At 43.4% G+C, this 57,671-nt stretch carries 36 protein-coding genes (2 of these 36 cut by a window edge); 22 read left to right on the forward strand and 14 right to left on the reverse strand.

What is annotated here, in order from left to right; translation table 11 throughout:
* Together glpK and AAG747_RS00195 are read right to left on the reverse strand one after the other, a co-directional pair.
* On the reverse strand, positions 1–863 hold the 5' portion of the coding sequence (gene glpK, locus AAG747_RS00190; RefSeq protein ID WP_346819090.1) for a glycerol kinase GlpK. The gene continues 631 nt to the left of window position 1, outside the view; the window shows 863 of its 1,494 coding nt (coding positions 1–863); the start codon lies at positions 861–863; the stop codon falls past the left edge of the window.
* 112 nt (positions 864–975) lie between these two features.
* Positions 976–2,595, reverse strand: a complete 1,620-nt coding sequence (locus AAG747_RS00195) for a glycerol-3-phosphate dehydrogenase/oxidase (protein WP_346819091.1) — start codon at positions 2,593–2,595, stop codon at positions 976–978.
* 578 nt (positions 2,596–3,173) lie between these two features.
* On the opposite strand from AAG747_RS00195, the gene AAG747_RS00200 reads away from it, so the two are divergent.
* The 10 genes from AAG747_RS00200 (at position 3,174) to AAG747_RS00245 (ending at position 21,266) form a co-directional block, all read left to right on the forward strand.
* The gene (locus tag AAG747_RS00200) at positions 3,174–3,938 is read left to right on the forward strand and encodes a DeoR/GlpR family DNA-binding transcription regulator (RefSeq protein WP_346819092.1); all 765 of its coding nucleotides are present in this window, start codon (positions 3,174–3,176) and stop codon (positions 3,936–3,938) included.
* 457 nt (positions 3,939–4,395) lie between these two features.
* On the forward strand, positions 4,396–6,039 hold the full coding sequence (gene pafA / locus AAG747_RS00205; RefSeq protein WP_346819093.1) for an alkaline phosphatase PafA: 1,644 nt from the start codon (positions 4,396–4,398) through the stop codon (positions 6,037–6,039).
* 46 nt (positions 6,040–6,085) lie between these two features.
* On the forward strand, positions 6,086–9,178 hold the full coding sequence (locus tag AAG747_RS00210; RefSeq protein WP_346819094.1) for a SusC/RagA family TonB-linked outer membrane protein: 3,093 nt from the start codon (positions 6,086–6,088) through the stop codon (positions 9,176–9,178).
* Between the two features lie 12 nt (positions 9,179–9,190).
* Complete coding sequence (locus AAG747_RS00215) at positions 9,191–10,771, forward strand: RagB/SusD family nutrient uptake outer membrane protein (protein WP_346819095.1); 1,581 nt, start codon at positions 9,191–9,193, stop codon at positions 10,769–10,771.
* A gap of 341 nt (positions 10,772–11,112) precedes the next feature.
* Positions 11,113–11,904: a glycerophosphodiester phosphodiesterase gene (locus AAG747_RS00220; protein ID WP_346819096.1), complete on the forward strand. Its 792-nt coding sequence runs from the start codon at positions 11,113–11,115 to the stop codon at positions 11,902–11,904.
* A 424-nt stretch (positions 11,905–12,328) separates the two neighbouring features.
* Complete coding sequence (locus AAG747_RS00225; RefSeq protein WP_346819097.1) at positions 12,329–13,984, forward strand: pyranose oxidase; 1,656 nt, start codon at positions 12,329–12,331, stop codon at positions 13,982–13,984.
* Positions 13,985–14,002: 18 nt separating this feature from the next.
* The gene (gene iolE / locus AAG747_RS00230; RefSeq protein ID WP_346819098.1) at positions 14,003–14,899 is read left to right on the forward strand and encodes a myo-inosose-2 dehydratase; all 897 of its coding nucleotides are present in this window, start codon (positions 14,003–14,005) and stop codon (positions 14,897–14,899) included.
* 23 nt (positions 14,900–14,922) lie between these two features.
* Positions 14,923–16,986, forward strand: a complete 2,064-nt coding sequence (locus tag AAG747_RS00235; protein ID WP_346819099.1) for an amylo-alpha-1,6-glucosidase — start codon at positions 14,923–14,925, stop codon at positions 16,984–16,986.
* A 6-nt stretch (positions 16,987–16,992) separates the two neighbouring features.
* Entirely contained in the window at positions 16,993–19,713 is a 2,721-nt protein-coding gene (locus AAG747_RS00240; protein ID WP_346819100.1) for an MGH1-like glycoside hydrolase domain-containing protein, read from the forward strand.
* Between the two features lie 206 nt (positions 19,714–19,919).
* Positions 19,920–21,266: a hypothetical protein gene (locus tag AAG747_RS00245; protein ID WP_346819101.1), complete on the forward strand. Its 1,347-nt coding sequence runs from the start codon at positions 19,920–19,922 to the stop codon at positions 21,264–21,266.
* Positions 21,267–21,320: 54 nt separating this feature from the next.
* Here AAG747_RS00245 and AAG747_RS00250 read toward each other — a convergent pair whose 3' ends face one another.
* From AAG747_RS00250 to AAG747_RS00260, 3 genes are all read right to left on the reverse strand, one after another.
* The gene (locus tag AAG747_RS00250; RefSeq protein ID WP_346819102.1) at positions 21,321–22,277 is read right to left on the reverse strand and encodes a calcium/sodium antiporter; all 957 of its coding nucleotides are present in this window, start codon (positions 22,275–22,277) and stop codon (positions 21,321–21,323) included.
* Between the two features lie 58 nt (positions 22,278–22,335).
* Positions 22,336–23,322 carry an AAA family ATPase gene (locus tag AAG747_RS00255; RefSeq protein WP_346819103.1) on the reverse strand — a complete coding sequence of 329 codons (987 nt, stop codon included), beginning with the start codon at positions 23,320–23,322 and terminating at the stop codon, positions 22,336–22,338.
* Between the two features lie 124 nt (positions 23,323–23,446).
* Positions 23,447–25,462 (reverse strand): TonB-dependent receptor, encoded by a 2,016-nt coding sequence (locus AAG747_RS00260; protein ID WP_346819104.1) that lies wholly within the window; start codon positions 25,460–25,462, stop codon positions 23,447–23,449.
* Between the two features lie 231 nt (positions 25,463–25,693).
* On the opposite strand from AAG747_RS00260, the gene AAG747_RS00265 reads away from it, so the two are divergent.
* From AAG747_RS00265 to AAG747_RS00285, 5 genes are all read left to right on the forward strand, one after another.
* Complete coding sequence (locus AAG747_RS00265; RefSeq protein ID WP_346819105.1) at positions 25,694–26,218, forward strand: GNAT family N-acetyltransferase; 525 nt, start codon at positions 25,694–25,696, stop codon at positions 26,216–26,218.
* A gap of 171 nt (positions 26,219–26,389) precedes the next feature.
* On the forward strand, positions 26,390–27,148 hold the full coding sequence (locus AAG747_RS00270; RefSeq protein WP_346819106.1) for an isocitrate lyase/PEP mutase family protein: 759 nt from the start codon (positions 26,390–26,392) through the stop codon (positions 27,146–27,148).
* 16 nt (positions 27,149–27,164) lie between these two features.
* The gene (locus AAG747_RS00275; RefSeq protein ID WP_346819107.1) at positions 27,165–28,232 is read left to right on the forward strand and encodes a bifunctional transcriptional activator/DNA repair enzyme AdaA; all 1,068 of its coding nucleotides are present in this window, start codon (positions 27,165–27,167) and stop codon (positions 28,230–28,232) included.
* A gap of 96 nt (positions 28,233–28,328) precedes the next feature.
* On the forward strand, positions 28,329–28,679 hold the full coding sequence (locus tag AAG747_RS00280) for a hypothetical protein (protein WP_346819108.1): 351 nt from the start codon (positions 28,329–28,331) through the stop codon (positions 28,677–28,679).
* Between the two features lie 158 nt (positions 28,680–28,837).
* Complete coding sequence (locus AAG747_RS00285) at positions 28,838–29,191, forward strand: hypothetical protein (RefSeq protein WP_346819109.1); 354 nt, start codon at positions 28,838–28,840, stop codon at positions 29,189–29,191.
* A 39-nt stretch (positions 29,192–29,230) separates the two neighbouring features.
* On the opposite strand, the gene AAG747_RS00290 is transcribed toward AAG747_RS00285, so the two are convergent.
* Positions 29,231–30,256, reverse strand: coding sequence for an AraC family transcriptional regulator (locus tag AAG747_RS00290; RefSeq protein ID WP_346819110.1), 1,026 nt, complete (start codon positions 30,254–30,256; stop codon positions 29,231–29,233).
* Between the two features lie 241 nt (positions 30,257–30,497).
* On the opposite strand from AAG747_RS00290, the gene AAG747_RS00295 reads away from it, so the two are divergent.
* A complete protein-coding gene (locus AAG747_RS00295; RefSeq protein WP_346819111.1) occupies positions 30,498–31,019 on the forward strand; it encodes a nuclear transport factor 2 family protein in 522 nt (173 codons plus the stop codon).
* 85 nt (positions 31,020–31,104) lie between these two features.
* Here AAG747_RS00295 and AAG747_RS00300 read toward each other — a convergent pair whose 3' ends face one another.
* The 8 genes from AAG747_RS00300 to AAG747_RS00335 all read right to left on the reverse strand — a co-directional run bounded on the left by AAG747_RS00300 (position 31,105) and on the right by AAG747_RS00335 (position 45,168).
* The gene (locus AAG747_RS00300) at positions 31,105–32,502 is read right to left on the reverse strand and encodes an RCC1 domain-containing protein (RefSeq protein ID WP_346819112.1); all 1,398 of its coding nucleotides are present in this window, start codon (positions 32,500–32,502) and stop codon (positions 31,105–31,107) included.
* A gap of 203 nt (positions 32,503–32,705) precedes the next feature.
* Positions 32,706–34,622, reverse strand: coding sequence for a PAS domain S-box protein (locus AAG747_RS00305; protein WP_346819113.1), 1,917 nt, complete (start codon positions 34,620–34,622; stop codon positions 32,706–32,708).
* A gap of 279 nt (positions 34,623–34,901) precedes the next feature.
* Complete coding sequence (locus AAG747_RS00310; protein WP_346819114.1) at positions 34,902–35,876, reverse strand: phosphatidylinositol-specific phospholipase C; 975 nt, start codon at positions 35,874–35,876, stop codon at positions 34,902–34,904.
* Between the two features lie 185 nt (positions 35,877–36,061).
* On the reverse strand, positions 36,062–37,585 hold the full coding sequence (locus tag AAG747_RS00315) for a RagB/SusD family nutrient uptake outer membrane protein (protein ID WP_346819115.1): 1,524 nt from the start codon (positions 37,583–37,585) through the stop codon (positions 36,062–36,064).
* Between the two features lie 52 nt (positions 37,586–37,637).
* Positions 37,638–41,057 (reverse strand): TonB-dependent receptor, encoded by a 3,420-nt coding sequence (locus AAG747_RS00320; RefSeq protein WP_346819116.1) that lies wholly within the window; start codon positions 41,055–41,057, stop codon positions 37,638–37,640.
* Between the two features lie 191 nt (positions 41,058–41,248).
* Complete coding sequence (locus AAG747_RS00325) at positions 41,249–42,289, reverse strand: FecR family protein (protein WP_346819117.1); 1,041 nt, start codon at positions 42,287–42,289, stop codon at positions 41,249–41,251.
* Positions 42,290–42,560: 271 nt separating this feature from the next.
* Positions 42,561–43,154, reverse strand: a complete 594-nt coding sequence (locus AAG747_RS00330; protein WP_346819118.1) for an RNA polymerase sigma-70 factor — start codon at positions 43,152–43,154, stop codon at positions 42,561–42,563.
* Between the two features lie 298 nt (positions 43,155–43,452).
* Positions 43,453–45,168, reverse strand: a complete 1,716-nt coding sequence (locus AAG747_RS00335) for a M61 family metallopeptidase (protein WP_346819119.1) — start codon at positions 45,166–45,168, stop codon at positions 43,453–43,455.
* Between the two features lie 241 nt (positions 45,169–45,409).
* Between AAG747_RS00335 and AAG747_RS00340 the strand changes: the two genes are divergently transcribed.
* From AAG747_RS00340 to AAG747_RS00365, 6 genes are all read left to right on the forward strand, one after another.
* Entirely contained in the window at positions 45,410–46,879 is a 1,470-nt protein-coding gene (locus AAG747_RS00340) for an ATP-binding cassette domain-containing protein (RefSeq protein WP_346819120.1), read from the forward strand.
* Positions 46,880–47,011: 132 nt separating this feature from the next.
* Positions 47,012–48,424: an ATP-dependent DNA helicase gene (locus AAG747_RS00345; RefSeq protein ID WP_346819121.1), complete on the forward strand. Its 1,413-nt coding sequence runs from the start codon at positions 47,012–47,014 to the stop codon at positions 48,422–48,424.
* A 433-nt stretch (positions 48,425–48,857) separates the two neighbouring features.
* Positions 48,858–51,824, forward strand: a complete 2,967-nt coding sequence (locus AAG747_RS00350; protein WP_346819122.1) for a tetratricopeptide repeat protein — start codon at positions 48,858–48,860, stop codon at positions 51,822–51,824.
* A 106-nt stretch (positions 51,825–51,930) separates the two neighbouring features.
* Positions 51,931–52,653: an ABC transporter ATP-binding protein gene (locus AAG747_RS00355; protein WP_346819123.1), complete on the forward strand. Its 723-nt coding sequence runs from the start codon at positions 51,931–51,933 to the stop codon at positions 52,651–52,653.
* A 476-nt stretch (positions 52,654–53,129) separates the two neighbouring features.
* A complete protein-coding gene (locus AAG747_RS00360; protein ID WP_346819124.1) occupies positions 53,130–55,748 on the forward strand; it encodes a DUF4132 domain-containing protein in 2,619 nt (872 codons plus the stop codon).
* A gap of 534 nt (positions 55,749–56,282) precedes the next feature.
* Positions 56,283–57,671, forward strand: the 5' portion of a protein-coding gene (locus AAG747_RS00365; protein WP_346819125.1) for a DUF4132 domain-containing protein. The gene runs 1,197 nt beyond the window's last position; the window shows 1,389 of its 2,586 coding nt (coding positions 1–1,389); the start codon lies at positions 56,283–56,285; its stop codon lies beyond the right edge, outside the window.

Consider the following 57,671-nt stretch of genomic DNA (forward strand, 5'->3'; position numbering starts at 1 on the left):
ATGGTGGTCACCAGGTTGTTTTTAGATACTATCGGTTGGTCCCCAATGTTCATCAACATAAAACAGCCCGTTCCATAGGTGTTTTTGACCATGCCCACTTTGGTACACATCTGACCAAACAAGGCCGCTTGTTGATCCCCGGCTATTCCGGCTATAGGAATTTTTGCATTTAAGAATTGGCCCGTTGTTTTGGCCATGATTTCACTGGAAGCTTTTACTTCCGGCAACATATTTTCAGGGATGTCAAATATTTCCAGTAATTGCTTGTCCCAAGTAAGTTGATGAATATTGTACAACATCGTGCGGGAAGCATTGGTCACATCGGTAAGATGCGATTGACCTCCGGTCAGTTTCCATATCAGCCAAGAGTCTACCGTACCAAAAGCCAGCTGTCCTGCCAAAGCCTTTTCTCTGGCCCCGGGTACATTATCCAAAATCCATTTGATTTTCGTGGCCGAAAAATAAGCATCTATGATCAAGCCTGTTTTTTCCTGGATGAGTGTATCCAACCCTTCCGCTTTTAACTGGTCACAGTACCCGGTAGTCCGTCTGTCTTGCCATACAATGGCGTTGTATACAGGTTCTCCGGTGGTTTTATCCCATACTATCGTAGTTTCCCGTTGGTTGGTGATTCCAATGGCAGCAATCTCTTTGCCTCCAAGCCCTGCCTTGACAATGGCCTCTGCCGCCACGGTAATTTGCGAAGACCAGATTTCCATGGCATCGTGTTCTACCCACCCGGGTTGCGGAAAGAGCTGCGTGAATTCCTTTTGAGCAATCGATACCGGGTTGCCTTGTTGGTTAAAAAGGATTGCCCGGGAACTGGTAGTTCCCTGATCGAAGGATAAGATATACTTTTCCATATTTACTATGTATAGGTTAGTGCGATAAAGTGCGTATTTTCAGTAGTTACTATTTGCAAGGGTCCATATTGCCAATATACTATTTTGTCAGAAAAAATTATGCGTCAGCCTACTATACTGCCTTGCTTTGCGTATATTCCGGTTGTTCCGGCAAGTAAGGGTTGGCAATGGTTTCAAACTCTTCAATTTGTTTTTGTACCCAGTGTTTGTCCTGTTGTAAAGATATTGCCATGAGTTTGGCTACTACCGGAGCCATTTCTATTGCTGCCTGGGCATCAAGAAACAAGATGCGTAATCTGCGTGACAATACATCTTCTACGGTCCGGGCCATTTCGAATTGAACTGCCCATACAACTTGTGCTTTGATATAGGCAAACTGTGGATGCAAGCGCTCTCCCAGCTCCGGTGCTTGCCGGACTAAATCCCGGATCGCAGGAATATCGCTTCCATACAGTTTCAAAGGGTTGTCTTCGATTGGCTGATGGGTATATCCGTGAATTTTAACTTGAGTCGTATTGCACTCTTTGGGCTGTAGTTTTCCCACTTCAATGGCTTTGTTGACGGTATCTTCCGCCATCTTCCGGTAAGTAGTCCATTTCCCTCCGGTAATGGTAATTAATTGTGTGTCGCTGATCATCAGTTTGTGCCCCCGGGAGATTTCTTTGGTATTTTGCGTGTTTTTGTCTGGAGCAGCCAAGGGGCGAAGTCCCGCAAAAATGCTGAGAATATCCTTGCGGGAAGGCTTTTTTGCCAGGTACTGTCCTGCGGTGTGGAGAATGAATTCGATTTCTTGATCCAAGGCTTTTGGTTCAAGGCTGTGCTTGTCCAAAGGAGTATCGGTTGTTCCCAGTAATATATGTTTGTGCCAGGGAACGGCAAAGAGCACCCGCCCATCGGAGGTTTCGGGAATCATCATGGCTTTGGATTTTGGCATAAACGAACTGTCCAGTACCAGATGCACTCCTTGGCTGGGTCGTACGGTAGGCTTTTGAGAAGGGTGGTTCATTTGCAAAATATCATCGACAAACACCCCCGTAGCATTGATCACTACTTTGGCTTTGATCTGATGTACGGTTCCGCTTTCCAGGTCGAGCGCTTTTACTCCTGCTATTTTGCCTTGGTTATTTTTTAATAATCCCACTACTTTCATATAGTTGATTAATTTGCCTCCTTGTTCCGCACTTGTTTGTGCCAGGTTAATGGCCAGCCGGGCATCGTCAAATTGTCCGTCAAAGTACTCCACTCCTCCTTGTAAGGATTGGAGGTTGATGCCAGGCAGGGCTTCCTGTACTTTTTTAGGCGATAAGTGTTTGGACTTTCCAAAGCTGAATCGTCCTGATAGCCAGTCGTATAGTTTAAGTCCGATGAGGTACTTCCATTTCGCCCACCATTGGTAACAGGGAATGACAAAGGCTTGCCGCTGGATTAGGTGAGGGGCATTTTGTAAGAGAACTCCTCGCTCGTGCAAGGCTTCGTAGACCAGTTTAATCTGACCTTGTGCCAAATACCGGACTCCCCCATGCACCAGTTTGGTGCTCCGGCTGGAAGTGCCTTTGGCAAAATCGGCTTGCTCCAACAGCAAAGTGGAATAGCCCCGGTGAGCCGCGTCAAGGGCTGTTCCCAGGCCCGTGGCGCCCCCTCCAATGATGACCATGTCCCATTCGGTTTGTTGTTCGATACTTTGAAGACTTGCCCTCCGGTCTAAGGATTGTTTATTCTCTTTTGCTTTCATTTACTAAAAGCGATATGCTTTGCTTTGTGAAATAAATTGAAACTTTAAAACAAGTATAATGAAAGTAAATTGAAATAAAAAATAACATTATGAAATTAAAGTTAAGTTTTTTTGAAGTTTGTTTCTTGTGATTTTGCGGATTTGAATCTGCGTAATTCCCTTGAGGTGTAGTCGTTGATTGTGCTTATATTAAATTATAAGTAAGAAAAGAGAAAGAAATATATGTATCCATAAAGGAGGAAATGGAGGGCTTGAAAAAATGCATCGGGGAGTTCTTGTGTTACTAAATCTTTAAATTGCTTACGGGAAAAGGCGAGGTTTCTCTTTTTTAGAAATAGTTTCTTATTATTATGCTTTTTTTGATGGTTCGAAAGCGTATGACCTTTTGCCTGTGGGGGAATTGGCTTTTGATAAGAGAAATTGTATGATAAATAGAAAATACCAATTTCAAGTGAATAATATTCAAATGTTTTTTCTTCTTTGCCTCCTGAAGGGTTGGGAAGGGTCTGTATTTTACCCAAAGGACAAACGTTGAAATGCTCCTAAACAATTTTGGTAAAAAATAAACTAACATAGAAATGAATAACATTGCAGAAAGGCATCAATACATTATTAATAAGGTGAAGCAGCAAGGACATGTCAATGTGGTGGATCTTTGCAATGAATTGGAGGTTTCTTCCGTAACGATTCGAAAGGACCTAAAGCTCTTAGAGGACAAAGGGATTTTGTTTCGTACCCATGGCGGGGCGACCTCACATAATCCGTATATGATAGACCGGCCGGTAAACGAAAAAGAAAAATTGCAGGCCGGTGAAAAAGATAAGATTGGGAAAACGGCCGCTCAAATGGTGGAAGCCAATGATTCCATCATTATTGCTTCGGGAACGACTGTGTTGACCATGGCTAAGCATATCCAACCTCAGGAGAGCTTAACGGTAGTGACTTCTGCTTTAAATGTCGCTTTGGAACTGATGCAGCATCGCGATGTAGAAGTGCTGCAACTGGGAGGCATCTTGCGGAAAAGCTCTTCTTCAGTGGTAGGGCCCTATGCGATTCAAATCTTGGAGGATTTCTTTTGTAGCAAGTTTTTTTTAGGAGTGGACGGTATTGATTTGGATTTTGGCTTGACTACCACCAATTCGATGGAAGCACATTTGAACCGTCAGATGATTAATAAGTCTCAGAAAACCATTGTGTTGGCGGATTCTACCAAGTTTGGAAAAAGGGGATTCGGGAAAATCTGCGGACTGGAAGACGTGGATGAAATTATTACGGATGAAGGCATCTCCGAGCATATTGTTCAGGTTTTGGATGGTATGGGCGTGAAGGTGACCATTGTCTGAGTAGCTGGCTTTACCAGTTAAGATAAAATACCCCTCTGTGCCAACAGTTGGGGTTTTCTTTTGTTTGTCTTTGTTATGCTTTTATAGTGCTGTGTGTTTTTATATGAGTTTTTGGAAACAAGGTATTTTAAAACACAGGTACGAAATATACATCCTTATCTTTTATTATACCTCTGATAGTCAAGTTATTGTGTTTGATTTCTTTATTTTGTGTTTTCATGAGAAAGAATATTTGTTTTCTTTTTGTTTCGTTTTGTTTTTATAATTAATTTAATTACCTATATTCGAAACTAAATAAAGATATTGATAAGAAAGCGAATTTGTGTATCCTGCATCCGGACCGGGAGAGTGTGAAAATGAAAACCGAGTGTGTAGACTTGGATACATACTTTACTGAATGATCATAATTTTACAAAAGCTGTGTGGAGTTTTTGTAAAGACAAACACTATCAATCCTATGAAAGCATTCCTGATTATCCTTACGGTATGTGCGCTACTACAAAGTACCCTCTATGCGCAACCAAGAAAAACTTCTTCAACTCCCAAACGGCCTAAACTTGTAGTAGGAATTGTGGTAGACCAAATGCGTTGGGACTATCTCTATCGATACCAAGACCGTTATGGTGAGAACGGTTTCAATCGCTTGCTGAAACAAGGGTATTCATGTGCGCAAACCTTTATCAGTCACTTGCCTTCGTTTACCGCAGTGGGGCATTCTACCATTTATACCGGGGCGGTACCGGCTGTACATGGCATTGTAGGAAACGAATGGATGGATCAAATCACAGGAAAAAAATGGTACTGTACGGAGGATGAAAATGTACAGACGATAGGGAGCCAAAGTGATGCGGGAAAAATGTCTCCCCGGCATTTGCGGACTTCCACACTGGGAGACGAATTAAGACTGGCGACAAACTTTCGCTCTAAAGTGGTAGGCGTTTCCCTGAAAGACCGGGCGGCAATATTACCGGCCGGGCACACTGCCAACGGGGCCTATTGGCTGGATGATGAAAGCGGATGCTTTGTAAGCAGTACCTATTATATGAAGGAGCTTCCCGAATGGGTGAAACACTACAATGAAAAGAAAGTGCCGGAGCAATTGGTGGCAAAAGGCTGGAATACTTTATACCCTCTCCGGTCCTATGTACAGAGCTCGGCAGATGATGTGAAATGGGAAGGGACCTTTAAAGGGGAAGATGCGCCTGTGTTTCCTCATAACATAGCACAGATTTACAAAAAAGATCCGGGAGTGATCCGTTATACGCCTTTTGGAAACAGTCTGACATTGGATTTTGCGAAAGCAGCAGTGGAAGGGTATGCTTTGGGACAGTCAGAGGTAACCGATTTTTTAGCCATCAACTGTGCTTCTACCGATTACGTAGGGCACAAATTCGGCCCTAATTCCATAGAAGTGGAAGATACCTATTTGCGACTGGATCAGGAGTTGGCCGGTTTTCTTAGCTTTTTAGACAAACAAATCGGAAAAGGCAATTACCTCTTGTTTTTGACGGCTGACCATGGGGCGGCACACTCCGTGAATTTTATGAAAGAACACCGGCTACCGGCCGGCTTTTTTCAGACCAAAACCTTTATCAAAGAGTTGAATGAGCGGTTTCTAAAAGAATTTGACGTAGAAAAATTGGTGCGTTCAGGAGTCAATTACCAGCTTCATTTTGACCATGACAAAATCGCTGCCCACCAATTGGATTTTACAGCGATCAAGGAGCAAGCCATTGCCTATTTACAAAAACAAGCGGGAGTACAGTTTGCTTTGGATATTCAAGCGGTAGGGTCGGCACCCGTACCACAGCCGGTTCGGGAAATGATTGTCAATGGCAATTTTCCAAAACGAACCGGCTCTATTATGATGATTCCCGAACCGGGCTGGTTTCAGGGGTTTACCAGAGGGACGACACATGGTACATGGAATCCTTACGATACCCATATTCCCCTTCTGTTTATGGGCTGGGGGATCCCCCATGGCGAAAGCCATCAGCGAGTACATATGACGGATATCGCCCCTACTTTAGCGGCTCTATTACATATTCAAATGCCGAATGGAACTACCGGAAAGGTGATCCGGGAGGTATTGGATCACTAGCCTCACTACCTGTGAACTAATCAGTTTTTTATAAATAAAGTAAATTATGAGAATGAAAAATCTCTACCAATTTCACCGGTGGTATATCCATTGGGTGCAAAGGATGTTATTGTCTTGTTTACTCTGTTGCCTGGTGACCAGTGCCTGGGCACAAGAGGTGCAAATTAGCGGACAGGTGGTGTCAGCCGATGATTCTCAACCCCTATTAGGGGCTTCCATTAGAGTGAAAGGAACAGCCAACGGATCAGTGACGGATATGGACGGTTCTTTCAAATTAAATGTACCCCAAGGGGCAATTTTAGTCTTTAGTTATATCGGATATCTCAATCAGGAAATAGAAGTAAGGGATCAAAGCTTTTTGAAAGTTGCTTTGGAAGCAGATGTACAAGTGTTGAATTCTGTGGTGGTAGTGGGTTATGGTACACAAAAGAAAGAAAGCCTTACCGGATCGATTGCCACGATGGAATTGACGACCAAAGAAAACCAGCCCATCACCAATATCAGTAATGCTTTGCAAGGCATGCCCGGCTTGCACGTCAACTTATCGAACAGTATGCCGGGGGTAGACCGGGCCAGGATTCGGATCAGAGGAGTAGGAACCTTGAACAATAGCGATCCCTTGGTGTTGGTAGACGGTATTGAGTATCCGATGGATGAATTGAATCCTGATGACATCGCGAGTATCTCCGTATTAAAAGATGCTTCGGCGGCAATCTATGGCTCACGGGCAGCCAATGGTGTTATTTTGGTGACTACCAAGAAGGGAAACGACAGGTCACAGGTGAACTACAATTATTACTTTGGCGTGCAAAAGCCCACCACGCTTCCCGATGCCATATGGGACCCTATCGCCTATATGAAATTAAAAAATGAGGCGGCACTGAACAGTGGAAAAACCAAACCTCAATATTCCGATGCACAGATTCAGGAGTATGAAGAGGGAATGAGTTCTGACCCCTACTTATATCCGGCCAGCAACTGGTTTGACATTGCTCTGGAAAACGGGTATGTACAAAAGCATAACCTTAGTGTATCGGGAGGGTCGGACAAATTCAAGTACCGTTTGGCTTTGGGATATTTAGACCGGGAAGGGGTTATTATCGGACCTAACAATCATGAAAAGAAGTATTCCATAGGGTTGAACACTTCGGCAAAAGTGAATAAAAAACTGGAAGTAGGATTGACCTTGAACGGTTATTACCGCTACTATACCCAACCCTCTTATACCAACGGAAGTTTTTGGAAGTATTTGATGCGTACCTTGCCCATTATGCCGGATAGGTTAGAAGACGGTAGCTATGGGTATACCTGGTTGAGAACCTCCGGCCGGAATAATTGGGAACATCCTACCATGATAGCCAAAGAGGGTTCTTATAAAAAAGATGTACAGCGTTTTCTCTCGACTGTATATGCCAATTATAAATTGCCATTGGATATCAATTACCATGTTAAATTCGGAATCGACAAATACGATGGTTATTTAAAGCGCTTCATTCCCCAAATGGTGAAAAAGCAGTCGAAAACCGGACAACTCTATAATTGGAACAACCCGGCAACGGCTCCCCGGGTATACAACAATGATTACAACGACCTGAACATACACTTTTACAATACCTTGCAATGGCAAAAGGTGATTGCGGAAAAGCACGACCTCTCTTTAATGCTAGGGGCTAGTTATGACAAGTTCGGAAACTCCAGTTTCGGAGCGCAAATGACCGGTTACCTGGATGCCTCTCTCACGGCACTGGATGCCGGTACCGAGCGCCTGGATATTTTTGGCAATTCCACCAAGGACGTATTGATGTCCTATTTCGGTCGCTTGAATTATATGTTTGATGAAAAGTACCTGTTAGAAGCCGCTTTCCGTTACGATGGTTCTTCCCGCTTTGCTCCCGGAAATCGTTGGGGCTTTTTCCCTTCCTTATCTGCCGGGTGGCGATTGGATAAGGAAGCTTTCTTAGAAGGAGTATCTGTAATCGACTTGTTGAAATTAAGAGCTTCTGTTGGGATATTGGGTAATCAGGCAGTGCCTTTATATAGTTATGAAAACTCCATCACTTTGGGGCATAACTACAGTTTCGGAGGGCAATTGGCTTCGGGAGCAGCGGCTACGGCTTACGCTGACCCAAGCATTTCATGGGAAACTACTACTACCTATAACATCGGGGTAGACCTGGACCTTTGGGAAAGTAAATTGAGCATTACTGCAGATTATTATAAAAAGCGCACGGAGGGTATCTTACGTACGGTAAACTTGCCGGCACAAGTAGGGAATTTATCCGGACCCAAGCAAAACGTAGGGGTTGTGGACAATTCAGGGTATGAATTGACCGCGCAATACCGCAACCAACTGGGGCCTCTGCAGTATACCCTACGCGGAAATATGGCTTATAATGAAAATGAAGTGGTGGATCTGGATGGGCAAATCCTATACAGTGACGGCACCAACTTGCCAACGATTACCCAGGAAGGTTATCCGATGAACTCGTACTTTGTATTGGATGCCATCGGTATCTTCCAATCGGACGATGAGGTGGCCAATCATGCGTATCAAAGTAAAAATACCCGGGCCGGTTATATTAAATACAGAGATGTGAACGAAGACGGCATCATCAATGGCGATGACCGGGTGCTTGTAAACAGCTCTTCCGTCATGCCCAAGTACACCTACGGATTTGGTGTAAATCTGGAATACAAAGGGGTGAGTTTGAGTGCGGATTTTCAGGGAGTAGGAGGGGTGAAAATATACCCTACGGCCAACCTGGCTTTCCCTTTCAATAACGGGGCCAACGCCACTTGGGACTGGGTGCATGATTCCTGGACGCCGGACAGACCAAATGCCAGTCTGCCCATTGTCACCGAAAGTACCGGTAAAAGAGACAATTTCCAGAATTCGGATTTTTGGTTGAGAGACGGTTCGTACTTGCGACTAAAAAATATCCAGTTGAGCTATAACCTGCCAAGTGCTTGGCTAGCCAAATTGAAGATCCAACGGATGAGCGTCTTTGTCAATGCTCAAAACTGGTTGACCTTCACGAAATACAAAGATTTTGATCCCGAATCAGTGTTAAATGCCAGCACATTGTATCACTACCCTATGCTGAAAACTTTCAGTACCGGGGCAAACATCACTCTTTAATCATTGAAAACTATGTTGGTTATAAAATATACATTCAAAAACCTATGGTTGGCAGGTATGGCTTCGCTATGCATTTTGTTGACAAGCTGTGATCCGGATTTGTTAGATACCCAGCCGGAAAACAAATATGTGGAAAGTAATTTTTGGAAGTCGAAAGAAGCGGCTTATGCAGCTTTGACCGCTTGCTATGCGCCATTGGGTTATTCGGGCGTGTACGGAGGCGATGCCACTCCTTTATGGGAAGAAACAGCCACGCCTAATAGTTACAACGAAACCAATTCCATGAGTTTTAATGCTTTGGCCAGTGGACAACATTCCGCCTCTACCGGAGGGGTGATTTCCAGTCGTTGGAATCACTGTTATTCAGGAATCGGACGGTGTAATACTTTACTGGCCAGAATAGACGAAGTGGAAATGGATGAAGAAGAAAAAGTCCGTATGAAGGGAGAAGCTCACTTCTTAAGAGCTTTGTACTATTTTATATTACGCACGTATTATGGGGATGCACCTTTGGTGTTGGATCCGCCTGTGCGGGAACATTCTGATTTGCCAAGAACCCCTGCTTCCGAAGTAATACAACAAGTATTGACAGACTTGGAAACGGCATCGGACGTACTGCCATGGAGCTATGGAAGCAGTGATTTGGGTAGAGTTACCAAAGGGGCCGCTATGGCACTCAAAGCCAGGGTATTGTTTTACGAAGCCAGCCCTTTGTTTAATCCGCAAAATGACATGAATCGCTGGAAAACAGCCATGGAGGCGGCCAAAGCGGTGATGGATGTGGCCGATGAAGCCGGATATGACTTGTATCCTGATTACCGGGCACTGTTTTTACCGGAAAACGAACATAACGAAGAAGTTATCTTTGATGTGCAGTTTATCTATCCGGACGGAGGAAACTCTTTTGACTTAATTTGCCGGCAGTATAATACCAATGCACCATTGCTCGATTTGGCCAATGCATATTTGATGGAAGACGGTTTGCCTTCTGACTTGTCTCCCTTATTTGATGCTGCGAATCCCTACGAGAATCGCGACCCACGCTTTTACGCAACCGTAGTTTTTCCGGGAGATACTTTTATGGGGGAAGAGGTCAGTGAAACCCGTTTTGCCATCACAGGTTTCGGACAGAAAAAATACAGTATTTACGATGAAGAAGCAGCCCCGGCAGACAAGGCTGATTTGAAGAGCAAACAGTCTGAAACCAATTATATCGTATTGCGCTATGCGGATATTTTGATGATGTATGCCGAAGCGAAAAACGAATTTTCAGGTCCGGATGCGGAAGTGTATGCGGCACTGAATGCTTTGAGAACACGGGTAGGTATGCCGGTTTTGAACTCGGGACATAGCCAACAGGAAATGAGAGAAGTCATCCGTCATGAGCGTAGAATAGAATTTGCCGGTGAGGGATTGTATTACAATGATATTAGAAGGTGGATGATTGCGGAGCAGGTTTTGGACGGCCCTATTTATACATGGGACAAAAAACAATTGGAAATACGGAAGTTCGATAAAAACCGGGACTACTGGTGGCCGGTTCCTCAAGCGGAACTCGATCTGACCGATATGGAACAAAATACCGGGTATTGATTAGCTCAAATTGCGTGCTCTCATCAGCCACATGAGGTTTCTATTGGGTGAATGAGTGAAATAGTGAATGAGTGATTGAGTGAAATAGTGAATGAGTGAAATAGTGATTGGGATACTCAATATTTTTCGGAGAAAAGGCGAACCACTGATGGACACCGGTCATTTTTGGTTGCTTTACCTTTGTTTTCACTCATTCATTCACCAAATGCTTCCCATGCAACTACTTGAATTAATCGACAAATGAGTGAGAGGATGAATGCCTGACCGAGCCATCGGATAGCCGGGGCTTGGTCAGTTATGTGATTCCATCTAAATCCAAATCATAAAAATCTGCTGTACTTATGAACAAATATTTGAAATTAACACTATTACTATTTTCCGTACTTGTATTGAACCGGGTTCAGGCAAATGCACAGGCTTTGTTGGTTGCCCATCGCGGGGCTTCCTTCCGGGCTCCTGAAAATACGTTGGCTTCGGTAGAGTTGGCCTGGAAGCTGGGGGCCAAAGCCGTGGAAATTGATGTACACCTTTCTAAAGACGGTAAAATCATGGTGAATCATGACAAAAACACCCAGCGTACCGGAGAAAAGAAACTGCTTATCAAAGAGGCTCTTTCGAATGACTTGCGTAAATTGGATGTAGGCAGTTTTAAACATAAAAAATACAAAGGTGAGCAAATTCCATTTTTGGAAGAAGTGATGGCTACCGTTCCGGAGGACGGTAAATTATTTATAGAAGTGAAATGCGGACCTGAAGTATTGGAAACGTTAAAAGAGAATATTGCTCAGAGTGGAAAACAAGGGCAAATGGTCATCATTAGTTTTAGTAAAAAAGTAGTGACGCAAGCCAAGGCTGTCCTGCCCGAAGTGCCGGTGTATTGGCTGCGGGGAAATTATAAAGCGCATTCGCTTGAGGAGATTATTCAAATCGTAAAAGAGCATAATCTGGATGGCTTGGATGTAAGTTATAAGTTGGTTACTCCTGCTTTTGCAGAGCGAATGAAGCAAGAAAAGATTGCCGTTTTTGTGTATACTGTCAATGATCCGGAGCTGGCCCAACAGTTGGTTGACAATGGAGTACAGGGGATTACCACCGACCGGCCCGGATGGTTGCGGAAAAAGCTAAAGCTCTGAGTAACAGATTTACGACAAATGAAAACAGGTTCAACAAAATAATTCTGTTAGAGATAACCCTGCTGTTTGTTGTATACAACCTGATTGTTGATCTTTTGCTAAGTGAGCATCGGGTTTTTTACAAATTGGAGCCTTCCCCTGAGCTTCAATTTTTTTTTTGAGGTTTACTTTGTAACTGAAATTTATATTGCGTACATTAAGGTATATTATTAGCGGTAATAAGAATTATTTTTTCAACTTTTAAATAGCGCTATTTTTACGAATTACCTGTCTTTGAATTTCCCGGAAATAATCCGATACACTCCTTAAAATCATCACCTTAATTACTTTTTAGAGGGCTCATTTTTTATGCGAAATGAGGGGAGTCTTACTGTGCCCATAAAATACCTTCCAAAAAAATATTCACTTTAAACTTCTGCAAAAAATGTTTGGAAACAAAAAAACTTCATCTTCGCCTTATGATATTGAAACCAGGGAATGTGATGTGTTTATAGCCGGGGCGGGCCCTATTGGTTGTGCTTTTGCCAGAAAGCTGGCTGAATTGGGGCATAATGTGCTGATGGTGGATACTGGGGCAAAGTTGTCGCCTAAACCAGGGGAACACTTAAAGAATGCGTTTATTTACCAAAGGAATGTGGATTCTTTTGCTTCGGTGATCCGGGGGCATCTGCAAACCTTGTCTATTCCTACCAGTGACCAACCTGTATTAACGTTGGACCCGGCCGCCTTTTCCGTAGATTTAGCCAATCCCGATTACAAAGGTTTTGTGATGAACGGACAGAACCCGGATCAGGTACCGTATCATAACCTGTCAGGTTCAGCCGCTACTTATGCAGTAGGAGGGATGGCCACTCATTGGACCTGTGCTTGCCCCAGGCATCACCCTACCATTGAACGAACCAGCTTACTTTCCGATGCGGAGTGGAATACTTTGTACCCTCAGGCCGAAGCGCTTCTAAACGTTCATAACGATCAGTTTGACAACTCTATCCGGCATACGGTAGTCAAAGAGGCGTTACAGGAAGAATTTACAGAAATTAAGGACCCGTACCGCCCACAAAGTCTTCCGCTAGCGGTACAGCGAAGAACAGACAATTCGGAATTTGTAACATGGAGTGGAGCGGACACCGTATTGGGTGAGTTGGCCAATAACCCGAATTATTATCAGGATAAGTCGGGTGGAGTTTTGGAAATTGTAGAACAACACCAACTGAAAAAGGTGATTAAAAACGGTTCGGCCACCTCGATTGATTATGCTGTTGTCCAAAACCTGTTGGAGTGGAAAGAAGTACATGTGAAAGCCAAAGTGTATATCATTGCCGCCGGTACTGTTTTGATCAACCAAATTCTGTTCAATTCGGAAATAGATGCCCCGAATTCCGGATTGTACTTGAGCGAACAGCCCATGGCTTTCTGCCAAGTGGTCATGTTGAACGATATCCTGGACAAAATCCGTCAAGATCCCAGGTTTGCTGACCGCGTCCAGCAACACCAACAAGAAAATCCACACGATCCGATTCCGATACCTACACACGACCCGGAGCCTCAAGCTTGGATTCCTGTTTCTGAAAACCGGCCTTGGCATTGTCAAATTCACCGGGATGCATTTGCCTATGGTGACTTACGACCCAATGTGGACAGCCGCGTGATTGTGGATTTGCGTTGGTTCGGTATTGTGAGCCAACAGCGCGACAGTAAAGTGACGTTCAGTCATAAATTCAAAGATACCTTTGGTATGCCACAGCCTACCTTTGAGTTTGATATGATCCATGAAGACCGCAACCGCCAGCATGATATGATGGAAGATATGTTGAGAGCAGCCCACTGTCTGGGTGGTTTCTTGCCTGGTTCCGAACCGCAGTTTATGTCTCCTGGCCTCACTTTGCATATCCACGGGACAGCCCGGATGGGAGATAACCCTAATGACAGTGTGGTAGATACCAATTCACAGGTTTGGGGGATGGATAACCTCTTTTTGGGAGGAAACGGCTTGATTCCCAGAGGAACGGCCAGTAACCCTACCTTAACCAGTGTGGCCTTTGCCTTGAAGGCAGCAGGATATATCGACAGTATTTTATAACCGGAAATCTCTCAGATCATGTTTGACGAATCAAAAGTATTTTTTGGCATTACGCCTACCGGGTGGACGAACGATGACAACCCTCTGATTGGAGCGGATATCTCTTTTGAGCAATGTGTGAGCGAAATGGCCCTGGCGGGTTTTGTGGGATGTAGTGTGGGTCATAAATATCCTACGGATATTCAGGAATTACAATCTGCTCTGAATTTGAGAGGCCTGAGAGTTTCCGAGCCTTGGGCCAGCTTGTTCTTCACCATGAATGAAATGTACGATCAAACCATTACGTACTTTAATCGGCAATTGGATTTTATCAAGACTATGGGAGGTACCGATCTGGTCGTAGCGGAACTAGGACATGCGGTACACCAACAGTCTGTGGCAGTATTGCCTAATTCTCCCACTTTTACGGAGGACCAATGGCAAAGTTTGATTACGGGTTTGAATGAGATCGGGGAAATTGCCTATAATCAAAATATGAAGGTGTGCTATCACCCTCATGTGGGAACCGGTGTTGAACGGAAACCGGAAATAGATCGCTTGATGGAAAGCGTAGATCCGAACCTGGTGCATTTGCTCCTGGATACCGGGCATTTGTACTATGCCGGAGAAAATCCCTTGGAAATTACCGAGTTGTATGCCGACCGGATTAAACATTGTCATCTGAAAGATATCCGGCAAGAGGTATTGGATTCTTCTATCCAAAGGGGCTTGAGTTTCTTGCAATCAGTGGAAGAAGGTGTCTTTACGGTACCGGGGGATGGTGTGATTGATTTTCAGCCGATCTTTCAAGTGCTTTCGGATCATGGGTATGAAGGATGGTTGGTGGTGGAAGCCGAACAGGATCCGGAGAAAGCAACTCCCTTGTTATACGCGCAAATGGCCAGAACGTACTTAAAAGAAGTAACAGGTATTTAACCAAGCCAATCAGTGCTGAATGTATGGAGAAACGTATGGTACTAGGCCGGGTAGACTTGGCCGATTTTGACAGTGCTATCCAGAAGGAATGGTTGGTAACCAATGGTATTGGCGGATTTGCCTCGGGAACCGTTACCGGGGCGAATTCCCGCTCTTATCACGGACTTCTGGTCGCTTCTTTGCCCATTTTGGACCGAATGGTATTGTTGGCGAAGTTGGATGAGAACGTGACCTTGGAAGGCCTGGGTACTTCTTTTCAACTGGGGGCAAATGAATATGCGGATGGGACCATTGACCCGGCAGGGTATATTTACCAGGAAGCTTTTTGGTTGGAAGGCACTCTACCCACCTGGCGCTATGCCATAGGCGACAGTATTTTGGAAAAGACCCTCTTTATGGTGGAGGGACAAAACAGCACCTATGTCTTGTACAAACATGTCAGAGGTTCTACCCCCATTCAATTGCAATTGAAGCCTTTCTGTACGTACCGGAGTATGCATCAGGAAACGCATCAAAGCATGCAATTGGAAAGTCAGGAATTAAGCGGGGAGACAGGTTGCCGGATTTCTTCCGATATGGGTACACAGAGCTATACGATTGCAGCGGATAAAGGGCGGTTTACCCCTCAAAATATTTGGTATAAGAATTTTAAACACCGTGCCGAAACCTACCGGGGACTGGAGGATACGGAACGCCTCTTCTTACCGGGCGTCTTCGAAGGTACTTTACAGCCTGGGGAAACGCTCGCATTAGCTTGCTCTTTAGAGCAGGCGGCTCCCAAAAAAGCTGTACAACTGTTTGAACAGGAGCAACAACGACAAACTCAACTATTAGATAGGTCAAGCCAATACCCCCGCTGGATGCAGCAACTTTTACTGGCATCCGATCAGTTTATCGTCAAGCGGAAAATCCGGCCGGATGCAAAGACATTAGGCCATACGGTGATTGCGGGCTATCATTGGTTTGGAGACTGGGGTAGAGACACGATGATTTCTCTCCCCGGTCTTACTTTAAAAAACCAACGCCTGGAAATAGCGGCTTCCTTGTTGAAGACGTTTGCCGAATTCATTGATCAAGGTATGTTGCCCAATCGCTTTCCGGATGCCCAAAGCACTCCGGAATACAATACGGTGGATGCTACCCTTTGGTACTTTGTGGCAGTGTATGAATACTATAAAGTATCCAAAGACCAATCGCTTTTGAAAACCTTGTACCCGAAATTATTGGATATTCTCGAATGGCATTATAAAGGTACCCGCTACAATATAAAAGTGGATGCCAGTGACAATTTACTCTATGCAGGGCAAGATGGGGTGCAACTCACCTGGATGGATGCGAAAGTAAACAACTGGGTAGTGACTCCTCGTATAGGCAAACCCGTAGAAGTCAATGCTCTGTGGTACAATGCCCTTCGGGTTACCGGTTTTTTTGCGGGGCAATTAGGTTTTAAACAGGACCAACGACAGTACGAGCAACAGGCTGGTGTTACTTTGCAAAATTTCCAACTCAGTTTCTGGAACAAAAGCGGTCACTATTTGTACGATGTGATTCACGGAGAAGAAGGGGAGTGGATAGAGGGCAAAAGGTACGATGCCTCTTTACGGCCGAATCAGCTTTTTGCACTGTCCTTGCCTTTCCCCTTGATGGGGGGTGAGCAAGCCATTGCCATTGTAAATTGCTGTGCCCGGGAGCTGTATACCTCTAACGGTATGAGAACCCTTTCTCCTAATGATTCCCGCTTTCAGGGGCATTACGGAGGGGATCAGTTTCACCGGGATGCGGCCTATCATCAAGGGACGGTATGGGCATGGCTTTTAGGTGCGTTTGTGAAAGCGCATTACCGGGTGTATCAAAATGCTAAACAAGCCTTGTCATTTCTCGAACCCATTGCCTATCATTTGGAGCAAGGCTGCATTGGCTCCGTCAGCGAAATTTTTGATGGAAATGCTCCTTTCACTTCCAGAGGATGCATTGCCCAGGCATGGAGTGTTGCCGAAATCATAGATGCTTGGATGGCTATCACACAAGGTACACTAGACAGCACGGAAACGGAAAATATTCAAACAATTGCCCTCTCTCAGAATTAAAAAATTATGAATCCAACAGAAGAACTTAAGCGGTTAGAAGCGAAGGTCCCATGGAAAAAGTGGGGCCCCTACCTCAGTGAAAGAGCTTGGGGAACTGTACGGGAAGATTATAGCAGCAATGGCGATGCCTGGGATTATTTTCCTCATGATATGGCCCGCAGCAGGGCGTATCGTTGGAATGAAGACGGGCTTGCCGGAATTTGTGATGACCAACAGTTTCTGTGTTTTGCCCTGGCTTTGTGGAACGGTAACGACTCTATTTTGAAAGAAAGGCTGTTTGGCTTGACCAACGGACAGGGAAATCATGGGGAAGATGTGAAAGAGTATTACTACTACTTGGACAGTACGCCAACGCATAGTTATATGAAAATGCTGTATAAATATCCGCATGCCGCCTACCCGTACGATGAACTGCTTACTGAAAATGCCCGTAGAACAGTATACGATCCGGAGTATGAATTGGTAGATACAGGTGTGTTTAATGATAATCGGTATTTTGACGTATGGGTAGAATATGCGAAAAATACCCCGGAAGATATGTTGATAAGAATAAACGTGACCAACCGGGGAACGGAAGCAGCAACTTGCCATGTATTGCCTAGTCTTTGGTTTCGGAATACTTGGAGTTGGGGGTATGAGAATGGCCCGAGAGGAGATGTAAATGGCAAACCGAAAATGTCGATGGCCGGAAAAAACGGAAATGCCTCCGGAGCGGTCCTGGTGGAGCATCCTGCATTGGGAAAGTATTATTTATTTGCCGAGGAAGCTTCCGAATGGCTCTTTACCAATAATGAAACCAATACAAAACGGCTTTTTGGTGTGGAAAATCCCACACCCTATGTCAAAGATGCGTTTCATCGCTATGTGGTTCAGGGGGAACATACCGCTGTCAACCCGCAACAAGTAGGTACAAAAGCTTGTGCGTTGTTTGCGTTGAACCTGGAAGCTGGTGAAACTCAAACAATTCGTTTGCGGCTTGCCAATAGCGATCAGAAAAAGCCCTTTTCTGATTTTGATAAAGTGGTTGAAAATCGGCTGGCGGAAGCGGACGAGTATTACCAGCAAATTCAGAACAGCCAACTGAATGAAGATGAAAAAAGAATTCAACGGCAGGGCTTTGCCGGGATGCTATGGGGCAAACAGATTTACTATTATAATGTTCCTCAGTGGTTGAACGGGGATCCCGGCCAACCTCAACCGCCTCCCGAGCGACAAAACGGACGCAACCATACTTGGAAAAATATCGATAATTTCGATATTATCTCCATGCCCGATAAATGGGAATACCCTTGGTTTGCATCTTGGGACTGGGCCTTTCACTGTTGGCCGATTTCTTTAGTGGATCCCGAGTTTTCCAAACATCAATTGCGCTTGATCGTAGACCATCGCTTTTCAAATGAGCGCCAAATTCCGGCCTATGAATGGAATTTTGGTGATCTGAATCCCCCGGTAGTGGTCTGGGCAACTTGGCGGATTTATAAAATTGAAGCCAAACAGTTTGGAAAAAAAGATAGGGCCTTTTTGGAAGAAATGTTCCAAAAACTGGATCAGAATTTTAATTGGTGGTATGAATATGTAGATGATGAAAACCGCAATTTGTTTGAAGGAGGCTTTATGGGCTTGGACAATATTTCCGTGTTCGATAGAAGTCATTTGCCGGTTGCCAATGCCCATATTGATCAGTCGGATTCCACCGCCTGGATGGGTTTGTATAGCTTGACCATGATGCAAATGGCATTGGAATTGGCGGAAACAACCCCTTCTTACCAAAAGAAAGCCATTACATATTTAAAGCATTTTTACAAGATCATTGGGGCCATGAATAACCGGGGGGGCAAAGATTTCGGTCTTTGGGATGAAAAGGATGGCATTTATTACGATGTCTTGCATTTTGACAATGGTGACCATCAAGTACTCCCCGTGCGATCATTAGTGGGGCTGATGCCGCTGTTTGTGGTAGAGGTACTGGACGAAAAACGTTTGAGCCGCTTGTCAGATTTTAAGACGAAGTTAGAGAAAATCATCTCCGAGAACCTGCACCATGTGAAAAAAGACGCCATGGCCAACCCTACCGTTTTGTTAACCTCCGGAGGAGCTACCAGGCGGCTGTTGGCAGCCGTTAACAAAGATAGGTTGCAGAGCTTACTCAATTACATATCGGATGAAACAGAATTTTTGTCTCCTTTTGGTATTCGTTCGGTATCCAAATTTCATCAGGATGCCCCTTATACGTATTGGGTAGATAACAAAGCTTACACCGTGAATTACGAGCCGGCCGAATCGCAGTCCGATCTGTTTGGAGGCAACAGTAATTGGCGAGGTCCCATCTGGTTTCCTATCAATTTCTTGTTGATCGAATCATTGCAAAAGTTTGGTTTTTACTATGGCGATTCTTTGACAGTAGAATTTCCCAAAGGCTCGGGAAAACAAATGCCTTTGTCGGAAGTGGCCAAAGAGCTTTCTGCCCGGTTGATCAGGATTTTTACCCGAGACGGCAAAGGGCAAAGGCCTGTATTCGGAGGAACACAGCTGTTTCAAACCGAACCGAATTGGAAAGATTATATTTTCTTTTACGAATACTTTCACGGTGAAAACGGGGCCGGATTGGGAGCCAGTCACCAAACAGGCTGGACCGGACTGGTGATCAAGCTCTTACAACAAGTAGGAAAAAAAGCCCCGACCACTGAGAAAAAAGTTGCGAAGAAGAAAGAAAAAGTAAGTGCATAAGAAACAAAGATGTGCCGAGTGACTTGCTATGCCTGAAAGCCTGTGAGGTACTGGCAAACCCTCACAGGCTGGCCTTAACCATTTACAAGGATGGGTACAGGAAGTGACAAGTGGGTGATGAGGAACCAAGAAGAATGACAGCTTGTGATGAGCAGCGAATACATTTTTGATCCCTGTTAATTTTTTTACTCTAAACCTATTCTGACATGACAAACAAATTCTATTTGCAAATAGCTAAACACAGTTGGTTATTATTACTTCCACTACTCTTTTCCTGCTCTACACCGGATGGAAATACAAAATACGAAGACGCTCCTTTCCGGCAGGTTGCCGTCAGTGAAAAATTGCAGGATGGCTATTGGCTGGAGTCCGCCGACTTTGATGCGGATGGAGATGCGGATTTAATAGGGTATGGGTTGACCATGGGGTTGATTACCTTGTATGTAAACCCGGGGGCTGAAGAATTGAATGGAGAAGATCCGGCTCTATGGGAATCGCGTTTGATCAAAGAACTGAAACAACCTGTGGGCATGGACCATGCGGATGTAGATCAGGACGGTTTGATGGATGTGGTGATCTGTTATGAATATGGCGAAACTCAAAAAACCTGTTTGAGGGACGGAGGGAAAATTATCTGGATGAAAAACCCAGGACCTGAAAACAAAGGGGAATGGGAAGACCGCTATATTGGCCAAACCATGGCCATGCATCGCCTGCGTTTTGGGAAATTTACTCAAAACGAGAACCTGGAATTGCTGGCCTTGCCCGTAGTGGGCGATTCGGGGGACATTCATACCATTATTCCCATTTATTATTATGAAAAGCCCGAACAAGTGCTCGAAGTGGATCGATGGCCCCGTACCTTGATTGACAGTTCTTTTTTTGAAATTATTCACGATGCCTTTATTGTAAAAAATCCGGCATTGAGTGATTTTGACGTAGCTTTGATTGCCAGCCAACAGGGAATTTCCTGGCTGTATTATGGCCGTGATCAGAAGTGGCATATTGATAATATTGCCAAAGGAGCTACTTCACTGGAAGATTATGAAAACACGGAAGATTGGTTTACCGGAACGAATACGGCTTGCCCCGGTAAAATCGGAGAAAACCCCTTTGCCTATATAGCTGCTTTGGAGCCCTTTCACGGGGGGATTGTCAGTACCTATCAACATAACCCTGCCTCGTGGGAATGGGACCGTTTTGTGCTGCACAAATATGGAGAAATCGATGAACAAGGATATGGGGTAGGGCATTTCGTCATTACCCAGGATTTGGACGGAGATCAGAACGAAGAATTTTTGGTGGCCTTCCCTCGTCCACCCAAAGGAGTATTGTATGTGAAACCTCTCGATTTGGAACAAAACCTGTACGATACCTTAAGAGTATCCGGTGAATCCGCTGCAAGAATCACCATTGACGATTATAATTTGGACGGGAAACCTGACTTTGCCACCATTGGTTACAATGTGCCGGGGTATTACGAAGACCCTAGCCCCCGGGTCTTGGTTTTTCTGAACAACGAACCTCCGTTAACGGCCAAAAAAGAAGAGTAAGGTAGGTTGATAACAAAGCTCTTCAGGAGATCCTTTTCACCTGAAGAGCTTTTGTTAACCAAATAAATATACCGCATAAATCCCATATACCAGCAGTAGCAAGGCGGCCTCCCAGCGGTCTAGTTTTCTTTTGCCTCCGGTAAACATCGCAACAAATAGGAAAAGTGTTCCCCCTGCCAACAAATAAAGGCTATGATTGAGAGGAAGATCGAAGGCCAAGGGTTGGATCAGTGCGCTAAGAGGTAAAATAAAAAAAATATTGAAGATATTAGAGCCGATCACATTCCCCACTGCCAAATCGGTTTTTTTCTTAAAGGTGGCGACCAACGTGGTGGCTAATTCAGGCAGCGAGGTGCCTGCGGCTACAATGGTGAGACCGATCAGTTCTTCCCCTAACTCAAACTTCCGGGCGATTTCGATGGCATTATCTACCACCAGCTTTCCTCCGAAGATCAAGGAGGTCAGTCCTACCAAGATTAAAGCAATGACTTTCCAGGCTTTTATCTCTTCAATTATTTCGGTGCCATTATGAGCCTGTTCTTTTTTCAATTGTTTGTATACATAAACCAAGAAGCCTGCAAAACAGGCCAATAACAACAGGCTGTCCGGGCGGGTCAAAAGGTTTTCGCCCTGAGAAAACAACAGTGCATCATTGACCAATAAAAACAACAGGAATACTGCAAACAGTGAAAAGGGAATCTCTTTCCAGACAGTGCTGGATTGTACAACGATTGGACTAAACAAGCCTGCGATCCCCAGAATAATAAACAAGTTGAAATTGTTACTACCGAGTATATTGCCAAATACAATTCCGGGATAATGATCGGCTGCAGCAAAAGCATTGACGACCAATTCGGGAGCCGATGTACCAAAGGCAATGATTGTCAGGCCGATGGTGAGCTCGGAAACCTTATGTTTCCGGGCCAGTGCGGCAGCCCCATTTACAAACCAATCCGCTCCCTTTACTAACAAAGCCAGTCCGAAAACCAGCCATAATAAATACTGTATCATAGTAAGGTGGAAAATATATTATAATGAACGAAAGAGCTTGTCGCAGGTTGAGCAGAAACTAATGGACTTCTAATATTTTTTCCTTGACCAAGGCCACTGCCTGTTCAAAGCGCTGATCCCAATTACCCCGGATCCAATGATAGGGTATCTCATGTGCTTCAAGTTGTTTGATAAACAAGCGTTTTAGTTCTTCCCGGCAGTGTGCTCCCAAGCGAGTACCATCTTGTACAAAAGGCACATCAGTATCTAAAAAAAGATACAGGTCGTACTGATTTACCTGCTCGATCCAATCCTTCACATCGAGTGTATGCCCGAACATATACCGGGCATACACTCGGGTGGTATGCAAGTCCGTATCACAAAATAATACCTTGTTGGCGTTGAGCAATTGTAGTTGTATTTCTTTGGCGTGGGCCTCCGGGATCTTTCGAATATCCTCTATAGAGCAATCCGTAGAGTCCTGTACAAGGATCCGGCCCATTTCCTGGGCATAGCAGGTTTGAAAATGTTCGGCCAATTGTACGGTCATGGTGGATTTGCCCACGGATTCCGGGCCATACAGACATACTTTTCGGGCAAAATACGGGCGGGCAGCTTGGGCTATATATTTCCAATGTGTAAAAGGGTTTTGTCGTATCAGGGTGGCGGATACGGGCTGCTGTCTGCGCTGAGGGTCAAAAAGCACATGACGGATATCCATATACTCGGCTACATAATCCCCGTATTTTTCCGAGGTGACCACATGGGTAATTTGATTGCCATAACGTTCTGTGAAATACCGCGACCAGATTTCTGAAATGCTCCGGGAAGATTCTGAAGAATAAGGCAGTTGGACTTCAGTATACTCCACCATTACTTTGGGGTGATTTTTAAACGTTTGTTGTACCCATTGCAGGCGTTGTGGCCCGGGAATCGGTTCGAAATCCTGTGCACATACCAATACAATAACCCGTTCGCAGTGATTCGCAGCAAAGTCAATCATTGCAATATGCCCTTGATGTAAAGGCATAAATTTTCCAAAAACTAAAGCGGTACTCAAGGACATTGGTAAAAATGTTAATTAATTTAATGGATGAGTGTATTTCAAGGTTTTGCTATTACCCGAAGAGTGGTTTTCATCCATCTTATCCAAAGATTGATATCTAAACATACTCTCTAAACACGCTTCCTTAAAAAGTTACCTTCATACTGACAAAATAATTCAGCGGGGCTTGTAAATGATAGGTTGCCCGGTTGTTGAAAGCATCGTATTGGCCATTGGTGTAGTATTGCCGGTTAGTCAGGTTATTCAAGCGGGTCGTCCAGGTCAATGCTTTCCACTCATAGGCCATCGTCACATCCAACAGAAAGTAATGATCCAGTTCGTATTCATTGGCAAAATCAAGATAGGAGTGGCTTTGGTACCGGCCGTGTAATCCCAGACGCAATCCATGCAACTGATACGTCAATGATTGATTGTAGAGAAAGGCCGGAGACAATACAGGGTGTATTTTGACGCCTTCTTCTTTAATACGATGGTAGGCAAAATTGATATTTCCGTTGGTAGAAATGTTCTTATGCAACCGGAACTTGTAATCTATCTCCAAACCACTGCGGAAGCTTTTCGCTACATTGTTGTGTAAAGGAAGCCCATTAGGGCCAAATGCTCCGCTTAACACGATTTCATTATCAAAATCCATATAGTACCCGTTGATATTGACTTGCCAGGTATTGCCTGTCATGCGTATCCCTAATTCGGAATCCATCACTGATTCGGCTTCTGTTACTCCCAATAGAGGCTGTTCGCCGTCAATGGCTAAATAATCATTTCCTTGGAACAGGTCGTTGCGGGTAGGTTCGCGGTGTGTTTGCCCCAGGCTGTAATAGAATAATACATTCTTTCCAAGTTGATAACTTAACCCAACTCTTGGGTTGACAAAATCCCAGGTGAATGTTTTCAGTAATTCATCATGCTCTCCCTGGTAATCAAATTCCGTATAGCGGTATTGTAAGTCTCCGAAGAACTGAAAATTATTGAGTTGGTAACTGGCTTTTGCAAAAGCGGAGAACTCGTTTTTGAATCCTGTATTTTCATACAAGGCTCCTTCGGTACGTTCCGAGCCGTTATGTTGGCGTTGGTAAAGGTTGCCATGCACTCCGGCATGAAAACTAAAATTCTCCTTTTCTAGAGCGTAGTTGGAAAACAGACCTACAAAGTGTGACCGGAAGGCATAATTGTATACCTGGTCCTTACCCGGTAAATCCAAATATACATTCAAATCAAAATCATAGTCTCCCTTGAGGTAGTTGTAATATGTTGAAGAAGTAAGAGTAGAGTGTGCCCCTAGTCTTACAGAATGTTGCAATTTGAGCAAGCCTTGCAAAAACTGATCCTCCTCATCGGAGCGGGCATGCGGATTGTATTTGGGATTGCTCTCCAAAATGTCTTTAGGAGTGCCTAACCAAGCCATTTCATTCTTTTGGTTTCCTAAAAATCCGCTTAGCTTCCACAGGTGTTTTTTACCAAAATGCCCTGTGGAAAGAAACAGGGAGTGCCCTGTGTGGCCCGACCGGTCTTTATAGCCATCGGAATGCACATGAGAAGCCCTTACATACAGGCCTGTTTTATTTTGTACCCCGGTATTGAGCTCTCCATAAATCCTTCGGGTGTTGTACGAGCCGTAGCCCAGGTAGACTTCTTTTTTGGCCGGGGTATGAAGTGAAGGTGATTCAAAATTGATACTTCCGGCATAACTGGCAACTCCGTTGCTACTGGTGCCCACTCCGCGTTGAATTTGGATGGATTGTACGGAGTTGAAAAAGTCAGGATAATTGGAAAAATAGGCCCCTTGGTCTTCGGGTTCGTTGAGGGGAACACCATCCAGGGTCATATTGATCCGGGTCTGGTCGATGCCCCGCAAACGAAAATAAGCATATCCCATAAAGCTTCCCGCATCCGAATAATAAGTTACTGCCGGAGTGCTGCCCAGGATAAAAGAAGGTTCTTGCCCGAAGTTCTTCTCTTCCACCTCTTGTAATGAGATATCTTTAAACGGAACCGGCATTTCGCTGGTGGCCCGGTAGGACGAAAGTATGGTGGCCTCTTCCAATACAACATCTTTTAACTTGGTAGTATCCGCAGAGGTTTGGGCCATTGCCCAATGGGATAGAAATAAAAGTAATCCGAGAGTAAAAAATTGCTTCATTTTGTTGTTGGTATTTTGTTTTTTAACGGGCGGCAAAAGTAGATAGATTACAAAGAGAAAAAAAGAAGAAATAAGAATGTCAGTGGTGTAAACCTGAGAAGGTTGGTAATTTTATATTTTATCAAAAGAAAGTTTGCTTGATAGAGAAAACTTAAACTGTGTTTATGGGGGAGTTTCAGTTTAAGGGTTTGCAAGAGAATAATCATCCACCTAAAGAGTGATTACATAATTATGATACACAATGTAGCCATCCACAAAGTAGAGCAAAGCCATTTACAGGAGCTTCAACAAATCGGGAAAAGAACCTTTGAGGAAGCGTTCAAGGAGGTCAATACCGCTGAAGATATGGAAACATATTTAAGAGAAAGTTTTCATTTGGAAAAGCTGCGGTCGGAATTAAACCATCCGGAGTCGCAATTTTTCTTTGTCTATATGAATGCTGAGGTCATTGGATATCTGAAATTGAACCTGGGATCGGCACAAACGGATCATAAACTTCAACAGGCCTTGGAAGTGGAGCGGATTTATGTCTTACAAGAGTATCATGGGAAAAAAATAGGGCAAATGCTGTTGAATAAGGCCTTGGAGATCGCCCGTATGGGAAATGTTAAGTGGGTTTGGCTGGGGGTTTGGGAGCACAATGTAAAGGCCATTCGCTTTTATGAAAAAAACGGTTTTCAGGCCTTTGATACACACCCGTTTATATTGGGTACAGACCGGCAAACCGATGTGTTGATGAAGCGGGAGTTGGCTTAAAATGTCCTTTTTCTATTCAATGATCTATTTTCACTTCTTTAACCCAAAGGAGGATGGGTTGATACCAAATTGGTCTAAAGAAACCGATAAAAAATACTTGTCAATTTTTCGGTTGTAACTTGATGTAGCATTCCATTTCTTCGCTATCATGAATTATAACCGGAAAAAATCATGACAAGCTTTAGAGAACTTCATCAACAAAAGAGTCCCTTTTTACTTGGAAATGTATGGGATGTACAAAGTGTAAAGGTATTTGAGAATCTTGGCTTCAAAGCCTTGGGTACCTCCAGCGCAGCTATTGCTCATATGTTGGGCTATTCCGATGGGGAAGGTATGTCTTTTAGTGAGCTTGAATATATTGTAAAACGGATTGCAAGCAGTACTTCTTTGCCTCTATCAGTGGATATTGAGGCGGGGTATAGTAGGGATATTTTCACTCTCATCGAACATGTCGAACGGCTATATGACCTTGGGATAGTTGGGATTAACCTTGAAGACTCACAAGTGGAAAAGGACCGGAAGCTTGTAGCAGCGGAACGTTTCGGTGAGACATTGGCAAGCCTGAAACATCATCTGCGAAACCAGGAAATGGAGATCTTTCTTAATGCTCGAACGGATACTTTTTTACTGGGGCTGAGCCATCCGGTAGAAGCAACGATAAACCGTATCCGCATTTATGAAGAGGCCGGAGCTGACGGGATTTTTGTCCCTTTTATTGAAAAAGAGGAAGATATTGCCAATATTGTTACTTCTACAAAGCTTCCTGTAAATGTATTGAGTATTCCCGCTTTACCAGATTTTCATACTCTCAAAACATTGGGGGTAAAACGCATCAGTATGGGAAATGCTGCGCATGATTTATTATATACACAGTTGGAGAAGGTAATTTCGGAAGTGCTTGACCGGCAATCCTTTCGACCTTTATTTTAAACTACCGGTTTCAATTATGCAAATATCCAATCACCAGGAAATCGACAGATATTATAAGGCCTTAGTAGAGAAGAATAGTCAATTTATCGGGGTCTTTTATGTAGGGGTAAAGACAACCAATATTTTTTGTATCTCCACTTGCCGGGCAAGAAAGCCGAAGAAAGAAAATGTGGTTTTTTATACCTCAGCCAAAGAACTGTTGCAAAACGGCTTTAGGCCTTGTAAAGTTTGCAAACCTACGGAACATGCCTATGAACCTCCGGAAGAAGTGATGCAGGCGATACGGCTGGTCAATGAACAGCCCGGTGAGAAAATCAGTGATTATCAATTACGAGAGAAAGGAATAAGTCCTGAAAATATCCGAAGATGGTTTAAAAAGCATCACGGAATGACCTTTCAGGCTTACCAAAGAATGATACGAATCAATATGGCATTTCAAGAATTAAAAAAAGGAAAAAATGTGACTGAGACAGCTTTTGAGTCGGGGTATGAGTCTTTAAGTGGCTTTGGCCATACTTTTAAAAACTTGTTTGGTTCTTCTCCCGAAAAGAGCAAGAATAAGTCCCTGATTTATATGACACGTATTACCACTGTTTTGGGGCCGATGTTTGTATGTGCAACTCAAAAAGGGATTTGCTTGTTGGAATTTACCGACCGGCGAATGCTTGAAACAGAGTTTAAAGACTTACAAAAAAGACTCAATGCCATCATTCTGGCCGGGGAAAATGAGCATATCAAACAACTTAAATCCGAATTAAAAGCTTATTTTGAAGGGACCTTAAAGCAATTTACCGTAGCCTTACACAGTCCAGGTACAGCATTTCAGCAATCGGTCTGGACGATTTTGCAAGAGATTCCCTATGGAGAAACCCGTTCTTATCAGGCACAAGCCGAAATGCTTAACAATGCAAATGCCGTCCGGGCGGTGGCTTCAGCCAATGGGCTGAACCGGGTCGCTATTGTAATTCCTTGCCACCGGGTGATTGGGAAAGACGGTAATCTTACCGGGTATGGCGGTGGCTTGGAGCGGAAAAAATGGCTGTTGGACCACGAACGGAAAAATGCAGTGACAATAACTCCATGATGCTGTTTTTCGGGAAGTAAGAATAATTGAATAATATATAACTATTTTCAGGTATTTTATTAACTTGTGATTAGGTATTATTCAATTTCTTTAAAAATGTCCAGCAAGAAGGGAAACTCCAAGTTTGAAAACTCTGTGATGAACGAAAAATATGAGAGGCATAAACTCAATATGATTCGCTTGTCAGATTATGCGGAATTTGTGTTGAAAATACTGTTTGGGTTTTCCTTTATGACTTTAGGCTGCATTAAGAAGTTTATTCCCACACTTTTGCCGGAAGAGTTTATCATCAATCACGAGTACTTATTAATGAGTGTGGGTTCCACTTTGTTATTAGGTAAAAACATCTGGGGAGGGCTTACAAAACAAATTATCAAACTCAAAGAGAAGTACAAAATCGTAAAAATCGAAAAGCAAAACAAAGACAAACTCAAAGAGAAATACTAACCGTTTATTCCGTATAAGTATAAAGAAGAATAAATTGAAGGGAAAATATGTTAATTAAGAAGCATTAATAGATTTTCTCGAAAAAAAAGCGGAACTTATACAAACAAAATAGAGCTTGGTACTATTACGTAAATGTCTATTTACAAATAATTATAATTATGCAAGTAGTATTAAGAAAAATGATTACCAATAAATATTCGGAAAATATAGTAGCTCTACTTGCTGCTGCACTGTTATTTAGTTTAGGTTATTTCTTCTTCAACAATTTTGACAATTGGGTAGATATTGTAGGGATGTTTTTGATGGGATGTAGCATACAAGCGGCCCTTTGGGCCATAGGGGTCCGTAGTGAAATCCTGGGAAATAAGTTGGACATCGATTACGAGCGGGAAATCAGAGCGTTTTGTGATGATGATAACGGAGATCGGGGAATTGAAAATCCCGATCCGTCTCCCCAACCTAAAATTGAAGATACTGCCCGCAAAGAGCTTGAGCCGGTGGCTCCCGTCTGATCTTTTACCTTTTCCCCACAAGTCTGAAGTTGTTTTATGTTAGGCATTTTTGCTATAGGTTTTCTTACTGGCATAATTCCCGGGGGTATCGCCTGTCCAACGCTTAAAAGCCCGTGTGAAGGCACTTAGTTCATTGTACCCTAGTAAATAGGATATTTCCTTGATTTGATAATTGCCGGATTCCAAATAGTAAAGTGACAAAGACTTACGCACCTTATCTGCCAATTGTTGATAACTTACCCCTTCATTTTTTAACTTTCTCTGTAAATTCCGGCTGCTCATATTAAAGTTGGCTGCAACTTGTTCCAGAGAAGCCAGTTCCAAATAAGAATTACTCATCAAATGCTCATAAATCTTGGACCGGAAGGAGGCGGATTGTGTTTTCTTTTGTCTCTCCTCACTCACTTTTTGCAATAAAAAGGTTTGTATTTCATAATTGGCCGTCAAAATAGGCTCCTCCCAATAGCTATGATCTACCATCATGGAATATTCATTGGCCTTTTGCTGAGGGGCACAACGAAGAACCCTTTCATATTCTTTCGGATGTCCGGAAGAGTGGGGTATATATACCGCAGAAGGATTGATTTTTTTTAAGAGTAGTCCGTCAAGTTCGTGTAACATGAACACCATAAAAAAATCCATGGTTTGGCGAAAGGCAAAAGAACTTTTGTCCGCAAGAGGGTGGGGAATAAAACGGATGGAAAAGTACTTGGGCGATGGGTGGATTTCCAAATGAAACAAGTCTGTGACCAGGTAGCATAGCGAAGCCGCTTGTTGAAGGGCTTCTCCTACTGTACGGCTACTTTTAATAATTTCTCCGACAATTCCCAAAGCGGCTAACTGCATTGCTTCTCCAAAATGCAACCCAAGTAAAGGATCTTCTGTGAACTGACTTGCGGTTGACCAAAGTTTTTCAAGTTGTTTGGGTTTAAACTCTACCGGATCTTCCCCTTTGAGCCGGGTTAAATCAATCCCTGTTTGCTTGCACAAATGTTCCACGGAAACATCGCGTTGCGCGACATAGGCGAGTAAGTTCAGAACAAGTTGTTTTTGGGGCTTATTCATGAGATGCATATAGCTTTTTATCCTTTTGAAGTATATAAAAATATGTATGGATTAAGAAAGGAGTACTTCGCTTACTCTCTATTTTATTTCATTCAATCCCACACGATTTATATTAAGATATCTCCCTGTAGGAGTTTCCATTTGAGTTAAAATGAGTACTGTCGTAAAATGATAATTCATTGGCATCTTAGGGTAAGTGGTTGAAGGGACTTTACAGCTACTTTTGTTCAAAAAGGAAATCATGAAAACAAAAAAGAATATCACCTGGATGGTGCTAGTAGCGCTTTTTTCCTTGACAGAAAACCCGTTAGCAGCACAAACAGAAAACAATGAATTCGCTTTTGAACAAGTTAAATCAAACACGATGGAAAATCAAGCAAAACTAGTTGTAAAGGAGTTTTTAACCGCTGTGCAACATGGAGACCATGAAACACTCGGAGCTTTGTTGCATCCGGAAGTTGAATGGTCGCAGCCAGGTAACAATCGCTTTTCAGGTATCAAACAGTCCAGTGCAGAAGTCTTTCAAATGGTAGGAGGGATGTTCAAACGTTCGGAAAATACCTTGGCTCTGACTCATGTTAAAGCAATCACGGTCAACGGTAATGAAGTGGCCTGTTTGGTGCATTGGGAGGCTGCACAACCGGTAGGAGCTACTTTGAATGTGGACAATATCGATGTGTATACCGTGGAGAATGGTAAAATTGTGAAAGTCAACGTTTTTTCTGCCGACTTGGCTCAAGAGGATCACTTTTGGGGAAAGTAAGTCATTGCGAATCTATAGTCAAAGTGCCCCCTTCTAATTTCGATCGACAGAAAATTAGAGGGGGCTTTTATCCTTAAACGGATTGTTAGAAATCAATTTGTTTGGGAGTGGTTACATAATTACCGGACCCATGGGTCCCATCTCCCAACTGGCCGTACTCATTATTTCCGGTTGCCCAAAGGCTGCGGTCATTTTTGAGAATGAAGGTGTGGTAGGAACCTGCAAATACGGTTTTTACCGCTGTCATAATCTGCACGGGAGTATTTTTATTGGTCTTGGATCCATCTCCTAACTGACCGTAGAAATTGCGCCCGGTTGCCCAAAGACTGTGGTCATTTTTCAAGATCATTGAGAAGCCTCCTTGGGCGATAACCGAATGTACATCCTCCATAATTTGTTGAGGCGTGATGACGTGTTCCATTGTTCCGTTGGCTCCGTTACCTAATTGACCGAAATGATTTCCCCCGGTGGCCCATAGCGTATTGTCTTCTTTCAGGATATGGGTATGATAAAAACCTGCAGACATAGCTTTGACATTGCTCATAATTTGCTTGGGCGTATTGGCAAAGTCATTACTTCCGTTGCCTAGTTCTCCGTAATGATTGCTTCCGGTCACCCAGAGAGTGTTATCCGTTTTTAGGATTAAGGTATGTTCCCCTCCGGCAGCAATAGCTTGTACATTGGTCATCACTTGCTCCGGGATGTTTACATCCGTGTTGGTCCCAATACCTAGCTGGCCTTTTCTGTTGTACCCCGTGGTCCAGAGGCTGTTGTCTGTTTTGAGAATCAAGGTGTGTCCGGCTCCTGCATCCATGGCTTTGACATCGCTCATGATTTGTTTGGGAGTATTTATATCCTCGTTACTTCCATCGCCCAATTGACCGGTTCTATTTCTTCCGGTCGCCCAAAGGGTATTGTCAGATTTAAGAATGAGTGAATGGAAGCGACCCGCAGCTATATCTTTTACTCCACTCATGATTTGTTTGGGAGTATTTATATCCTCGTTACTTCCATCTCCCAACTGCCCGTATTCGTTCCTTCCGGTCACCCAAAGGGTATGGTCGGATTTCAAAATAAGTGTGTGAAGGTCACCTGCCGCAATTTTCTGTATATAAAGTACTGTAAAAACTTCGGCACTGGTAGTGGTTTTGCCTTCTACGGTGACGGTGATATTTCCACTTGTAGCTTCTTCCGGTACATGTACGGTTAAAGAAGTTTTTGTCGCGTTGGTAACCGTAGTCTCTGTTCCGTTGAATTGTACGGTGTTTTCGTTGGGAATGGAGCTAAAGTGAGTGCCGGTGATGGTTACCTCGGTACCTGTTTTTCCGCTATTGGGAGAAAAGCCGGAAATGCCTGGTACCAATTCCGGTTCCGGATCAGGAGCGGAATCATCGTCTTTACAAGCGGTGATTAATAAAGAAAATAAGGAAAAAAATAGCGTTGCCAATACCGCTTGGTGGGTTAAAAAGAATTTGTGATTCATGTGGGTGATGTTAATTGAATGATAAAAATATGCTCAATAAGTTCTACCTTGTGAGTACAGGTTCTTACAAGTGAACTGAACATTGTTCAAGGGTTATTTGAACTGCGAGCTTGCGGTACAAAAGTGCGGCAAAGAGGGGTATGAGTCATCCCCTATAGATGTGAAATACATTTATCCCCGGAAAAAGGGATTTCATTGAAAGGCTAAAGGTGGTGATTCACTGTGGGGTTCAGGGTAAAGTAAATATTGGTTCCCTGGTTGAGTTTGCTATCGGCCCAAATTTTGCCTCCGTGGCTTTCAACCGTGCGTTTGGCAATGGCCAATCCTACGCCAGTTCCTTCAAACTCATGATCTTTGTGTAACCGTTCGAAGACCCCGAAAATTTTATGTACAAAGGCATTCTCAAACCCCACTCCGTTGTCTTTTACCCGGTAAGTGTAGCCCCATTGTGTTTCAATCCCTTGTACCTCTATTGTGGCCCGGCTTCTTGTACTGGTGTATTTAATAGCATTTGATAGGATATTGTTGACCAATTGGGTAACCATGGTTTGATCCCCCTGTGTATGTTTTAATTCGCCTACGTTAAATTCTATGTCTCTGTCCGTACCGTAAGTGAGTTCAAAAAATACATTTTCAAAAATTTGTCTCATATTCAGTGTGCGGACGGTCAAGGTTTGTTGGCTCACTTTGGAATATGCCAGTATATCATCAATCAACGTTCCCATCTTTTGCGCATTTTTGACAATCACATTGATGGAATGTTGCCCGTTTGCATCCAGTTTGTCAAGATAATCTTCTAACAAAATTTCACAGTACCCATTAATACTTCTCAATGGAGCCTTTAGATCATGAGAAACGGAATAACTAAAAGAGGCCAAATCTCTATTGGAAACCTCTAATTTCCGTTGTTTTTCCAATAGTTGCTTTTCGGCCTGTTTTTTCTCATCAATATCAATGATAGAACCTACCATTCGTACCGGTTGTCCATTGGTGTCAAATTGTGCTTGTCCGCTTCCCAAAAACCACTTATAGGCTCCTGTTTTTGTTTTCAGGCGGTATTCAATAATAAAGGCTTGTTGATGAGTAAAATGCTCTCTCACCAGGTCAAAAGTGGGGGCCAAATCTTCGGGGTGGAGTAACTGCCGGAAGTTCTCCACGCTGGCTTCGATTTCCCTGTCTTGATATCCTAATAACTGATAGAATTTCGGAGACCACCATTCCTGATCTTTCTGAACATCTACCCAATCCCAAATGCCGGCTTGTGCTCCTTCGAATACCAAACGGAAGCGCTCTTCACTTTTTTTAAGTGCTAATTCCGCATTTTTCCGTTGGCTGATATCTTGCACTTGAGATACTAAAAAGAGAGGCTCCCCATTTTCATTTTTCACTATGGAGGTATTCAAGATGGCCCAAATAGTATGGCCTTCTTTATGGACATATCTTTTTTCGAATTGGGCCGATTCGATCACTCCCTTTTTTAGCTTTTTCATATGATCGACTCCCATCTGTGTATCTGCCTTATAAGTGATCGCTTGAAAATTGGTTTTTAGCAATTCCTCTTTGGTATAGCCGGTAATTTGACATAAAACTTTATTTACCCTCAGGAAATGGCCGTCCAGGCCTACATGGGCCATGCCCACCGGAGAATATTCAAATGCCCAATAAAATTGTTGATCTACTAATTTTTTTTCTTTTAGCGTTTGCCGGAGTTGATGATTAATGGTTTCCAGCTCTTGTGGAGATTTTAATTGCAGGGTTTTGGGTAAAATCTTGATCGTGGCAAAAACCGTAATCCAGGAAACGACTGCCGTAAGAAATAAAAAAACTGCGTTCAGCCGGTATACGGGCTTCCAAAAAATCAGGGCATCTAAGAAGTGGGTGCTTCCGCAAAATAAAATGAATAAGGTAAATAAAAGGAAGATTTTACGAAAAGGGAGGTTTTGCCTTTTGCTTACAACATACAGGAGAATCACAGGAATGGTGAAATAGGCCAACCAAATTGCTATATTAGAAAGGATGTACAACCAACCATGAACATCCGACCACTTTCCACAAACCCATCTGGCAGGAAAATCTTCTGTTTGAATGAGCTTCGAAAAAAAATCTAGCACCTGATCCATAAAATAAGTATTAATCTTTCTAAAGATAAGTCTTATTTACCATAGGGTAGGTATAAATATACAAAAGAAGGAAGGAAATTAATATGCTTGTATAACGGTCAGGTAGTGAATCGGTAGCAATTTATTTTCTAGGGCTGTTTATTGTTGTTGGTATTTGAAATGTAGGTAGTAATATCGAAGAAGCGATTAATATCATAATAAGTTGCTTTGGTTTTTTTAAATAATTCCCCCGGCATCAGAAGAGTTGCCAGGGGATTGGGTTTCTTTTAACTAAGTGACTTAAAAATTGGCTTCTACGATCCGAGCATTTCGGCTGGCCTCGGCAAAGTCCATTGGGATGATCCCAAAACGCCCTTTGGCCGGAGTGCTAAAATAATTGCTCACTTTGGGGTTGATTGCATCGGATACGGTAGGAATATTCGGAATACCGAACCAACCGGGTTTATAACCACTGGTAAAGTTGATATACAACCTGTCAGCGTTTCCGGTTTTTGCTTCATTGAGCAGGCTTTCAATCGAATTCCATTTCTGGTTGTTGTCCGGTACTTGGTATACATCTTGAACTTTCAGCAGCGCCTGTGGGGTATTGATTTCAAAAGTCGTATTGTCTTGCCAGGCAGTGGCGTTGATCCCTTTGGGCGTATTGTTTGCCGAAAAGCGTCTTAACAGTACGATTTTACCTCTTACTTGCTCTAAGGCAGGCACATTTTCCGCCAGATACCATTTGTCAGGATTGGCTTGTAAGTAACTTTCCAAGGTAGCTTCAAAAGAGCGGGTATTGTTTTCAGGTTCATGCTCTTCTTTTATCGACATGACAATGCTTTCCGTAGGATTAGCATTCAGAAAGTTAAAGCAATAGTTCAATACGTCCGTAAAGTTCATATGTTGGTATACTACTCCATGGTGGATGGTAAACGCATCACCAATGTGGCGGCAACGGATGTCCAAAAAACGAGTACCTGCTTCCAATTGCTCTCCTATGGTCAGATCCTGGCATTTGGCCGAACCGGAAAGTAACGGGTGGTCATAACGTGCCCCGGAATCATGGGTGCCCGGAATGCTAAGCTCGGACAGTTTTAGATTTCCGTTCAAAGCACTCATCCAATTGTGGAGCTCATAGGAAACACCGGTGGCTATTTTAGGAACAGGAGCACCGGAAGATGAAGATTCCCGTGCCAAAGGTTCAACGGTTTCATTTTGACAGGCTTGAAAACCAAAAGCCAAGAGTAACAATACAAGGAATAACTTTTTCATGTGTAGGAAGATGTTAAAAACAGTTGAAAAGAACGTTAGTCGCTAGTTAAGTTGCTCGATAAATAGCTGTGATGGGAACTTATAAGTATATCAATTGAAAGGTTAAAAGCGAAGGAAAGAGGCAGTGATTTGACTACACTCCCTCCCTCAATCCTTCTCTCCTTCATTCCCTCAACCCCTTTAAATTACCAGCCTTGGTTTTGTGTTAAAACTCCGTTACTGGCTTCAATTTCATGGGGAGGTAATGGCCATACATGATGAATTTCCGGATTGAATTGCGGACGGGCAGGCCATACTTCAGTTCCGTCATGGCCGTGTAACGGCTTTGCGTAGGTAGCATCGGCATCTCCCCAACGGACCAAATCAAAATGACGGTCGCTCCATTCTCCGGCCAATTCACATCTTCTTTCATGTTTCAAATCCACGATGGTAGCACCAGTGATAGGCGCCAATCCGGCCCGTGCCCGCACCGCATTCAAGGGAGCATCTCCGTTTTGTCCGCTGGCAATTAATGCTTCTGCTTTGATCAACAATACCTCTGCATAGCGCATCAAGGGCACGTTCAGGTCGGTAGTGGGTTTGTCTCCGTTCGGGTTTACCCGGTCTTTGTTTTGGAAAGGCTCGGTGTATTTGCCAAACATATATCCGGTCTCGTTATTAGAAGTCTGTGTCCAGGTAAAATCCTCTCCGAAATAATTAAATACGGTTCCTTCTTTGAAGATGGTCACATCTCTACGGGCATCTCCGTTTTCATATTCGTCAAACAATTCTTTGGTAGGCTGGTAGTAACCCCAACCGTTGTATTTCCCCCAACCTTTGTTTTCAAACATTACTCCAGGTAAAATGCTTCCGGTTTGTGTGTTGGAAACTACAGACCAGATGTACTCGGGACTCCAATTGTTCGCAGCTGAAAAAACACCTCTGAAGTCCTCCGTAGGATTGCCTGTGTTGATCAGGGCATGCTCTCCGGAATTGATCACCCGGTTGGCTGCTTCAACGGCTTTGGCATATTGCGCTGGATCGTATTGGGCCCAGTACAAGTAGGTTTTGGCCAGGTAGGCATTGGCTGCATGTTTGTGCGCCCGGCCTCGATCCGCTTCGCCATAGCTGGAAAATTCGGGTAGTAATTGGGCTGCTTTTTCCAATTCGCTGGCGATGTATTGGTAATTGTCAATGACGCTTCCGGGTCTGGGCAGGTTGTAATCCAGCATATTCTCCCGGTCAATGATAGGGATTCCTGCCCGTTGGTCACCAAAGTGGTAGGCCAATTCCAGGTACATCACCCCACTGAAGAAATAGGCTTCCCCTAAAGAGCGGTTTTTAAGAGCCGTATCAATCTCTTCGATTTTATCAATGTTATTGATCACATCATTCGCCCGTTTGATAACTTTGTACTTATAGCTCCAGATATTTCGGGTATACCCTTCATTTCCGGTACAAATAAAATTTTTGATCTTATCGGGCGCATCTTTTACCCGACCGGTTACCATATCATCACTGGCATTGATAAACCAGAAATACCCCCGGCCATACATTTGATCCCATTGCATGGGTTCGTACAAGGCATTTACCGCGGAGATGGCGTCTGCTTCGCTTTTCCAGAAGGTGGCTGAAGTAGGAGGTCCATAGGGTTCCAGGTCCAAAAACTTCTCACAACTGCTCAATAATAGTACAAGCAATGCAGAAAAAATATATATAGGTTTTTTCATTATCTGAATAGTTTGAGTCTGTTACAAATTTTTTGTGCTCTACATCCTGGAATTAAAATTTCAGATTTACACCCAGGATGTAACTACGGGCTTGCGGATACCTTCCTTGATCGATGCCTTGGTTCACAATCACTTCCGGATCCATACCCGAATAGTCTGTGAGGGTGAACAGGTTGGTAGCCGTGAAGTAGAGACGCAGTTGGTTGACTCCGATTTTGTCAATGACTGAAGAAGGCAACGAATATCCCAATGTCAGGTTTTTCAAACGCATATAGGAAGCGTCTTCCAGGTACCAGTCGGATACGGTGCCGAAATTATTGTTTTCGTCCTTGACGGAAACTCGCGGGATATCGGAACCGGGGTTTTCGGAACTCCATGCATTTTTGATATCGGCCAGCATGTTATAGCCTTGCGTAGGTTTTAACGTGCTGAATTTCATTCCGTTGAATACGGTTACATCGGATGCTCCCTGGAAGAAGATACTCAAGTCAAAGCCTTTGTATTCGAAACGGGCATTCAAACCGTATGTAAAATCAGGGAAGGCATCGCCTTTGAATACCTTGTCGTTTTCGTCCAGTTTGCCATCCTTGTTCTGGTCGACAAACTTCAAATCCCCGGGTTGTGCGTATTGTTGAATCAGGTTACCGTCAGGCCCTTTGTGGGCTTGCACTTCTTCATCGGTTTGGAAAATACCGGCTGTTTCATATACATAGAAAGAATATAAAGGCTGGCCTACTTCTGAGCGTAAAGGACTCAGTATTCCCCGTACGTTTTGACTATGTGCAATTCCCGGAACTCTTTCCAAACGGGTCATTTCATTTTTAACCGTTGAGATATTTCCCGAAATACTGTATTTGAAATCTTGCTTCATTTGTTGATAGCCCAGCGAAAGCTCAAAACCTTTGTTACGGGTATCTCCTACATTGAAGTAAGGGGCTCCGTCTACGCCTGCGGTTCCTACTACCGGTGGGGCCATGACGAGGCCTTTCGTATCTTTGATAAAATAATCGAAGGTCAGGCTTACACTTTCGTCAAACAAGGCCAAATCCAAACCAATATCCGTTTGCCGGGAAGTTTCCCAAGTGACATCTTGATTGATCAAACGATTTTCCGCATAGCCTAAGTAGTTGTCATAAGAAGCGGGGTCACCCAGAATGGCCCGGGTACGGCTGAGTACGGAAAACATATCGTAAATTCCTAAAGTACCTAAATTTCCGATTTCTCCCCAACTGGCTCTTAATTTCAGGTTGTTGATGACCGAAATTCCTTGTAAAAAAGGTTCGTTGGATACTTTCCAGGCACCGGAAATAGCCGGAAAAACGTTGCCGCGATTGTCTGCATGCAAACGGGCACTGGCATCGTAGCGGAGACTTCCGGTAAAGAGATATTTGTCTTTGAATGAATAATTCACCCTTCCTATAGCGGAAACCAAGCGGTCTTTATAACGGTTGCCGTCCGGTTGAGCAAAAGGTCCGGTAGCATTGGGAAAAAATCTTCTGGCGATGTCTTCGTCTTCAAAACCTTGTGCACTCATGGAGAAGTATTCCCGGTTGTTTTCCTGGGCGGTAAAACCGGCCAAAACTTTGAAATAGTGATCACCAACTTGCTTGTCGTAAGATAAGGTATTTTCCACTACCCATTTGGTTTGCACGGAACTGTATTGGTATAATTCGTTGTAATCGAATATTTTACCGGGTTCTGTGATTTTAGAAGTAAACCTTTTTTCCGTATAGTTGATGCGAGTCAAGCCCGTATTTAATTTATAGATTAAGCCGGGCAACAACTCAATATCTACAAAGGCATTGGCATTGATGGTGGTGGTGGGCCTGTGGTTGTCCAGGCGGTTCAGATAAGCCACCGGGTTGATCAGGTCTCCGTAAGAACCCGCATATGTGATATTGTCTCTGGGAGTCACTCCACTGTAGAGGTTATTTTCTTTGTCGTCCCAAATAACAGCACTGGGAGGGTAGTAGATAGCCGTGATAATGGCTCCGGTATATCCGGAATTGGTATTGACGCCAAAATTTCCATCGGAATGGCTGATCGACAAGTTTTCTCCGATGGTGATGTTGTCGCGCAAATGATAGCTACTATTGAGACGGAAATTGTAGTTTTCAGAGTAGGTGTTTAACAAGGTACCTTCAATTTTCCGGTATCCCAAGGAGGCCAAAAAGTTGCCTTTTTCACTGCCGCCACTGACGCTCAAATCGTAATTTTGCATTTCTCCTTTGCGGAATATCTCATCCATCCACTGAGTGCGGGTTTCGAAACCGTAAGGGTTTTTGCTTTCGTCGATATAATCCCTGCCGTTGTAATCGTCTGCATAACCGGCATTGTCAAAGGCCAGGTTCATTACTTCGGCATATTCACGGGCATTCAAGGGAGTCAATTTTTTCCATACTTGTTGAAAACCCCGGTAGGCGTTTAACGAAACCTGAGCTTTTCCGGAGGTACCTTTTTTGGTCTCTACCATAATGACCCCTGAAGCCGCTTGTACTCCATAAATAGCGGCAGAAGCGGCATCCTTTAATACTGTCATGGATTTGATATCACCCGGGTTAGGCAGAGGGGCACCCGGTACTCCGTCTACTACATATAAAGGTGCTTCGTTAGCCATGGTGCCGATTCCGCGGATACGGACTTGTGGCGTAGAAGTAGGATCCCCTCCGTCATTGACTACAATGACCCCGGGAGTAGTTCCCTGAAAAATTTGGCCTACGTTATAAATAGGCCTTTCTTCTACCATCGATTCCGCGTTGACCGTTTCGATGGCTCCGGTCAAGTCTTTTTTCTGTACACTACCATACCCCACGACTACAATTTCTTCCAATTGCATCATATCGGTTTCCAATGTGATGTTGAGGACACTTTGCTTGTTTACCGCTACCTCACGGGCAACATAACCCACATAGCTGACAACCAAAACGGCATTGTCAGGAGCCGATAACTGAAAACGGCCTTCGATATCACTTACCGTTCCTTTGGAGGTGCCTTTGATCAATATGCTGACTCCCGGGATCGGTTCCCCGTTTTGAGCATCGGTAATGGTACCGGAAATCACTTGTTCCTGTACCGGTGCTACCTTATCAGAAATGATGTCGAAATCGGCAGTTTCTTGCTTTTGTACGACAATTTGATTGTCAACGCGCAAAAATTTTACTCCGGCTTCCCTGGAGAGTTGTCTGAGAATGTTTTCCAGGTTATCGCTTTTGGTGTCAATATTTACTTTCTTTCTTAACGGAATGTTCTCGTTGTTATAAGAGAAGTTGAAAGCAGTGCTGTTCTCGATGATTTTGAAAGATTGGGCCAAGGATACTTTGCCGGCTTCTATGCTCAAAACGACATTTTTGAGCTTTTGGGCATTGGCCAGCTCAGCGGAAAAAACCAGCGTCACCAGCATACTTTGAAGTATCATTCCAAATGCTACGCTTCTGGACATAAGAATTAATAATTCGATAAACTTTTTTTTCATAAATTTGAATGTTTTTAAAAATCCATAAGGGTGATTTTGAACACAATAAGCCCCCGTAGGCAAATGATACTTCCACTATCATGAGCCTCTTGAAAAATGGGTTTATTAACGATGTTGGGAAGTGCCTGGCCGGGCACTTCTTTTCTTGGAAATGTGTGGAAATTATTTTTGCATAGGCAGATCTGTTTGTATTAGTAACAACCTTTTCCTGAGATAAATAAAGTGTCCCCGTGATACGCACAGGATAAGTTATTGGCATATTCCAATACCTGCATCACACTGGGAAGAGCTTCGTTTTCAAACCGGGCCTTCAACCTGCAACGGGCGATTCCGGCATGGCTGAGTTGTACGGATATGCCATACCAGTTTTCCAGTTTTTGGGCAACCACATCCATGGGTTCGTTGTCCAAAATCAGTACGTTTTCTTTCCAAGCAGTAAGAACGGATGGGTCAAAGCCTTGGCTGATTGCTCCACTGGCTGCTGACTTTACGAAAGTGTATTGTTCCAAAGGAGCCAAATACACGGCAGTATCTTTTGCGCTTTGAGGGTTGCTTACTTCCACTTTCCCTTCTACCAGTGAAATTTGTAAGGCTTCTTCGTGTGCAAAAGCCCGTACGTTGAAGGAAGTACCCAATACCTTGGTGGCTACTTCTCCCGTATGTACTACAAAGGGTTTTTCGGGATTTTTTACTACTTCAAAATAAGCTTCTCCTTCGAGTTGTAAAGCCCGGACAGAACCGTTGAATCCCTCCTGAAAACGTAGTTTACTGTGAGTGTTCAGATATACTTTACTGCCGTCCGGCAGGCGGTGAACGGACCTTTTTCCTTTGGGATTTTCCAATAGAATCCAGTTTGGGATAGCGGCCTCTTGCGAGGTTTCAATGGGATTCCACAGGTAAATGGCGGCAGCCATCAACAAAATTCCTGCGGTAGCGGCTACTTGCGTCCATGGAAAACGGACCGTAGGTTTATTGACTGGGGATTGTCGTTTGGTTTTTTCCTGTTCCAGTCTGTGGATGTTCCTCAACAGTTCTTGTTTATTGCTTTCCAGTTGGTACCTGTCCGAATGAGGGGCTTTGCCTTTTTTGTTCCATACGGCACTGACTTGTTGAAATAGCTGTTCTGCCTCCCGGTTGGATTCCAGTAGCTTTTTCAACTCATCAATTTCCGGCTCGGTAGCTTCTTTAGAGAGGTATTTTGTAATCAATACCCATACATGTTCATGATCCATTGGCAAGCCCAATATTTTTCTCTTTGAAGAGAAATGATTTACATTTTTTCAATTTTATATTCAGAGAACAGGTCTTAAAGACCCTAACTCCTTCACTACTAAGACAACAAAAACGGAAAAGACCTATGAGCCGATTTTGTTAACGTTAAATGAAATTGAGTTAAGGAATTGTGACAAACCGGAGAAGAGCTGGAAAGAGTATTATTGACAACGGATAAAAAAGCGGAGCCGTGAACCTTGGTGACGAAAGCTTGAGGTATTTTTCACTTTCTTATAAAAAAGGAAATACTAAAAAGTAGAAGATCAAACTTAAAGGGTGGATTTGCACAAATTTTTCGGTCATAAATTTATTGGCTTTGACCATATGACTTTGTACCGTAGTGATGGAAATAGATAAAAGCTCTGCAATTTCTTTGTATTTCAGGCCTTCAATCTTATTGAGTTTGTATACTGTTTTTCTCTGGCTGGGCATTTCTTCCACCAATTTTTCAAAAGCATTCATCAACTCATTGTAATTCATGGAAGCCTCGGCTTCTGCTTGTTGTGATGGTAGTGACGCTTGGGAATCGAGTTGTTCCAGTTGGACTTTTTCTTTTTTTAGAAAATTCAGACAGTGATTGCGGGTAGAAGTGAATAAGTAGGTTTTCAGGTTTTTATGAATGATGATATGCTCTTTCTTTTCCCATAATTTTAAAAACACATCCGAGACGATTTCCTGAGCGAAATCGGGACTTTTTACAAATATCTCGGCAAATTCACATAGCCTGTTGTAATACCTTTCAAATAAAACTTCCAGACAGGTGGTGCTGCCTTGTTTTATTTGTTCAAATAACTCATGATCAGGGTAAGTGGGTTGTTTCTTCATAGCAAATATGGGAGTCGCTATTGATGTATAATCAAAACTACTCTAAAGCGTTGGGGATCAAAAAAGGCCACAGTTAATAATTTATGAACTTTTGCCAAGAAACGCAACCACTCACCCACTCACCAATTCACCCACTCACCAATTCACTCATCCACCAATTCACTCATCCACCCACTCACCAATTCACTCATCCACCCAACAAGGCTCCCCAGAATAGGTGCCCTGTTGGAAGGTAGTGAAATCCTCCAGTCTTTCAATTCCCTTCAATCCTTCAACCCTCCAATCCCTCTACCTTTATTTAATTGCCTTCCTGCTTCAACCAAAGCCGGAAATTGTCTTTTTGTGCTTGACTTCTGTTTTCCTGAAAATCGATTTCAAAAGTAGTAAAGAAAGGTCCTTCTTTTTTGAGTGTGCGCTTGTGTAATAAGTTGTTTCTGAAAAAGGCGATTTCTACCAGGTCTGTCTCTTTCAGTAAACTATTGAGATTATCAGTGACTTTTTTGCCATTGAAGGCAATGATCTCATCTCCCAGGCAGAGCGTATCCATTGCCGGAGAATGAGGAGCAATGACATCCACTGTGCAATTTCCGTTTTGGCGGGCTACTTTAAATCCGAAATGCTTTTCCGTAAGGTTTTCGGGACTACTTTCGTGCAAGGTACAACCGATAAAATCCAAAGCTTCTTTCAACCTGTTTTCCAGAGGGACATTGCCATAAATACACTCCTCAAAATACTGTTGCATATCGGTTCTGGCAATGCGGTTGACAAGTGCTTGGTAATCTTCTTCGGTAAAGCCCCGGCCTTGTTGTGCAAATTCCGACCATAAGGCCCGCATCACATCGTCCAGTGTTTGTTGGTTGTGGGTATGTTTCCGGATTTCCAGATCCAAAATGATGGCTGCAATGGCCCCTTTTACATAAATGGAGGTTTTCCGGTTAGGAATGCCCCGGCTATAGCCATCCAACCATAAGTCATACGATGAATCGGCTACGGATAGATTATGACGGCCAAAATTTTCAAAATGTCTTTTGAACAGTTTGTTGAGTTCTTCAAAATAAAAAGATACGTCCCATACACCGGAACGAGCCAATAAGTAATCTCCGTAATAGGTGGTGATGCCTTCGGCTATAAAGCCTGTGCGGAAGTAATTTTCACGGCTGTAATCATAGGGCCACATTTCTGCCGGACGGATGCGCTTGATGTTCCAGGTATGGAATAACTCATGAGAGCTCACGCCCAAAAAGTCATTGTACATGACTTCGGAATCAAAGAGTTCGTCCGGGCCAAGGGTGATGACCGTACAGTCACTGTGCTCCACACCATGGTAGTGTTTGTAGGGAAGAATTTGATAGAGATAGTGGTATTCTTTACAAGGAAACTCACCAAAAAGGTCGATTTGTTCTTTGGTATAAGCCTGAAATTGTTGGGTAATGGTTTCAAAATCGGGTTGTACATTTCCTTGAAACCAGAGGTGAAACGTATGGATTCCTACCTGAAACGAATGGTGAAGCAAACTGCCACTGGCAATCATGGGTTTTTCCACCAAAGCATCAAAATTTTCTGCCAGCCAATAGCCTTGGTCATCCTGCTGCATACTGCCGGCAACCTGATAATGTTCCGGGATGTTTAATTGAATCCGGTAGGACTCCTGTTCACGACCTGCGATGGCCAAACCACAAGTAATCCAATTGATATAGAGTTGGTTTTCATCCAACCAACTTCCTCCGGCATCCATCTGCCGGGCAAAGTAATTGTATTTTACAACTACGGTACTAGCGCCTCCTGTGCTCACTTGCCAACGGTCTTTGGTGACTTTTTGAAAAGGAAGTGCTTTGCCTTGTCCGTCTTCTACGGTAAACCGTTGAATGTTTTTTGCAAAGTTTTGCAATTCATAACGACCTGGTCGCCAAGCGGGCAACTGAAGCTCCAACAGGTCCTGACGGTTCTTTTCTATGATCAGTTCGAAATCGATATATTGTTGTGTGGGATATTGGTAGGATACTTTGTAAATCATGGGTACTCGTGTTTTTTTATTCAAAAAGTAAAGTTATAAATAATGCAGACTTATTGGTGAAACAGGCAAAGAAGCTAGCAATATATTCCCGCAATTTTTCCGGTCCGTTTTCCTTTCAAGAAAAGAACTTCATTTTGCCGGCTTTTTTACTAATTTTCCCAATTATACAGAGAAAAGGTCCGAATTGATCTTGGAATAAACGAAGGGAAAAGCCCACACCGGCTAAAATTCAATCTGCATCATGCTTATATCTATAGAAAACATATGCGTAGACCTTAAGGGAAAGCGCGTACTTGATCAAGTTTCCTGTACCATCCGCCCCGGTGAACATTGGTGGATCAGTGGTACGCTTGGAGCAGGAAAAACGACCTTGTTAGAAACCTTGGGGGGAAAGCATTTTATCCGGGAAGGCTGTCTGAAAATTTCTCAAAAGGGTGAAGAGCTACCCATGGATACATTTCGGAAGAAAATTCAACTCGTGAGCTTTGGAGAAGATAACCGCCTGATTCAACTCAATCAACACTATTATCAACAACGTTTCAATGCTTCTGACGCCGGGAGGAGTCATAAAGTGCATACTTATCTGGAAGCCAATGGATTTGAATTAGAGAAAGAGGAGCATCAAGTCCTACTGGCCAATAGCGGGGTAAGTCCTTTGCTGGAGCTGGAATTGATAAAGCTTTCCAGTGGGCAACGCAGAAAGTTACAGTTGGTCCGTGCCGTTTTAAAAGATCCGGCAGTGTTGATTTTAGACAATCCTTACCTGGGGCTGGATGAAGCCAGCCGGAGGGAGTTTAACCATTGGCTGGAGAAGTTATGTCAAGAGCATGAAATCCAATTGATCCTGACGGGCCAACGCAAAGATTTACCCATGGACTTGATCACACATGAGTTGGCTTTGGACAAGGGAAAAGCAGATTATCACGGAGTGCTCCGGGAGGATGCAAATCCTCTGAAGATAAAGCCAGAAGAGTATAAAAAGGATTTGTTGGGAGTGTTGAAAACAAAGTGGAGTCATCCGCAAAGGCCTCACAAGTACCGGCAAGTTGTGGCTTTGAATGGTGTGAACATCCGGTATGGTCAAAAAACCGCCTTGAAAAATATACATTGGCAAGTACGGCAAGGAGAAAAAGTAGCTTTGATCGGGCACAACGGTTCCGGGAAGTCTACCTTATTAAGTCTGTTGTATGCAGATCATCCACAAGCCTATGCGAACGATATCGTTCTTTTTGACCGGAAAAGAGGAAGTGGAGAAAGCATTTGGGAAATTAAAGAGAAAGTAGGTTTTATTTCCTCGGAACTGCATTTGTATTTTAATCCCCGTTACACTTGTTGGAAAACCATTGCCACAGGCTTTTTCGAAACCATGACTCTACGAAGAAAACTGACAGAAGAGGAGGAACATCTGATCGACTTGTTTCTGGAATATTTCGACTTATCCGCGATCAAAAACAGGGTGTTCTCCCAGCTGTCATTTGGGGAGCAACGGTTGGTACTTTTGATCCGGGCATTGATCAAACATCCCGTATTGATTTTGCTGGATGAAGCTTATCAAGGCCTGGATGAGGAAGGTATTGCCAAGGCGAATTACTTATTGGACACACTGATGGCTGATAGTACTTCTACGCTGATTTTTATTACGCACTATCCGGAGGAGATTCCTTCGTTCGTTCAGCGGCATACTTATATTCAAGAAGGAGAAATCCAATAAGTGATGAAAGAAGATAAAAGGCAGGAAGCAAAAATTCCTAAAGGTTTTTGTTTTCTGCTTGCCTGTTTGTAAAGTAGGCTTCCAAAAAAAATCGTAGCTTTGAACCCACGAAATCAGGCAACCTATCATTTTATGCAAGAACCGTCAATACTGTTAACCCATAATTTTATACACACGCCTACCGAGGGGCAAAAAGCGCTTTTTGAGCGTTTGGGGGCATTTATTTTGGAGAAAAAAAAGGCGAGAAGTACTTTTTTATTAAAGGGATATGCGGGAACAGGAAAGACTTCTGTGTTGGCCAGTCTGATTCGTACATTACGGGCTTACGACTACAAAAGTCTGTTGCTGGCACCCACGGGCCGGGCAGCCAAGGTAATGGCTTCTTACACCAACCGGAGGGCGTTTACCATTCATAAAATCATCTTCAAACAAGAAGAAGATCCTTATTCCGGCCGCTTGATCTTCAAACGGGTAAGCAATACTTATAAGGACACTTTTTTTATTGTGGACGAAGCTTCTATGATCAATGACCTGAACGAAATGGGAGGAAAGGGATTGCTTTCCGAATTGATCAGTTATGTGTTTCAAAAGCCGAATTCCGGCAACAAATTATTGTTGATCGGGGACACCGCCCAATTGCCACCGGTACATCAGGAGCTGAGCCCGGCTTTGGATGCGCATGTATTGCAGGATGAGTTTCATCTTCAGGTGACTTCTTGTGAACTGGATGAAGTAGTGCGGCAGGAAGTCGCTTCCGGAATATTGGAAAATGCCACCCGGGTGCGCAACCAAATAGCACAACAAGAATTTGCCATGCATCTGGATACTCAGCATTTTAAAGATATCTACCGTATGACAGGCGACCGCCTGGAAGATGGTTTGCGCTATGCGTATGACAAATTCGGCATTGAAAATACGGTGGTGGTGTGCCGTACAAACCGGGCGGCAACACAATACAACCAGTTTATCCGTAGGCAAATTAACTTTTCGGAAGACGAACTGGAAGCCGGGGATTTGCTGATGATCGTCAAAAATGATTACCATTGGCTACCGGAAAACTCTCCGGCGGGCTTTTTGGCCAACGGGGAATTTGTGGAAGTGTTGAAAGTGAGAAATTACGAAGAAATGCATGGCTTCCGCTTTGCCGATTTGACTTTGCGTTTAGTGGATTATCCCGACCATGATACAGTGGACGTTAAAATTCACCTGGAAACGTTGCATTCTTTCACTCCGAATCTGGACCGGGAACAACTCAACAAATTATACGAACTCGTTCAACAGGACTATATGGACATAGAAGACCGGACCAAGCGAAACAGTATGATCCGGAAAGATCCGTACCTTAATGCGCTTCAGGTAAAATTTGCCTATGCTCTTACCTGCCATAAGTCGCAGGGAGGACAGTGGAATTCCGTGTTTGTGGACTTGGGCTACCTGACCGAAGAACGTAAAAATGTAGAACTCATGCGCTGGCTGTATACGGCCATTACCCGTGCTTCGGATGAGTTGTATCTGGTAAATTTTTCGCCTGATTTTTTTGAATAGATAACCGAATAGGCGCTTTTTAATCCCGGGTGGAAACCTGAGTTTTAACGCTTGCTGCTTTGGCCCGATACGGTATACCATCATGGCCCGTCTTTCTTTGAATAAATCCCTACTATCAAGTACGCTATCTCAAGTGTTTTGCTTTGAGGATCCGGGAAATTGGAATTTTCCAGTAAAAATTAAAAAACTAGCAAGATAAGTAAGCAGGGTTCCAGGATAAGTACTATTTTTAGGGTGGAGATTTTAGATGTGAAGAAGAGCTGAGGAATGAAGGAAATAATTCTCCGCATTGTACTTAACCAAATAATTTTTTCTTAGAATTTCAAAACAGAAATTAACCAAATAGCAAATGAACAATTTTTTCTTCTGGAATGCATGGCCGAAATCCTACCGAATTTTCTTTTTGTTCAGCTTATTTTTATTACTTGTCTGCATGGCTTTTACATTGTATGCCCTTTTGATGGGAAATGCCATGGTGATACAGTGGAGTACAGAACCCAGTCTGGAAATTGTAAAGGTAGTTCTCGATCGCTTTACCAAAAACCTCTTTGACTTTACCATCCCTGCAGACAGCTATCTACTCACCGATACCTTTAAAGCCTCCGGTATCCAGATCAAGTCATGGACCTATTCGGTTTATTTTAGCCTCTTTACGTTTGGCTTGTTATTGTTTCTTACCAGTATTTCGGATTTAAGCCGGACGTTTTATTACGTGGGGATTGCCAGTTTTGTGATTATTTTAGGGAGTCTGGGCATTGAATCGTTAGGTGTATTTAAACAGATACATGATAAAGCGTTTTTGGTCATCACCATTCTGGCATATGCACCTTTGAGTTTTTATTTCCATAGTTTTAGGCGGGGGACTCACTACCTGACTCGTTTTGGGATTTATCTGGGAATTACCATAGCACTCTATATCATTGCTTATACACAGGGGCAAGTGGAAGATCCGGCCATGTACCTGAGTAATCAAGGCATTGCCGGGCCCATTATTTTTGTGCTTTCTTTTTCCATTATCAACGGGCATGAGATTATCCGCGGAATTCTGTACTTGATCACCTATGCTAATCACGAAGAAAGCAAAGGTTCCAGTTTGCATTTTCTGATTTTGTGTGTCATTTATTTTTTAAACCTGGCTTATACCTATATTCATTTTACCATGGGAATAGACTGGGGAATTTATTATCTGCACCCTTTTGCCCTGTTAGTTTTGACCGCCTTGATTGGACTTTGGGGCTGGCGCTTACGGGAGTTGCAGTATAAAGGGGTGATGGATTTTGCACCTACCGGGGCCTTCCTCTACCTCTCTATGGCTACGGTCAGTTTTTCGATCATCGCATTGGCATTGGCTACCGCTAACGACCCTTTGATTGAGGTGTTTGAAGATGTGATCTTGTACAGCCATATTGGCTTTGGCTTGATGTTCGTCATCTATACGATACTGAATTACATCGATTACCTGGAAAATCATAAAGTACACAAGGTGGTGTACGAACCCCAAAAAGTCGATTTCTGGGCGGCATGGCTGATCGGCTTGATCATTGCCGGAGCCTTAGTGGCCAAGTCGGGGATGCTGCAGTATAAACAAGCGAAATCCGCGTACTTTATCGGGTTGGGAGACATCAGCCGGGTGGAAAATGACTTGCATACCAGTGGACAGTATTACAACCTGGCTCAAGGATATGACCGCTTGAGTCACCGCCCCTTTTACTCTTTGGGAGAACTGGCCCGGGTACAAGGGAATAATGATGCGGCCTATGTCTTTTTCAAAAGTGCCTTACAGAAGAAGCCCAGCCCCTATGCATATGCAAATATGGCGGACTTGATGTTTAAGAACAAACAGTTTTTTGAAGCTATTTTTGACTTGAGGGAAGGGATTGAGGTTTTTCCGAAAAGCGGGGAGTTGTACAATAATCTGGCATTATTGTACAATCAAACTCAAATAGCCGATAGTGTCTTTTACTTTTTTGATAAAGGAAGGGAGTACAGTCAGTTTCCCGATATTGTAGAAAGTAATTTGTTTGCCTTGTTGACCAAGTACGATTACTTTCAAGAGGTGGATATTGATATTGCCTCCATCAGCAACGATTATATCGGGAATATAAGCAACCAACTGACCTACCGGAATAAATTTGAGGAAGTGGATAAGAAACCTTTGAAAAAGGCCTTTTTGCAGGACTCAATATTATACACACCCAATTTATGCTATCTGTATAATTTTACAATAAACCACCGTAAGGAGGCCCCGGATTCATTGCCCAAATGGTTGAACGATTTTGCCTATCAGCCGGAGAACGCTCATTTCAGAGAATATCTGTTACTGGGCAAATCCATTGTACATTATTCCCAAGGGGAACTATTGACGGCTGTTGAACTTTTGAAAGAGATCTACGGAACAGCTTATAGCATCAACAGCTACTACCCGAACCTGTTGGGCTTATGGTTGATCCGGCAAGGGGAATTTAATCAGGCGGCCTACTATTTCAGACAGGCTTATCAAAGGGGCAACCAAGGGGCTTTGATCAGCATGGCCATTGCGCAGTCGGAGTTGGAAGACAAAGAAGAGGCATTGGAAAGTTGGGGAAGGCTGGCTACCAGTGAAGCAACGGATATCAAAGCCATGGCCGATGATATGTTAAGGTTGCTTTCCCCGGACAGTTTGAAAAAGATGGATTTTACATCACAAGAAGTGACAGATCTTAACAAATACCGCTTTTTGCATTACCATCAAGCGAAAGTGCCTACCAGAATATTTGATGAAATTTGTGAAACCATCCGGGATAGTCAATATAAAGTGGTGGCGATAGTAGAGCGCGCCCAATGGTATTTGGATCGATCGCTTCTGGAAGAGGCAGGGCAGCTGATCGCGCAACTGGAAGGAGAAGTTGTGGAGGAAAGAATACAACCCTTGGTAACACATGTACAATTGCGACTTGCGCATATGCAAGGTAAAATATCGGAGGAGTTTCTGCAAAAAGTGGAGAGTGCACAGTATGCCGCACAAGAGCTTGGGTTAAAATCCTATTACCAAGCGGCTTATTATCAGCACAAAGGCGATACTGCTCAGGCCGAACAGGCCTATAAAAATGCGATTAGGCAATTACCCTTTAAAGAAGATATTTACCTGGATTTTGCCAAATTCTATACCTCGGAACAAAGAGAAGACGAAGCGTATGAAGTCTTGCTCAATGCTACCATGTTGAATGAGCGTTCTACCAAATTGCTCAAAGCTTATGTCCTCAAATGCCTGGAACTGTACTTCGACAGTTATGCCGAAACGGGCTTGGAAGACTTGGAGCGTTTGCTTACCCGCACCCAATATCAGGAATTTATGAAGGTTTATAACGCTAAAAAGTCCGAAATGGAAAAACGCTTTGAAGATTGGGAAGCAGATAGTTAATTCGTAGGGAACAGAAGAGTCGCTTCTCGAAGGATTGTGATAAAATGTTCTTTTGTTTCAAAAAAATAGAGTAACTTTCTAGGAACACTTTAAAATACAAACTGGCATGAGTGAAGTAATCCGCACCAAAGATATTTCCCGCACCTATCAAATGGGGAGCGAAACAATCAACGCTTTGAAATCCATCAGTATCCAAATCAACCGGGGAGAATATGTGGCCTTTATGGGGCCTTCCGGTTCGGGAAAGTCCACCTTGATGAATATTATCGGTTGCTTGGACAGCCCCTCAGGAGGTGCGTATTTTCTTAACGGCCAGGATGTGAGCAATATGAGTGAGAATGAATTGGCGGAGGTGCGGAATAAAGAAATCGGCTTTGTGTTTCAGACCTTTAACTTGCTGCCCCGGTCCAGCTCCATCGAAAATGTGGCTTTGCCATTGGTATATGCCGGGTATAGCAAAGCGGAGCGGGAAGAGAAAGCCTTACAAGCCCTGGAAAATGTAGGTTTGGGCAATCGCTACAAGCATAAACCCAACGAACTTTCGGGAGGGCAACGCCAGCGGGTAGCCATTGCCCGGGCTTTGGTGAACAATCCCAGTATTATCCTGGCGGATGAACCCACGGGTAACCTGGACACCAAAACCTCTTACGACATTATGGATTTATTTGACCAACTTCACTCTATGGGGAACACCATCATCATGGTAACTCACGAGGAAGATATTGCTCAGTATGCACACCGGATTGTGCGAATGCGGGATGGTTTGATAGAAACCGATCAAGCCAATGAACATGTAAAAAAAGCCGTGAGATTGGCTGAAACGGAATAAGTGTGTTCGCCTAATACAGATCCGGCCAACCGTTTGAAAATTTTTATTGAAATATAGCTCGCAGAAAGGTCCTCAATTTTTTTGAGGGCCTTTTTAGTGAATTCCTGAAAAGATTTCTCAGTGATGCGATAATATATGAACTTGTACTTTGTTGAGTAAGCCGCATGGTTTTATCGTTTGAATGAATTTAGAAACTCCAAGGTCATTCCATCCATCCCCATACTTGCTTTTTAACCAGCTATTTACGTGTGTTCAACTTGGAAACCAGCTTTTTGGCAATGAAAAAAAAGACATCGTAAATAGTTTACGGTCTGACCGGATATTTTCGCATACAAGAAAACTTCATTGACGTGAAGACGTTAGGAGGAAAATAAGCCCAGAGATTAAGTAATAGTATTTTCTTGAACTTACAGAGTGCTTTTTTAAAGTAACAGAAATACTAAAACCATATACAAACCTAAAACAATTGACGTGTAATGATCAAATTTGTAAGACAGTTATTTCAAGAAAATAAACTAGATCCGGCTGTTAGAGATACTTGTGAATTGATGGAGAGCCTTCACAAAGAAATCGCCGGACTCAACCGATATTTTTACTGGGATTTAAAGTTGACAGATACCGTTAAGTACGAGGAAATTAAGAAGTCCGGTGCCAGTGTTAAAAAAGACCTGCTTTTCTCTCTCCTGGACTTTATGAAAGTTTTTTCCCATAAAGGTAAAAGCCCCTTAGAAATACATAGCTCTGATAAAGAAGCGGCATTGGTGTATGAAACCAATCTTGTGAAAATAGCGGACTCCTTATTCAAATCATTGATACGTCAAAAATTGGAGTTTACTTCTCAAGAGTTGATTAGCCTTTTTATCTATTTAAAGGAGGCTCCGGTCAATATTCGTCATGTGTATAGTTTTTCCGCCATGCCGGTTGGCTTTGCCATGGTCCAGTTAGAAAAACATGTCAAAAAGAATGGGTTGGATGAAGAACTGAAAACCTTTTTAGAGCAAATGTTGCAATGGAAGGAGTTTGATGCCAATCATCGTTATTGGGGTTCGGACCTACAAAAAGCAAAAGGAAAACTGGAAGGTGTTTTGTTTTCGGTTGACAACCCGGACTACAAGCCACAGCCTTACCAGCTGTCGGAAGGAGATGCATTTGGAAAATACGTGAATGAGCAAGTTGCTGCTTTAAAAGAAGAGGAACGGGATGTATTTTACGGGGTTTTTCGGCATGCTTTGACCGCCACTGCGGGCAAGCCTTCTCAAAAGTGGTTGAAAGAAGCCAAAGAGTTGGTCAAAGATTTGAAAAAGGACCGGTATAAACGGGTGATGCAGCAGATTTTGGGCTCTGCAGTGGAGTTAAAAGTGGAAGAAGTGGTGGAAACCAACGAGTATCAAGGAAGAACCTATCAATATACACACCATGCCTATTTTGCAGATAAAAATGCCCTTGTGTTAAAAGGCTTGATTTGGACCATGGTGGCTTATCACGACCGGAAAAGCTTACTGCTTTTGGCCCGGTTGACTGAGCATGCTTTTCGAAAAATCCCGGGAATAGGACCTGCCGCTGCCGGAGTGGGCAATGCCTGTATCTATGTGTTGGCCAATTCTAAAGGAGTGGAAGGAATCAGTCATTTATCGCGATTGAAGCTGAGTATCCGGCAAAACAACACTCAAAATCTGATTCAAAAATATATAGACGAAGCGTCCGAAAAGCTGGGGATATCCGCCATAGAGTTGGAAGAGCTTTCCGTACCGGACTTTGACCTGGTAGATGGTAAAAAAACAGTAGCTTTTGACGACTATCACTTGGAAGTGGCTATCACAGGCATTGGCAAGACCCAACTGACCTGGTACAAGCCGGATGGCAACCCGCAAAAGTCGGTGCCTGTATTTGTCAAAAGTACCCAGAAACATAAAGACCGTCTGAAACGCTTGAAAGACGAAGTCAAACAAATCCAGAAATATACTACTGCCCAGCGCGACCGTATCGATCGCCTGTTTGTTCGAGACCATGTGTGGAGTTACGAGAAGTTTAAGGAGTATTATCTGGAACACGGTTTGGTGAAAGGTATTGCTCAAAAGTTGATCTGGACTTTGGTGGAGGGCGAGCAAAAAACAGAGGCCTTTTGGTACAACGGACAATGGGAAAACGTGAAAGGGGAACCTGTGGAAACAGGGCAGGATACACAGGTGATTTTGTGGCACCCGATCCATTCGGAAACGGACACGGTATTGGCCTGGCGGGAGCGTTTGGCAGTTCTGGAGGTCCGGCAGCCGATGAAGCAGGCCTACCGGGAAGTGTATTTGCTGACCGAAGCGGAAATCAACACCCGTACTTATTCCAACCGGATGGCCGCTCACTTACTCAAACAGCACCAGTTCAATGCCCTGACCTCACTGAGAGGTTGGAAATACTCCTTGATGGGTGCATATGATGATGGCCGTGACAATACCATTGCCTCGTTTTCTCTGCCTGAGCATGGGATAGAAGCCGAATACTGGATCAATGAAATCCATGCGGATGATGCTTTTAACGATGCGGGGATTTGGCTGTATGTGGCGACCGACCAGGTGCGTTTTATCAATAGGGAAAGTGGGGAGGTGCTTCAAATGGTAGATATTCCCAAAATAGTGCTATCGGAAGTGATGCGGGATGTGGATTTGTTTGTGGGGGTGTGTAGTGTGGGGAACGATCCGGCCTGGCGTGACAACGGAGGGATGCCTCAGTACCGCGATTACTGGACGTCTTATTCCTTTGGGGATCTGACCGAAGTAGCCCAGACGCGTAAAAAAGTGCTGGAGAAGCTAATACCTCGCTTGAAAATCAAGAAGGTAGCGGAAGTTGACGGGCGCTTTTTGAAAGTGAAAGGCAAGGTTCGCGATTACAAAATCCATATCGGAAGTACCAATATCCTGATGGAGCCGAATGATCAATACCTCTGTATTGTACCCGACCGGAAGTCTACGACCAAATCGGAGAATGTTTTCTTACCGTTTGAAGGCGACCGGGGCTTATCAGTGGTCTTGAGTAAGGCCTTCTTATTAGCGGAAGATGATAAAATCACAGACCCGACTATTCTTTCACAGTTGAAGCGATAGTTGGTAACTGTTTGTTGGATTTTAGTTGCTAATACTGGGAAAGGATGAGTGTTTGAGCGAAGCGATGATGGTGTCAAAGATTAAAAAAGAATGCTCTATACCCATGTCCTTTCCCAGTGTATATCTATGGAAAATTTCAGAAACGTAATTAAAACAAAAAATCACATTGAATGACATAGCATTCTTCAAAAGCCCGGTTTTGGAGTACTTGCAGTGAAAAGTCTTGCTCTTTAAAAGTCTCTTGGTAAGCTTCAGTCATGGCTATTGTACAGTATGATTTGTGTACAAGTTTACCATTTATACCCAAGGAATTTTTGGCTATGCGGCAGAATTTTCAAATTCATTTTACTTCGTAAATAGTTTACGAACTGATAGAATATTTTCGCGATAGAGAAAACTTCATTGACGTGTAAACGTTAGGAGGAAAATAAGCCCAGAGATTAAGTAATAGTATTTTCTTGAACTTACAGAGTACTTTTTTAAAAATAACAGAAATACTAAAACCATATACAAACCTAAAACAATTGACATGTAATGATCAAATTTGTAAGACAGTTATTTCAAGAAAATAAACTAGACCCGGCCGTTAGAGAGACTTGTGAATTGATGGAGAGCCTTCACAAAGAAATCGCCGGACTCAACCGGGATTTTTACTGGAATTTAAAGTTGACAGATACCGTTAAGTACGAGGAAATTAAGAAGTCCGGTGCCAGTGTTAAAAAAGACCTGCTTTTCTCTCTCTTGGACTTTATGAAAGTTTTTTCCCCTGAAGGTAAAAGCCCCTTAGAAATACATAGCTCTGATAATGAAGCGGCATTGGAGTATGAAGCCAATCTTGTGAAAATAGCGGACTCCTTATTCGAATCATTGATACGTCAAAAATTGGAGTTTACTTCTCAAGAGCTGATTAGCCTTTTTACCTATTTAAAGGAGGCTCCGGCCAATATTCGTCATATGGGTAGATTTTCCGTCATGCCGGTTGACTTTGCCATGATTCAGTTAGAAGGACATGTCAAAAAGAATGGGTTGGATGAAGAACTGAAAACCTTTTTAGAGCAAATGCTGCAATGGGAGGAGTTCAATTACTGCCCTTGGGGTTCGGACCTACAAAAAGCAAAAGAAAAACTGGAAGGCGTTTTGTTTCCGGATGTCAACCCGAAGCACAAGATGTCGGAAGGAGATGCATTGGGAAAATACGTGGATGAGCAAGTTGCTGCTTTAAAAGAAGAGGAACGGGGTGTTTTTTATGAGGTTTTTCTTCATGCTTTGACCGCCACTGCGAGCAAACCTTCTCAAAAGTGGTTGGAACAAGCCAAAGAGTTGGTCAAAGATTTGAAAAAGGACCAGTATAAACGGATGACGCAGAAAATTTTGGGCTTTGCAGTGGAGTTAAAAGAGAATACCGATGATTGTTCAGAAAGTAACCTATATTATTCAGACAATCCCTATTTTACAAACAAAAATAAGGCTTTGCTAAAAGGCCTGGTCTGGACCATGGTGGCTTATCACGACCGGAAAAGTTTACTGCTTTTGGCCCGGTTGACCGAGCGCGCGTTTCAGAAAATCCCGGGAGTAGGACCTGTCGCTGCCGGAATAGGCAATGCCTGTATTTATGTGTTGGCTAATTCTAAAGGAGTGGAAGGAATCAGCCATTTGTCGCGATTGAAACTGAGTATCCGGCAAAATAACACTCAAAATCTGATTCAAAAATATATAGACGAAGCATCCGAAAAGCTGGGCATATCCGCCATAGAGTTGGAAGAGCTTTCCGTACCGGACTTTGACCTGGTAGATGGTAAAAAATCAGTAGCTTTTGACGACTATCACTTGGAAGTGGCCATCACGGGTATTGGCAAGACCCAACTGACCTGGTACAAGCCGGATGGCAACCCGCAAAAGTCGGTGCCTGCATTTGTCAAAAGT

This window comes from Rapidithrix thailandica (assembly GCF_039710355.1).
Classification (GTDB): Bacteria; Bacteroidota; Bacteroidia; order Cytophagales; family Flammeovirgaceae; genus Rapidithrix; species Rapidithrix thailandica.

Excerpts from the sequence above, each read along its gene's own strand:
- AAG747_RS00195 (WP_346819091.1), bottom strand. The coding sequence starts at position 2,595 with ATGAAAGCAAAAGAGAATAAACAATCCTTAGACCGGAGGGCAAGTCTT.
- AAG747_RS00200 (WP_346819092.1), top strand. The coding sequence starts at position 3,174 with ATGAATAACATTGCAGAAAGGCATCAATACATTATTAATAAGGTGAAG.
- pafA (WP_346819093.1), top strand. The coding sequence starts at position 4,396 with ATGAAAGCATTCCTGATTATCCTTACGGTATGTGCGCTACTACAAAGT.
- AAG747_RS00210 (WP_346819094.1), top strand. The coding sequence starts at position 6,086 with ATGAGAATGAAAAATCTCTACCAATTTCACCGGTGGTATATCCATTGG.
- AAG747_RS00215 (WP_346819095.1), top strand. The coding sequence starts at position 9,191 with ATGTTGGTTATAAAATATACATTCAAAAACCTATGGTTGGCAGGTATG.
- AAG747_RS00220 (WP_346819096.1), top strand. The coding sequence starts at position 11,113 with ATGAACAAATATTTGAAATTAACACTATTACTATTTTCCGTACTTGTA.
- AAG747_RS00225 (WP_346819097.1), top strand. The coding sequence starts at position 12,329 with ATGTTTGGAAACAAAAAAACTTCATCTTCGCCTTATGATATTGAAACC.
- iolE (WP_346819098.1), top strand. The coding sequence starts at position 14,003 with ATGTTTGACGAATCAAAAGTATTTTTTGGCATTACGCCTACCGGGTGG.
- AAG747_RS00235 (WP_346819099.1), top strand. The coding sequence starts at position 14,923 with ATGGAGAAACGTATGGTACTAGGCCGGGTAGACTTGGCCGATTTTGAC.
- AAG747_RS00240 (WP_346819100.1), top strand. The coding sequence starts at position 16,993 with ATGAATCCAACAGAAGAACTTAAGCGGTTAGAAGCGAAGGTCCCATGG.
- AAG747_RS00245 (WP_346819101.1), top strand. The coding sequence starts at position 19,920 with ATGACAAACAAATTCTATTTGCAAATAGCTAAACACAGTTGGTTATTA.
- AAG747_RS00250 (WP_346819102.1), bottom strand. The coding sequence starts at position 22,277 with ATGATACAGTATTTATTATGGCTGGTTTTCGGACTGGCTTTGTTAGTA.
- AAG747_RS00255 (WP_346819103.1), bottom strand. The coding sequence starts at position 23,322 with ATGTCCTTGAGTACCGCTTTAGTTTTTGGAAAATTTATGCCTTTACAT.
- AAG747_RS00260 (WP_346819104.1), bottom strand. The coding sequence starts at position 25,462 with ATGAAGCAATTTTTTACTCTCGGATTACTTTTATTTCTATCCCATTGG.
- AAG747_RS00265 (WP_346819105.1), top strand. The coding sequence starts at position 25,694 with ATGATACACAATGTAGCCATCCACAAAGTAGAGCAAAGCCATTTACAG.
- AAG747_RS00270 (WP_346819106.1), top strand. The coding sequence starts at position 26,390 with ATGACAAGCTTTAGAGAACTTCATCAACAAAAGAGTCCCTTTTTACTT.
- AAG747_RS00275 (WP_346819107.1), top strand. The coding sequence starts at position 27,165 with ATGCAAATATCCAATCACCAGGAAATCGACAGATATTATAAGGCCTTA.
- AAG747_RS00280 (WP_346819108.1), top strand. The coding sequence starts at position 28,329 with ATGTCCAGCAAGAAGGGAAACTCCAAGTTTGAAAACTCTGTGATGAAC.
- AAG747_RS00285 (WP_346819109.1), top strand. The coding sequence starts at position 28,838 with ATGCAAGTAGTATTAAGAAAAATGATTACCAATAAATATTCGGAAAAT.
- AAG747_RS00290 (WP_346819110.1), bottom strand. The coding sequence starts at position 30,256 with ATGAATAAGCCCCAAAAACAACTTGTTCTGAACTTACTCGCCTATGTC.
- AAG747_RS00295 (WP_346819111.1), top strand. The coding sequence starts at position 30,498 with ATGAAAACAAAAAAGAATATCACCTGGATGGTGCTAGTAGCGCTTTTT.
- AAG747_RS00300 (WP_346819112.1), bottom strand. The coding sequence starts at position 32,502 with ATGAATCACAAATTCTTTTTAACCCACCAAGCGGTATTGGCAACGCTA.
- AAG747_RS00305 (WP_346819113.1), bottom strand. The coding sequence starts at position 34,622 with ATGGATCAGGTGCTAGATTTTTTTTCGAAGCTCATTCAAACAGAAGAT.
- AAG747_RS00310 (WP_346819114.1), bottom strand. The coding sequence starts at position 35,876 with ATGAAAAAGTTATTCCTTGTATTGTTACTCTTGGCTTTTGGTTTTCAA.
- AAG747_RS00315 (WP_346819115.1), bottom strand. The coding sequence starts at position 37,585 with ATGAAAAAACCTATATATATTTTTTCTGCATTGCTTGTACTATTATTG.
- AAG747_RS00320 (WP_346819116.1), bottom strand. The coding sequence starts at position 41,057 with ATGAAAAAAAAGTTTATCGAATTATTAATTCTTATGTCCAGAAGCGTA.
- AAG747_RS00325 (WP_346819117.1), bottom strand. The coding sequence starts at position 42,289 with ATGGATCATGAACATGTATGGGTATTGATTACAAAATACCTCTCTAAA.
- AAG747_RS00330 (WP_346819118.1), bottom strand. The coding sequence starts at position 43,154 with ATGAAGAAACAACCCACTTACCCTGATCATGAGTTATTTGAACAAATA.
- AAG747_RS00335 (WP_346819119.1), bottom strand. The coding sequence starts at position 45,168 with ATGATTTACAAAGTATCCTACCAATATCCCACACAACAATATATCGAT.
- AAG747_RS00340 (WP_346819120.1), top strand. The coding sequence starts at position 45,410 with ATGCTTATATCTATAGAAAACATATGCGTAGACCTTAAGGGAAAGCGC.
- AAG747_RS00345 (WP_346819121.1), top strand. The coding sequence starts at position 47,012 with ATGCAAGAACCGTCAATACTGTTAACCCATAATTTTATACACACGCCT.
- AAG747_RS00350 (WP_346819122.1), top strand. The coding sequence starts at position 48,858 with ATGGCTTTTACATTGTATGCCCTTTTGATGGGAAATGCCATGGTGATA.
- AAG747_RS00355 (WP_346819123.1), top strand. The coding sequence starts at position 51,931 with ATGAGTGAAGTAATCCGCACCAAAGATATTTCCCGCACCTATCAAATG.
- AAG747_RS00360 (WP_346819124.1), top strand. The coding sequence starts at position 53,130 with ATGATCAAATTTGTAAGACAGTTATTTCAAGAAAATAAACTAGATCCG.